Annotated in this window: 51 protein-coding genes, 1 tRNA gene and 1 pseudogene (2 of these 53 running past the window's edge); 16 read left to right on the forward strand and 37 right to left on the reverse strand. The window is 64.7% G+C overall.

The genetic code is table 11. The features are described from left to right. Positions 1 to 112: the 5' end (the start) of a hypothetical protein gene (locus ACSVDO_RS14440; RefSeq protein WP_489593000.1), read on the reverse strand. Its footprint begins 863 nt before the window's first position; only the first 112 of its 975 coding nucleotides appear in the window; its start codon is at positions 110 to 112; the stop codon falls past the left edge of the window. A gap of 279 nt (positions 113 to 391) precedes the next feature. On the opposite strand from ACSVDO_RS14440, the gene ACSVDO_RS14445 reads away from it, so the two are divergent. Continuing rightward, on the forward strand, positions 392 to 724 hold the full coding sequence (locus tag ACSVDO_RS14445) for a hypothetical protein (protein WP_489593001.1): 333 nt from the start codon (positions 392 to 394) through the stop codon (positions 722 to 724). Positions 725 to 1054: 330 nt separating this feature from the next. Here the strand turns inward: ACSVDO_RS14445 and ACSVDO_RS14450 are convergent, their stop codons facing one another. From ACSVDO_RS14450 to ACSVDO_RS14465, 4 genes are all read right to left on the reverse strand, one after another. Beyond that, the gene (locus ACSVDO_RS14450; protein ID WP_489593003.1) at positions 1055 to 1321 is read right to left on the reverse strand and encodes a hypothetical protein; all 267 of its coding nucleotides are present in this window, start codon (positions 1319 to 1321) and stop codon (positions 1055 to 1057) included. Positions 1322 to 1570: 249 nt separating this feature from the next. After that, positions 1571 to 1657 (reverse strand) — tRNA-Leu (locus ACSVDO_RS14455). An 85-nt stretch (positions 1658 to 1742) separates the two neighbouring features. Beyond that, positions 1743 to 4964, reverse strand: a complete 3222-nt coding sequence (locus tag ACSVDO_RS14460) for an efflux RND transporter permease subunit (RefSeq protein WP_489593005.1) — start codon at positions 4962 to 4964, stop codon at positions 1743 to 1745. Positions 4965 to 4971: 7 nt separating this feature from the next. After that, complete coding sequence (locus ACSVDO_RS14465) at positions 4972 to 6156, reverse strand: efflux RND transporter periplasmic adaptor subunit (protein ID WP_489593006.1); 1185 nt, start codon at positions 6154 to 6156, stop codon at positions 4972 to 4974. Between the two features lie 196 nt (positions 6157 to 6352). On the opposite strand from ACSVDO_RS14465, the gene hpnC reads away from it, so the two are divergent. From hpnC to hpnE, 4 genes are all read left to right on the forward strand, one after another. After that, positions 6353 to 7228: a squalene synthase HpnC gene (hpnC, locus tag ACSVDO_RS14470; RefSeq protein WP_489593007.1), complete on the forward strand. Its 876-nt coding sequence runs from the start codon at positions 6353 to 6355 to the stop codon at positions 7226 to 7228. Between the two features lie 127 nt (positions 7229 to 7355). Further along, positions 7356 to 8639 carry a DEAD/DEAH box helicase gene (locus ACSVDO_RS14475; protein ID WP_489593009.1) on the forward strand — a complete coding sequence of 428 codons (1284 nt, stop codon included), beginning with the start codon at positions 7356 to 7358 and terminating at the stop codon, positions 8637 to 8639. A gap of 188 nt (positions 8640 to 8827) precedes the next feature. Beyond that, on the forward strand, positions 8828 to 9667 hold the full coding sequence (gene hpnD, locus ACSVDO_RS14480) for a presqualene diphosphate synthase HpnD (protein ID WP_489593011.1): 840 nt from the start codon (positions 8828 to 8830) through the stop codon (positions 9665 to 9667). 38 nt (positions 9668 to 9705) lie between these two features. After that, complete coding sequence (gene hpnE / locus ACSVDO_RS14485) at positions 9706 to 10956, forward strand: hydroxysqualene dehydroxylase HpnE (RefSeq protein WP_489596409.1); 1251 nt, start codon at positions 9706 to 9708, stop codon at positions 10954 to 10956. On the opposite strand, the gene ACSVDO_RS14490 is transcribed toward hpnE, so the two are convergent. Beyond that, a complete protein-coding gene (locus ACSVDO_RS14490; protein WP_489593013.1) occupies positions 10945 to 11196 on the reverse strand; it encodes a hypothetical protein in 252 nt (83 codons plus the stop codon). The two genes, hpnE and ACSVDO_RS14490, sit on opposite strands and share 12 nt — an antisense overlap. Before the next feature lie 223 nt (positions 11197 to 11419). Between ACSVDO_RS14490 and ACSVDO_RS14495 the strand changes: the two genes are divergently transcribed. Continuing rightward, positions 11420 to 14008, forward strand: coding sequence for a beta-glucosidase family protein (locus tag ACSVDO_RS14495; protein WP_489593014.1), 2589 nt, complete (start codon positions 11420 to 11422; stop codon positions 14006 to 14008). Positions 14009 to 14065: 57 nt separating this feature from the next. On the opposite strand, the gene ACSVDO_RS14500 is transcribed toward ACSVDO_RS14495, so the two are convergent. After that, a complete protein-coding gene (locus ACSVDO_RS14500) occupies positions 14066 to 14884 on the reverse strand; it encodes an IclR family transcriptional regulator (protein ID WP_489593015.1) in 819 nt (272 codons plus the stop codon). Positions 14885 to 15037: 153 nt separating this feature from the next. Here ACSVDO_RS14500 and ACSVDO_RS14505 point away from each other — a divergent pair, with 153 nt between their 5' ends. Next, the gene (locus tag ACSVDO_RS14505) at positions 15038 to 16066 is read left to right on the forward strand and encodes a TRAP transporter substrate-binding protein (protein WP_489593016.1); all 1029 of its coding nucleotides are present in this window, start codon (positions 15038 to 15040) and stop codon (positions 16064 to 16066) included. A 24-nt stretch (positions 16067 to 16090) separates the two neighbouring features. After that, entirely contained in the window at positions 16091 to 16777 is a 687-nt protein-coding gene (locus ACSVDO_RS14510; protein WP_489593018.1) for a hypothetical protein, read from the forward strand. On the opposite strand, the gene ACSVDO_RS14515 is transcribed toward ACSVDO_RS14510, so the two are convergent. From ACSVDO_RS14515 to ACSVDO_RS14530, 4 genes are all read right to left on the reverse strand, one after another. After that, on the reverse strand, positions 16774 to 17793 hold the full coding sequence (locus ACSVDO_RS14515; RefSeq protein ID WP_489593020.1) for a porin: 1020 nt from the start codon (positions 17791 to 17793) through the stop codon (positions 16774 to 16776). The two genes, ACSVDO_RS14510 and ACSVDO_RS14515, sit on opposite strands and share 4 nt — an antisense overlap. Positions 17794 to 17943: 150 nt before the next feature. Further along, positions 17944 to 18597, reverse strand: coding sequence for a hypothetical protein (locus ACSVDO_RS14520; protein ID WP_489593022.1), 654 nt, complete (start codon positions 18595 to 18597; stop codon positions 17944 to 17946). After that, positions 18590 to 19627, reverse strand: coding sequence for a zinc-dependent alcohol dehydrogenase (locus ACSVDO_RS14525; protein ID WP_489593024.1), 1038 nt, complete (start codon positions 19625 to 19627; stop codon positions 18590 to 18592). Before ACSVDO_RS14525 ends, ACSVDO_RS14520 begins: the two co-directional genes overlap by 8 nt. Before the next feature lie 147 nt (positions 19628 to 19774). Further along, entirely contained in the window at positions 19775 to 20734 is a 960-nt protein-coding gene (locus ACSVDO_RS14530; protein ID WP_489593025.1) for a Bug family tripartite tricarboxylate transporter substrate binding protein, read from the reverse strand. Between the two features lie 112 nt (positions 20735 to 20846). On the opposite strand from ACSVDO_RS14530, the gene ACSVDO_RS14535 reads away from it, so the two are divergent. After that, positions 20847 to 21800 (forward strand): LysR family transcriptional regulator, encoded by a 954-nt coding sequence (locus ACSVDO_RS14535; RefSeq protein WP_489593027.1) that lies wholly within the window; start codon positions 20847 to 20849, stop codon positions 21798 to 21800. A gap of 63 nt (positions 21801 to 21863) precedes the next feature. Here ACSVDO_RS14535 and hxsA read toward each other — a convergent pair whose 3' ends face one another. From hxsA to ACSVDO_RS14575, 8 genes are all read right to left on the reverse strand, one after another. Further along, complete coding sequence (gene hxsA / locus ACSVDO_RS14540; RefSeq protein WP_489593028.1) at positions 21864 to 22508, reverse strand: His-Xaa-Ser repeat protein HxsA; 645 nt, start codon at positions 22506 to 22508, stop codon at positions 21864 to 21866. Further along, positions 22505 to 23638: a His-Xaa-Ser system radical SAM maturase HxsC gene (gene hxsC / locus ACSVDO_RS14545; protein ID WP_489593030.1), complete on the reverse strand. Its 1134-nt coding sequence runs from the start codon at positions 23636 to 23638 to the stop codon at positions 22505 to 22507. The genes hxsA and hxsC overlap by 4 nt, the downstream gene beginning before the upstream one ends. Positions 23639 to 23641: 3 nt before the next feature. Next, positions 23642 to 25072, reverse strand: coding sequence for a His-Xaa-Ser system radical SAM maturase HxsB (hxsB, locus tag ACSVDO_RS14550; protein WP_489593031.1), 1431 nt, complete (start codon positions 25070 to 25072; stop codon positions 23642 to 23644). Between the two features lie 552 nt (positions 25073 to 25624). Next, a complete protein-coding gene (gene yddG / locus ACSVDO_RS14555; protein ID WP_489593033.1) occupies positions 25625 to 26524 on the reverse strand; it encodes an aromatic amino acid DMT transporter YddG in 900 nt (299 codons plus the stop codon). Positions 26525 to 26565: 41 nt separating this feature from the next. Beyond that, entirely contained in the window at positions 26566 to 27243 is a 678-nt protein-coding gene (locus ACSVDO_RS14560; protein WP_489593035.1) for a hypothetical protein, read from the reverse strand. A 25-nt stretch (positions 27244 to 27268) separates the two neighbouring features. Next, positions 27269 to 27481 (reverse strand): DUF2788 domain-containing protein, encoded by a 213-nt coding sequence (locus tag ACSVDO_RS14565; RefSeq protein WP_213298615.1) that lies wholly within the window; start codon positions 27479 to 27481, stop codon positions 27269 to 27271. 11 nt (positions 27482 to 27492) lie between these two features. Continuing rightward, positions 27493 to 28350: a DUF2189 domain-containing protein gene (locus ACSVDO_RS14570; RefSeq protein WP_332539244.1), complete on the reverse strand. Its 858-nt coding sequence runs from the start codon at positions 28348 to 28350 to the stop codon at positions 27493 to 27495. Positions 28351 to 28382: 32 nt separating this feature from the next. Beyond that, entirely contained in the window at positions 28383 to 29117 is a 735-nt protein-coding gene (locus ACSVDO_RS14575) for an HAD family hydrolase (RefSeq protein ID WP_332539243.1), read from the reverse strand. A 74-nt stretch (positions 29118 to 29191) separates the two neighbouring features. On the opposite strand from ACSVDO_RS14575, the gene hemH reads away from it, so the two are divergent. Then, the gene (hemH, locus tag ACSVDO_RS14580; protein ID WP_489593038.1) at positions 29192 to 30289 is read left to right on the forward strand and encodes a ferrochelatase; all 1098 of its coding nucleotides are present in this window, start codon (positions 29192 to 29194) and stop codon (positions 30287 to 30289) included. Here hemH and ACSVDO_RS14585 read toward each other — a convergent pair whose 3' ends face one another. From ACSVDO_RS14585 to ACSVDO_RS14595, 3 genes are all read right to left on the reverse strand, one after another. Then, positions 30290 to 32011: a putative bifunctional diguanylate cyclase/phosphodiesterase gene (locus ACSVDO_RS14585; protein WP_489593040.1), complete on the reverse strand. Its 1722-nt coding sequence runs from the start codon at positions 32009 to 32011 to the stop codon at positions 30290 to 30292. Between the two features lies 1 nt (position 32012). After that, positions 32013 to 33563: a methyl-accepting chemotaxis protein gene (locus tag ACSVDO_RS14590; RefSeq protein WP_489593042.1), complete on the reverse strand. Its 1551-nt coding sequence runs from the start codon at positions 33561 to 33563 to the stop codon at positions 32013 to 32015. A gap of 299 nt (positions 33564 to 33862) precedes the next feature. Continuing rightward, complete coding sequence (locus ACSVDO_RS14595; RefSeq protein ID WP_489593044.1) at positions 33863 to 34597, reverse strand: Crp/Fnr family transcriptional regulator; 735 nt, start codon at positions 34595 to 34597, stop codon at positions 33863 to 33865. A gap of 323 nt (positions 34598 to 34920) precedes the next feature. Between ACSVDO_RS14595 and ACSVDO_RS14600 the strand changes: the two genes are divergently transcribed. Genes ACSVDO_RS14600 through ACSVDO_RS14610 form a run of 3 tightly spaced genes read left to right on the forward strand, consistent with a single transcriptional unit; the run spans position 34921 to position 37149 of the window. Then, entirely contained in the window at positions 34921 to 35865 is a 945-nt protein-coding gene (locus ACSVDO_RS14600) for a sulfurtransferase (RefSeq protein ID WP_489593046.1), read from the forward strand. Positions 35866 to 35869: 4 nt separating this feature from the next. After that, positions 35870 to 36967, forward strand: a complete 1098-nt coding sequence (locus ACSVDO_RS14605; RefSeq protein ID WP_489593048.1) for a YeeE/YedE thiosulfate transporter family protein — start codon at positions 35870 to 35872, stop codon at positions 36965 to 36967. 14 nt (positions 36968 to 36981) lie between these two features. Then, the gene (locus ACSVDO_RS14610) at positions 36982 to 37149 is read left to right on the forward strand and encodes a hypothetical protein (protein ID WP_489593050.1); all 168 of its coding nucleotides are present in this window, start codon (positions 36982 to 36984) and stop codon (positions 37147 to 37149) included. A 31-nt stretch (positions 37150 to 37180) separates the two neighbouring features. On the opposite strand, the gene ACSVDO_RS14615 is transcribed toward ACSVDO_RS14610, so the two are convergent. The 9 genes and pseudogenes from ACSVDO_RS14615 to ACSVDO_RS14655 form a co-directional block, all read right to left on the reverse strand. Continuing rightward, positions 37181 to 38068 (reverse strand): alpha/beta fold hydrolase, encoded by an 888-nt coding sequence (locus ACSVDO_RS14615; protein ID WP_489596411.1) that lies wholly within the window; start codon positions 38066 to 38068, stop codon positions 37181 to 37183. Between the two features lie 131 nt (positions 38069 to 38199). Then, entirely contained in the window at positions 38200 to 39276 is a 1077-nt protein-coding gene (locus ACSVDO_RS14620) for a branched-chain amino acid ABC transporter permease (protein ID WP_489593052.1), read from the reverse strand. Positions 39277 to 39292: 16 nt separating this feature from the next. Next, the gene (locus ACSVDO_RS14625; RefSeq protein ID WP_332539233.1) at positions 39293 to 40276 is read right to left on the reverse strand and encodes a branched-chain amino acid ABC transporter permease; all 984 of its coding nucleotides are present in this window, start codon (positions 40274 to 40276) and stop codon (positions 39293 to 39295) included. A gap of 22 nt (positions 40277 to 40298) precedes the next feature. After that, positions 40299 to 41030, reverse strand: coding sequence for an ABC transporter ATP-binding protein (locus ACSVDO_RS14630; RefSeq protein WP_332548429.1), 732 nt, complete (start codon positions 41028 to 41030; stop codon positions 40299 to 40301). Then, positions 41027 to 41797 (reverse strand): ABC transporter ATP-binding protein, encoded by a 771-nt coding sequence (locus ACSVDO_RS14635; protein WP_332539230.1) that lies wholly within the window; start codon positions 41795 to 41797, stop codon positions 41027 to 41029. Before ACSVDO_RS14635 ends, ACSVDO_RS14630 begins: the two co-directional genes overlap by 4 nt. A 252-nt stretch (positions 41798 to 42049) precedes the next feature. Continuing rightward, the gene (locus tag ACSVDO_RS14640) at positions 42050 to 43243 is read right to left on the reverse strand and encodes a substrate-binding domain-containing protein (RefSeq protein WP_489593055.1); all 1194 of its coding nucleotides are present in this window, start codon (positions 43241 to 43243) and stop codon (positions 42050 to 42052) included. A gap of 223 nt (positions 43244 to 43466) precedes the next feature. Then, positions 43467 to 45002 (reverse strand): sigma-54 interaction domain-containing protein, encoded by a 1536-nt coding sequence (locus ACSVDO_RS14645; RefSeq protein WP_489593057.1) that lies wholly within the window; start codon positions 45000 to 45002, stop codon positions 43467 to 43469. A 56-nt stretch (positions 45003 to 45058) separates the two neighbouring features. Further along, a complete protein-coding gene (locus ACSVDO_RS14650; protein ID WP_332539227.1) occupies positions 45059 to 45928 on the reverse strand; it encodes an amidohydrolase family protein in 870 nt (289 codons plus the stop codon). A 223-nt stretch (positions 45929 to 46151) separates the two neighbouring features. Then, positions 46152 to 46355: pseudogene (locus tag ACSVDO_RS14655) on the reverse strand (flavin reductase family protein); the annotation flags it as partial. A 188-nt stretch (positions 46356 to 46543) separates the two neighbouring features. Between ACSVDO_RS14655 and ACSVDO_RS14660 the strand changes: the two are divergent. After that, complete coding sequence (locus tag ACSVDO_RS14660) at positions 46544 to 47140, forward strand: hypothetical protein (RefSeq protein ID WP_489593059.1); 597 nt, start codon at positions 46544 to 46546, stop codon at positions 47138 to 47140. Positions 47141 to 47215: 75 nt separating this feature from the next. On the opposite strand, the gene ACSVDO_RS14665 is transcribed toward ACSVDO_RS14660, so the two are convergent. From ACSVDO_RS14665 to msuE, 4 genes are all read right to left on the reverse strand, one after another. Next, on the reverse strand, positions 47216 to 48379 hold the full coding sequence (locus ACSVDO_RS14665; protein WP_489593061.1) for a GGDEF domain-containing protein: 1164 nt from the start codon (positions 48377 to 48379) through the stop codon (positions 47216 to 47218). Positions 48380 to 48909: 530 nt separating this feature from the next. Next, on the reverse strand, positions 48910 to 49935 hold the full coding sequence (locus tag ACSVDO_RS14670; RefSeq protein WP_332539702.1) for a methionine synthase: 1026 nt from the start codon (positions 49933 to 49935) through the stop codon (positions 48910 to 48912). 94 nt (positions 49936 to 50029) lie between these two features. Next, the gene (locus ACSVDO_RS14675; RefSeq protein ID WP_489593063.1) at positions 50030 to 51013 is read right to left on the reverse strand and encodes a DUF1852 domain-containing protein; all 984 of its coding nucleotides are present in this window, start codon (positions 51011 to 51013) and stop codon (positions 50030 to 50032) included. A 43-nt stretch (positions 51014 to 51056) separates the two neighbouring features. Further along, positions 51057 to 51638 carry an FMN reductase gene (gene msuE, locus ACSVDO_RS14680; RefSeq protein ID WP_489593064.1) on the reverse strand — a complete coding sequence of 194 codons (582 nt, stop codon included), beginning with the start codon at positions 51636 to 51638 and terminating at the stop codon, positions 51057 to 51059. A gap of 167 nt (positions 51639 to 51805) precedes the next feature. On the opposite strand from msuE, the gene ACSVDO_RS14685 reads away from it, so the two are divergent. After that, entirely contained in the window at positions 51806 to 52711 is a 906-nt protein-coding gene (locus tag ACSVDO_RS14685) for a LysR family transcriptional regulator (RefSeq protein ID WP_489593066.1), read from the forward strand. A 135-nt stretch (positions 52712 to 52846) separates the two neighbouring features. On the opposite strand, the gene ACSVDO_RS14690 is transcribed toward ACSVDO_RS14685, so the two are convergent. After that, a complete protein-coding gene (locus ACSVDO_RS14690) occupies positions 52847 to 54226 on the reverse strand; it encodes an MFS transporter (protein ID WP_489593068.1) in 1380 nt (459 codons plus the stop codon). A 103-nt stretch (positions 54227 to 54329) separates the two neighbouring features. Here ACSVDO_RS14690 and ACSVDO_RS14695 point away from each other — a divergent pair, with 103 nt between their 5' ends. After that, the gene (locus ACSVDO_RS14695) at positions 54330 to 55229 is read left to right on the forward strand and encodes a LysR family transcriptional regulator (RefSeq protein WP_489593070.1); all 900 of its coding nucleotides are present in this window, start codon (positions 54330 to 54332) and stop codon (positions 55227 to 55229) included. A gap of 52 nt (positions 55230 to 55281) precedes the next feature. Here ACSVDO_RS14695 and ACSVDO_RS14700 read toward each other — a convergent pair whose 3' ends face one another. Further along, positions 55282 to 56489, reverse strand: the 3' portion of a protein-coding gene (locus tag ACSVDO_RS14700) for a tripartite tricarboxylate transporter permease (protein ID WP_489593072.1). 283 nt of this gene lie beyond the right edge of the window; the window shows 1208 of its 1491 coding nt (coding positions 284-1491); the start codon falls outside the window, past its right edge — the gene reads right to left on this strand; its stop codon occupies positions 55282 to 55284.

The following is a 56489-nucleotide window of genomic DNA, read 5'->3' on the forward strand; positions in this document are numbered from 1 at the left end:
GGAACGGTGCTCGGGGCGCCAGGAAGTCCAAAATTCCAGCCACGGTCACCGATGAAAAAATCACCGTATTGACCGGCGACACATGGTCGCGAACGAAGTCGTGAATTCTCATGATGAGTAGCTCACCGCGAGTTGGCGCCACTGCTGCCCTGGCCGCCCCCCGGACAGAGTCGCCAATCCGGACCTCGGGTTAAGTGATGGGGCGGCTACTGCGACCGTTTTGCTGAACATGTCCCTCTCCTAGAACGCTGATGAGCAATCTTCGCACGATGCAAATTCTGTAGCAGCATGTAAATTACAAAGAATTATCCGTTCATGAGCTTTTCGTCGTTTCTGTGCAGTGTGCTTCTGCATCAGCAGACGAATACTCTAAGGACATCTTGGGTACGAGATGAGTAAAGCAGTCGATGCGACCTCCCGCCAATTCCGGCATGCTGGATGCACGCCTCTCGCCCCCCCCCGGATTCGGCCTGACTTCCTACTTCTCCGCGATGCCACCGCGGCATTGCAATGCCTGGAAGCGTTCGCAACGGAACAGGGCGTGGACTTTTGCAGGCCCTATCCCAACATCCTGGCCAAGGCCGCTATGGAGTTCCGCCAGTTGCCAGAACTCATCGCCAGCCACATGTCGTCGGAACTGAATGCATTCAGTGTGTGTGCTGCGCTGGATAGGTTCGTGGTGGATAAAGACGAGTTGCCACTACCGGTCAACCTGGCCGATTAACGTCCTCAAATGCTGGATAGGAGGGTGTGCCGGATGGCTTCTGCGCGTTGCCGCAATCCGGGGGCAGATTGGTCTGCCATTTTCAGCCAGCCCACACGCGCGGACTCGTCTTGCCATATCGCAGACAGCCCCTCAGCCCAGGTCAGCCAAAGCACCTGCGCAGGTTCCTGCCTCTCTTCGGCTGCAAGCCATCAGCCCCCAAAGGCATTGACATGAGCCAGCCGGCCAAGTCTGCACAGAAGGGAACGCGCGGAGCTTCCAACTCCAACACTGCAATCTCAGTCGATTGATTGATGCCCAGAGCGCCCAAGAGCTCGCTCTGGAACTCCATCACAGCCGCGATTTCGCCTTGCCGGTCGAACCACAAGGACGTCCCGGCTTGCGCCTTGGTACGACAACGGGCTCGCTTTCTGCTACGGGCATAGCGTCGGACAGCGTGGTCTTGTCCCTGTACGCCGCCAACTCTACGATGAAAATCAGGAAGCGGTTGTCAACACTCCGAGACAGCTTGAAGGGCAAGCGATTGGCACTGCAAAGGTTGTACAGGTGCCCCTTGGCGCAATGAAGAATGGTCGCTGCCTGCTCGACGTTGAGCATGACCACGCCCGGAAACATAGCCATCAGAACCGGCAAGTGTTTCGACTACATACTCATGAAATGCGTATCAACCTAGTTGGGGCCGTTGCCCCGGCAAGATGTCACCAGTACGCCACATCGCTCGCTTACCGGATTTCCCAAACTCCATCGGTGAAAACGAGTGAAAAGCGATGAGAACGAATGAAAAGAAAGGAAAGCCAAAAAAAACCACAAGTGGTTGATTTTTAATGGTTTTCCCCGCTTTAACTGTGGTGCGCGGGGCGGGACTCGAACCCGCACAGTATTGCTACCGTCAGGACCTAAACCTGGTGCGTCTACCAATTTCGCCACCCGCGCGGTGGTCTGGCGCGATGCCAGACCTTAGGTCAACCGCTTATTTTACCTGTTTGACACAGCATTTTTTGCAATCGAGTGCAAGTTTTTAGGCTGCCGGCTCGGGCCGGCGCACGCGGAAGAACGCGGCATACATCGCCGGCAGCGCCAGCAGCGTCAGCACCGTCGCCACGACCAGGCCACCCATGATGGCCACGGCCATGGGGCCCCAGAACACGCTGCGCGACAGCGGGATCATGGCCAGCACCGCGGCCGCAGCGGTGAGCACGATGGGACGCAGCCGGCCCACGGTGGCTTCGATGATCGCGTCCCAGGCCGGCATGCCGCGCGCGCGGTCGACTTCGATCTGATCGATCAGGATCACCGAGTTGCGCTGGATCATGCCCATCAGCGCGATCACACCCAGCAGCGCGACAAAGCCGAACGGCCGGTTGAGCAGCAGCAGCGCGGCGGCAACGCCCGCAATGCCCATGGGGCCGGTCAGGAACACCAGCAGCGCGCGGCTGAAGCTGTGCAGCTGCAGCATCAGCAGCGTGAACGTGAGGAACAGCATCACCGGCAGGCCGGCGGCGATCGACGACGCGCCCTTGGAGCTTTCCTCGACCGCGCCCGCGACTTCGATGTGATAGGCGTTCGCGCCTTCGGCATGCCAGCGCTTCTCGACTTCGCGCAGCGCGGGCAGCAGCGCTTCGGTCACGGTCGCGCCCTGCAGGCCTTCGCGCACATCGCCCTGCACGGTGATCGCATAGCTGCGGCCTTCGCGCCATAGAACCCCAGGCTCCCAGGCCATCACGGGCTTGGCGATTTGGGTCAGCGGAATCGACTTGCCCGAACTCGTGGGCAGATAGGCATTGCCGATGTCGGTGATCGCATCGCGCTCGTCGAGCGGCGGGCGCAGCACGATGTCGATCAGCTTGTCGCCTTCGCGGTACTGGCCCACGGTGGCGCCGCTGAGCATCACGTTGGCGGCCTGGGCGATCGACTGGCTGCTCACGCCCAGCGCGCGCGCCTTGTCCTGGTCGACTTCGAGGCGGATGGCCTTGACCGACTCGTTCCAGTTGTCGTTGACGCCGCGCATGTCGGCGTTTTCGCGCAGCAGTTGCTTGACTTCGTCGGCACGCACGCGCAGCGTGGTCGGGTCCGGCCCCTTGACGCGGAACTGCACGGGGTACGGCACGGGCGGGCCCGACGACAGCAGCGTCACGCGGCCGCGCGCCTGCGGATAGTCCTGCGCCAGCATGCCCGGCAGCTGGCGGCGCAGCCGTTCACGCTCCTGCAGCGTCTTGGCGACGACGATGAACTGCGAGACGTTGGTCTGCGGAAAGACCTGGTCCAGCGGCAGATAGAAACGCGGCACGCCCGAGCCGAACCAGGTGCTCACGGTCTCGACGCCGTCCTGGGCAAGCAGGCGCTGCTCGACCGCCTTGGTGGTCTGCTCGTTGGCCACGAACGACGTGCCTTCGGGGAACCACAGATCGACCATGATTTCGAGCCGCGTCGAGTCGGGGAAGAACTGCTGCTGCACGCGCGACATGCCGAAAAGGCCGAGCGCGAACACCAGCACCGTCGCGCCTATGGTGATCCAGCGGTGCTCCACGCACCAGTCGACCGTGCGCCGGAAACGGTTGTAGAACGGGCTGTCGAACACTTCGTGCTGGCTCGCGGGCGGTGTCGCGCCCAGCGCCACGGCGGCCAGCGTTTCGGGCGGCGCTTCGGCCAGAACCTCTTCGGATGGCGCCTCGGGCGCATGCGGCGGGCGCTTGAGCAGCAGCATGCCCAGGTAGGGCACGAAAAACACCGAGGCCAGCCAGCTCAGCACCAGCGCCACCACGGTCACCGCGAAGATCGCGAAGGTGTATTCGCCGGTCATGGACTTGGCCAGACCGATGGGCAGAAAGCCCGCAGCCGTGATCAGCGTGCCCGTGAGCATGGGCATGGCCGTGATCTCGTAGGCAAACGTCGCCGCGCGCAGTTTGTCGTAGCCCTCTTCCATCTTGCGCACCATCATTTCGACGGCAATGATGGCGTCATCGACCAGCAGGCCCAGCGCGATGATCAGCGAGCCCAGCGAGATCTTGTGCAGGCCTATGCCCCAGTACCACATGGCCAGGAAGGTCGCGGCCAGCACCAGCGGAATGGTGATGCCCACCACCAGGCCGGGGCGCGGATCGATGTACCAGCGCCGCCACCAGCGCTGCTCGCCGGGGCGCTTGTGCAGGCCCAGGCTGATGAAGCTCACGGCCAGCACCACGGCCACGGCCTCGATCAGCACCGCGATGAACTCGTTGACCGAACTCGACACCGCGCGCGGCTGGTCCTGCACATTGACCAGTTGCATGCCCGCGGGCAGTTCGTGGGCCAGGCGCTCGCTGGCCGCGCGCAAGGCCTTGCCCAGGCGGATGATGTCTCCGCCCTTGGTCATGGCCACGCCCAGCGCGATCGAATCCTGGCCCTGGTGGCGCACTTTCACGGTCGGTGGATCGACATAGCCGCGGCGGATCTCGGCGATGTCGCCCAGGCGCAGCTGCGCGCCCGAAGCGCCGCGTATCGGCATGGCGCGCAGGTCGTCAACCGCATTGAACTGGCCGGCGACGCGCACCTGCACCTGCTCCGCGCCGGCCTGGACCACGCCTGCGCTCTGCAGCGCGTTCTGCTGGTCGAGCTGGGCCAGCACCTGGTTCATGTCGAGGCCCAGCTGCGACAGGCGCAGCTGCGACAGCTCGATGAAGAGCTTCTCGTCCTGGACGCCGAACATCTCGACCTTGGCGACATCGGCCACGCGCAGCAGCTGCTGGCGCACGTCGTCGGCCACGTTCTTCAACTCCGCGTAGGTGAAGCCTTCGCCCTGCAGCGCGTAGATCACGCCGTAGACGTCGCCGAAATCGTCGTTGAAGAACGGCCCCTGCACGCCCTGCGGCAGCGTGTAGCGCATGTCGCCTATCTTCTTGCGCACCGTGTACCAGAGATTGGAGACATCGGAAGGCTTGGAGTTGTCCTTGAGCTGGAAGATGATCTGCGACTCGCCGGGCTTGGAGTAGCTGCGGATCTTGTCGGCATAGGGCACCTCCTGCAAGCTGCGCTCGAGCTTGTCGGTGACCTGCTCGGCGACCTGCTGCGCCGTGGCGCCGGGCCAGTAGGTGCGCACCACCATCGCGCGGAACGTGAACGGCGGATCCTCATCCTGGCCGAGCTGGAAATAGGCCGCAAAGCCCAGCAGCACGATGGACACCAGCAGATAGCGCGTGAGCGCCACATGCTCGAGCGCCCAGCGCGAGAGATTGAAGCCTTGTTTGGGCTGCTGTGGATTCATGGCGGACTCAGCGGGTGGCGGGAACGGGCTGCGCTGCCGGGGTGGCGGCAGCGGGCGGCACCTTGGCGGCCGACGCCGCGCGCGCGGCTTCGACGGGGCTCTGGTACACCGTCACCTTCTGGCCGGGAGCGAGCACATGGCCACCGGTCGCGACCACGCGCATGCCCGGCGTCAGGCCTTGGGAGATCACGATCTCGTTGCCATCGGCCGTGGCCACCACCACGGGCTGCGAACGCACGGTGCTCGACGCGGCGTCGAACACCCACACGGCCGAGCCGCCGTTCTCCTGATGCAGCGCCGTCGTCGGCAGCTTGATCACGGACTCGCCGGTCGCGCCCATGCCTTCGGGGCGCGCATGCACCGTTGCCCCCAGTGCCGGCAAGGCCTGGCCCGGCGCACGCTCCAATGCGACCTTGACAAGATAAGTGCGCGTCACGGCATCGGCGCTGGCCGCGACTTCGCGCACCCGGCCGCTGTAGCGCTGGTCGCTGGCCCACAGGCGCACCGCCACCGCCTGACCGGCGCGCACGCGCGCAATCTTGTCTTCGGGCACGGAGAACACCACGTCGCGCTCGCCGTCCTGGGCGATGCGCACCACGGGGCTGCCCGCGGAAACCACCTGGCCGGGCTCGGCATCTATGCCCGTGACCACGCCCGCGACATCGGCCACGAGGCGCGTGTAATCGGTCTGCAGCGACTGGCTTGCGGCCTGCGCGCGCGCCTGGTCCAGGCTGGCCTGGGCCGACTTGAGCGTGGCTTCGCGGCGCTCGAGTTCGGCGCCGCTGATGAAGTTCTGCGCCTTGAGCGTGCGGTAGCGCTGCAGATCGGCAGCGGCGAGATCGCGCTGCGTCGTCGCCGCGTTCACCTGGGCGCGGCCGGCATCGGCCGCGAGCCGGTAATCCTGCGCATCGAGCTGCGCCAGCAACTGGCCGGGCTTGACCTGCTGACCCAGTTCCACCTGGCGTGCGACCAGCTTGCCCGGCACGCGAAAGCCCAGCCGTGATTCGATGCGTGCGCGCACTTCGCCTGCGTACTCGGTCTGCGCGTCGTATACGCCCACACCGACTTCGAGCAGCTTGACCGCGCGCACGGGTTCGGGCGCGGGCGCAGGCCGCGAACAGGCGGCAAGCGCACAGGCGAGCACCACGGTGGTAAGGACCCAACGGGGCCGGGAAAGGATCAAGGAGGGCATGCGGTGCTCAAAAAACGGGCGCCGCGCCATCGGCGCGACGCCACCGGGTAATCGTCGCAAAAGGGGCAACGGCCCACAACACAACTCAAACGACAAAGGTCTGCGCGCCTTCTCTTTTCTGTGGGAATGGTCACTAATGACTCAATGGTTAGTAATTATCGAAAGGCGCGCGCACTTGTCAAGCGACAATCAAGGCGTGAACCGCCCCGCCCAGCCACCCTCCCCCGCTCCAACCCTCGCCGCGCCTGTCACGCACTACGAGAATTTCCCCGTCGCTTCGCTGCTGTGCCCGCCGCAGCTGCGCCAGCCGATCGCGGCCATCTACGGTTTTGCGCGCACCGCCGACGACATCGCCGATGAAGGCGAGGCGACGCCCGCCGAACGCCTGGCCGAACTCGATGCCTACCGCGAAGAGCTGCTGGCCGTTGCCGCGGGCCGGGCGCCGGGCGCGCGCTGGGCCGCGGTGTTCGGGCCGCTGCAGCATGCCATCCGCGCGCATGGGCTGCCCGTGCCGCTGCTCGCCGACCTGCTCAGCGCCTTTTCCCAGGACATCCACAAGACCGCGGCCGGCGAGACCTATGCCGACCGCGCCGAGTTGCTCGATTACTGCCGGCGCTCGGCCAATCCCGTGGGCCGGCTGCTGCTGCACCTGTACGGCGTGCACGACGAGAAGGCGCTGGCGCAAAGCGATGCGATCTGCAGCGCGCTGCAACTGATCAACTTCTGGCAGGACCTGAGCGTGGACATTCCGCGCGGCCGCCATTACCTCACGGATGCCGATTGCGCGCGCCACGGGGTCAGCCGCGCCGAACTGGCCGCGCTGGCCAGCACGCCCGCCAACCGGCAATTGATTGCCGAGAACGCGCGCTGGGCGCGCGAGTGCATGCTGCAAGGCCTGCCGCTGGTGCACCGCCTGCCCGGGCGCGCGGGCTGGGAACTGCGTCTGGTGGTGCAAGGCGGACTGCGCATTCTGGACAAGGTGGATGCCTTGCAAGGCCAGAGCCTGCATACCCGGCCCAAGCTGGGCAAGTCCGACTGGCTGCGCATGCTGGGCCGCTGTCTGCGCATGTAGCGGCTGCCGAGCAAAGGCCCTGTCCCGGGGCTTTGCGGCCCCGCTGGCGCACAATCCCCCCATTACCGGCGTTGGCCCGCGTCTGTGCGCGCCCGGCTTTCACGCCCACCACTTTCTTTGCCCATACATGCCTTTTTCTTCCCTCGGCCTTTCCCCGGCCCTTGCCCGCGCCGCCAGTGAACTGGGGTTTGACCAACCCACGCCCATCCAGTCGCAGGCCATTCCCGCCATCGTGCAAGGCCGCGATGTCTGGGCTTCGGCGCGCACCGGCTCGGGCAAGACCGCGGCTTTCGCGCTGCCCGCGCTGCTGCAGCACCAGAACCTGACGCTGGCCCAGCCCAGCGGCGGCGCACGCAGCGTGCACACGCTGGTCGTCGTGCCCACGCGCGAACTCGCGGCCCAGGTCGGTGAAGTGCTGCGCAGCCTGGGGCAGAACCTGTCCCAGCCGCCCAAGATCGCCGTGGTGTTCGGCGGCGTGTCGATCAACCCGCAGATGATGGCGCTGCGCGGCGGCGCCGACATCGTCGTCGCCACGCCAGGCCGGCTGCTGGACCTGGTCGATCAGCGCGCGCTGCGCCTATCGCAGGTGCAGTTGCTGGTGCTCGATGAAGCCGACCGCCTGCTCGACCTGGGCTTTGCCGACGAGCTGCAGCGCACGCTGGCCCTGCTGCCCAAGCAGCGCCAGACGGCGTTCTTCTCGGCCACGTTCCCGCAGGCCGTCGAAGCGCTGGCGCAAAGCCTGCTGAACGACCCGCTGCGCGTGGACATCGCCACCGACGCCAGCGAAAGCCAGGCCATCATCGAGCAGCGCGCCGTTGCCGTCGACACCAGCCGGCGCACGCAACTGCTGCGCCAGATGCTCCAGGACCCGGCCTGGACGCGCGTGCTAGTGTTCGTGGCGACCAAGCACACGGCCAACATCGTGGCCGAAAAGCTCTACAAGAACGGCGTCTTCGCCACGCCTTTCCATGGCGAGCTGAGCCAGGGCGCGCGCCAGCAGGTGCTCGAAGAGTTCAAGGCCGAGCGCTGGCAGGTGGTCGTGACCACAGACCTCGCGGCGCGCGGCATCGACATCGCCCAGTTGCCGGTGGTGGTGAACTACGATCTGCCGCGCTCGGCCGTCGACTACGTTCACCGCATCGGCCGCACGGGCCGCGCGGGCGAAAGCGGCCTGGCCGTGAGCTTCGTCACGCCGGCCAGCGAGGCCCACTGGCAGCTGATAGAAAAACGCCAGCATCTGGCGCTGCCGCGCGAAATCGTCGAAGGTTTCGAGCCGCTGGAGGAAATCCCTGCTCCCGTGGCCGGCGCGGCCGACGGCAATGGCGGCGTCAAGGGCAAGCGGCCAAGCAAGAAGGACAAGCTGCGCGCGGCGGCGCAGGCAGCGGCTGACGGACAGCACGACGCGTCTTGAGCGCAGGCCGTTCATCCTTCGACGGGCTCAGGACGAACGGACAAGAACCGTCGCCCTGAGCCCTCACCCGTTCGACCTGAGCCCTCACCCGTTCGCCTGAGCCTGTCGAAGGGCCCGCACGCCAAAGACCCGTCGAAGGGCCTCCACGCCAAAGACCCAGTCGGGATCATGGGAGAATCAGCGCCAATATGAATCCGGCCCAGTACGTCCAAGAAAAAGCTGCCGCTTCGGGCAGCAGCTTTTATTACGCCTTTCTTTTCCTGCCCCAGCAGCGGCGCGCGGCCATCACCGCGTTCTATGCGTTCTGCCGGGAGATCGATGATGTCGTGGACGAAGTCAGCGACCCCGGCGTGGCTGCGACCAAGCTTGCCTGGTGGCGCGGCGAAGTCGCCAAGTCCTATGCGGGCGAGCCTTCGCATCCCGTGATGCAGGCGCTGATGCCCTGCAGCGCCGAATACGGCATCACGCAGGCACAACTGCTGGCCGTGATCGACGGCTGCCAGATGGACCTGGACCAGACACGCTATCTCGACTACGTGGGCCTGCAGCGCTACTGCCATCTGGTCGCGGGCGTGGTCGGCGAAGTCGCGGCGCGCATCTTCGGCCAGACCGACGAAGCCACCACCGCCTACGCGCACAAGCTGGGCCAGGCACTGCAGCTCACCAACATCATTCGCGATGTCGGCGAAGACGCGCTGCGCGGGCGCATCTACCTGCCGGTGAGCGAATTGCAGCAGTTCGATGTGAAGGCGCACGAGATTCTCAAGCGCCAGTACTCGGACCGCTTCACGGCGCTGATGCGCTTTCAGGCCGAGCGCGCCCATCGCCTCTACGACGAAGCGCTGACAATGCTGCCCGAAGCCGACCGGCGCACGCAAAAGCCCGGCCTGATGATGGCCAGCATCTACCGCACGCTGCTGCGCGAGATCGAGCACGAAGATTTCAAGGTGCTGCACCAGCGCATCAAGCTCACGCCGCTGCGCAAGCTCTGGCTGGCGTGGAAGATGCAGGCCCTGGGGCGCATGTGAGCGCGCGCGTCGCCGTCATCGGCGGCGGCTGGGCAGGCATGGCCGCGGCGGTGACGCTGGCCCAGGCAAACCGTCAGGTCACGGTCTTTGAATCCGCGCGCCAATGGGGCGGACGCGCGCGCGCACTCACGCTCGACACACCGGAAGGGCCGCTGACGCTGGACAATGGCCAGCATATCCTGATCGGCGCCTACGGCGACTGCCTGGCGTTGATGCGCACGGTAGGCGTGGAGATCGAGCGCGCGCTGCTGCGCCTGCCGATGACGCTGCGCTACGCCGACGGCACGGGCCTGGCGTTTCCCGACTGGGCGCCGCCATTTGATGCGCTGGCCGGCATTCTGGGCGCGCGCGGCTGGCGCTGTCGCGAGAAGCAGGCCTTGCTGGCGCGCGCCGCGCGCTGGCGGCTGCAGGGCTTTCATTGCGCCGACCAGGCCAGCGTCGCCGATCTTTGCGCCGGGCTGCCGGCGAAACTGATGGCTGAATTCATCGAGCCGCTGTGCGTTTCCGCGCTCAACACGCCGCCCGAGATCTCCAGCGGCGCAGTGTTTCTGCGCGTGCTGCGCGACGCGCTGTTCAGCGGCCGCGGCGGCTCGCATTTCCTGCTGCCCACCTGCGATCTGGGCCGGCTGTTTCCCTCGACCACGGCCGAATGGTTGCAGGCGCGCGGCCATGACCTGCGGCTGGGAGCGCGTGCCGAGACGCTGCAGGCCGACGGCGGCGCCTGGCGCGTCGATGGCGAGCATTTCGACGCCGTGCTGCTGGCCACGCCCAGCAGCGAAGCCGCGCGCCTCACGGGCCAGACCGACAGTCTGCGCGCATGGTCGGCGGCGAGCGCCGGGCTGGCGCATACCGCGATCGCCACGGTCTATGCGCGCACCGCGCAACCTGGGCAGCGCCTGCCCGCCGCACTGCCGTTGCTGGCGCTGCGCCCTGCGGCCGACGCACCCGCGCAGTTCGTGTTCGACCGCGGCCACCTCGGTGGCCCGGCCGGGCTCATGGCTTTCGTGGTCAGCGCCAGCGCTGCGTCGCGCGCCGACACCCAGGCCCAGGTGCTGGCCCAGGCCGCGCGCGAACTCGGCTGGCACGGCATGCAGCCGCTGACCACGGTGATCGACAAGCGCGCCACGTTTGCCTGCACGCCGGGCCTGCAGCGCCCGCAGCAGACGCTGGCGCCGGGCCTGATGGCCTGCGGCGACTATGTGGCCGGGCCCTACCCCGCGACGCTCGAAGGCGCGGTGCGCAGCGGGATCGCGGCGGCACGCGCGGTCATGGCTTCGCTACCGGCCTGAAGAATCTGCAGCCCATGATTTCCAGAAAGGGAAATCATCGGTTTTCAGATATTCAATCCGTGGTGCAAGAAAGTAAATCCGCCCCGCCGCATATTGCGCAAACACCGTATTTTCACGCCGCAGCAAACCTACGGTTGCAATGCCAAACAAAAAGGTATCAAGCACGACATTTTTAGCAATGGACGCTGGGCGCCAACGTGCCCAGAATTCATCTGCCTGAACAATATTTGTTCCGCTCAAATGGGGCACCCTGCATCCGGTATGCCCTCTGCGCAGAAAGTGTGCGTTTACCCTCGCGCAACCCACTGCGGCCTTTCAGACATATTTTCCGTATTCCAATTTTCGTTTGCATGAAATCGGCAAGGCAATGCCGTGCCTGCTCATCACCTGAAATCGTATTTCGGGCAAATGGAATCTGCGTGCGGAAATTAAAAGCATTCGATTGAAAACCAAGGAGACAACAATGAAATCAATTGCATTGAAAAAGACCGCTATTTCCATGGCCGCGGCCATCGTCGTGGGCGCCGCCATCGTGGCCTGCGGCGGTGACGGCAACCACACGGACGCAGGCGGCGTGGCGCCCGAAAAGAACCCCTGGATGGGCTCCGCCATCGTTCAGCGGCAGAACGCCGCGGCCGGCGATGCAGCGAAGGAAGCCGTGGCCAACGAACGCGCGCGCCTGCTGCTCGCGGCGATGACGCTGGAGCAGAAAATGCAGCAGCTGACCGGCGCCACGCCCGAGGTGCTGCCCGATCTGCCCGAGTGCTTTGGCGCGCGCCATGTGACCGGCATCCAGGAGCTGCAGATTCCTACGTTCCGCATCACCAACGGCCCCGTGGGCGTGGGCCAGAACGACTGCATCTCGCTGAGCGTGTACGAGCAGGTCAAGGCCGGCACGCTGAGCGCGACCGCGGCCTATACCCATCCCAGCTCGGCCAAGGCCACGGCCCTGCCTTCGGCGATAGGCGCGGCAGCGTCGTTCGACACCCAGGTCGCAGCGTCGTATGGCGACCTGATCGCCGACGAAATGAACACCATGGCCTTGCATGTGTTCGAAGCGCCCGGCCTCAACATGGCGCGCGTTCCCGTGCTGGGGCGCAACTTCGAATACTTCGGCGAAGACCCCTACCTGACCGGCGCCATGGGCGTGGCCGAAGTCAAGGCCATTCAGGCCAAGGGCCTGATCGCCATGCCCAAGCATTACCTGGCCAACGAGCAGGAAACCAACCGCCAGAAGATCCAGCAGACGATAGATCCGCAGGTGCTGCGCGAGATCTACATGCTGCCGTTCGAGATGGCGGTCAAGGACGGCAAGGCCGCGTCGGTCATGTGCGCCTACAACTATGTCAACGGCGTGCATTCCTGCGAGAACGACGAACTGCTCAACAAGGTGCTGCGCGACGACTGGGGCTTCACGGGCTACGTGCAGTCGGACTTCTTCGCGATCAAGAGCACGGTCAACACCCTCAGGAACGGCCTGGACCACGAGATGCCCATGCCCCAGTTCTGGAGCAAGACCAACCTGCAGAAGGCGCTGGCCGAAGGCAGTATCAGCGAGGCCATGCTCAACCGGGCACTGGAGCGCCGCTACACCCAGACTTTCAAGGCCGGCATTTTCGACCGCCCGCTCAAGCAGACCGCCATCGATTTCGCCGCCCATGGCCAGCGCGCGCGCGCCATAGGCACCGAGTCGGCCGTGCTGCTGCAGAACAATGGCGCGCTGCCCATAGCGGCCGGCGTGCAAAAGCTCGTTCTGGTCGGCAAGGCTACGCAGGTGTATGCGCAGCAGGCCGTGGCCGGCGGCTCGGTGCTGGGACAATCGATGGGCGGCGGCGGCGGCAGCTCGGACGTGGTTCCCACGTACACGGTCGCGCCGCTGGAAGGCATCAAGAAAGCCTTGGCCGCGCTGGGCAACAGCACGGCCTCGGCACAGCTGATTCTGGTCGACGACGCGAATGCCTCGGCCACCATCGATGGCGTGGCCGTGAACTACGCCGATGCGCTCAAGGCCATTGCCGCTGCGGACTCCGTGGTGATCATGGCCGGCACCATCTCCGAGGAAGGCGCCGACCGCCTGACCACGGCCGACGGCAGCACGCTGGCGTCCAGCGTCGTACCCATCGCTCCGGCCGCCAAGGCATCGGATGGCCACTCGCTAGACTGGTATGCCGGCGCGTCGCTGACCTCGCCCGTGACCGCCACCGGCACCAACGGCGTGCGCAACAGCAATACCGTGGCGATGATCAAGTCCATCATGGCCACGCCCTCGACCAGCGCCAGATCGATGCAGCAGAAGACCGCACTGGTGCTGAAAGACAACGCCAGCGTGGCGATGGACGCGGCATTGGTCGGCGCCGCCGGCCCGGCGATTCTCGAAGTCTGGTTCCCCGGCCAGGAAGACGGCAACATCGTTGCCGACCTGCTGTTCGGCCGCAAGAATCCCGGCGGAAAGCTGCCGGTCACGTTCCCCATTGCCGGCAAGGGCTTCCTGGATGCGGCCACGCCCCAGCAGTTCCCGGGCGTGGTCGGCGCCGACGGCCAGACCCAGACCGTGACCTATTCGGAGCATCTGAACATGGGCTACCGCTGGTACGACGCCAACGCCAGCGGCAACTGCGCCGTGATCGCGGGCGCCAACCCCTGCGTCGCCTTCCCGTTCGGCCACGGCCTGTCGTACAGCGCGTTCAGCGTGGGCAATGCGGCCGTGAGCGCCAGCGGCGGCGCCTATGAAGTGAAGGCACGGGTGAGGAACACCGGCGCCAGCGCCGGCACGGAAGTGGTCCAGGTCTATCTCACGCTGCCGGCGTCGGCCAGCGGCAGCCGCTTGCAGCAGCCGCCCAAGCGCCTCGTCGGCTTCCAGAAAGTGCAATTGGAGCCGGGCGCCAGCAAGGACGTGAGCATCACCATCGATCCGGCCGCAAGCCACCATCCCCTGGGTGTCTGGAACCAGGCCAGCCGCGCCTGGGTCACGGCCGCGGGCGAATACCAGGTGCATGTGGGCCGCTCTTCGGCGCCCAAGGACCTGGCCCAGGCCGGAACCTTCAGCCGCTAGCCGGCACATGCCGCTAGGCCCGCCTTGCGCGGGGCGGGCCCGCGGCAGACTTTGGACTCAGGCGCGGCTCGCCATCTGGTTGCCCCAGGTGCCGACATTGGCCGACTTGAGCAGCGGCGAGGCATCGCCGGCCACCGCCAGTTCGGCCGCGGCCTCCATCAGCGCCGGGCCGTACCCGGCCATGGCTTTTTGCGTCAGGCGCATCGACGGGCCCGCGACCACCACCACGCCGGTCGTGACCTCGCCCGCACGGCGCACCGGCGCGGCCATGGAGCTCATGCCGGCCGCATACATGTCCTGGATCACGCAGTAGCCGCGCTTGCGGTGGCCGTCGAGCAGCTTCATCAGCGCCTTGATCGACGTGGGCGCATTCGGCCCGAACTGCCCGGGGCTGCCCAGCCCCTGGCGGCTGACCAGTGCAATCGCCTGGTCTTCGGCCAGCGTCATGAGCCAGGCGTGGCCGGCCGCGCTGCACGACAGCCGCAGATCTATTCCCATGTCGGGGTCATAGAGCAGGCCCGACTTCGCGCCCTGGGCCTTGGCGACCAGCGTCAGGCGCTCGCCGTCGACGATGGCCAGCCGGGCCAGCTCGCCCGTGGCCTGCGCGAGACGCTGTATCACAGGCTGGGCGATGTCGATCACGCCGGATTTGCTCAGAAAGCTCAGCCCCATGGACGACAGCTTGGTGGTCAGCGCGTAGTCGCCTTTTTGCGGCATCTGGCGCACATAGCCGTAGCCGATCAACTCATGCAAGGTACGGTGACAGCCGCTGCGCAGCTGATTGAGGTCGGTCGCAATCTCGACCAGGGCCACGCCATCCGGATGCCCCACGAGGTACTCGAGGATGGCCAACGATTTCTCCAGAGCGCCGCTCATGTCATTTCTCCTTGGCAACAAAAGTTGCGCCCATCATAACCGTTCAAAATTTGAACGACATTGAAAAATTGAATGTCTTTCAACTTTCTGGATATGATGGCCAGAAAATCACTCCGGCATCGCTTTCCATCACTTCAACGCAAAGGTAGAGACATGAAGACCACCCCCTCCCTGATTCGCCGTGCCCTCGTCGGCGCTGCCGGTGCCTTGTTGCTGGCGCAGGCGCCCGCAGCGCTGGCCCAGGAAGTGAAGGAACGCAACCTCAAGTTCGCGTTCAGTCTCGCCAAGGACCACCCGCTGGGCCAGGGTGCGCAGAAGTTTTCCGATCTGGTCGCGCAGAAAAGCGGCGGCAAGATCAAGGTCTCGATCTACGCCAACGCGGTGCTGGGCGGCGATCCGCAGAACCTGTCGGCGGTGCGCGGCGGCACGCTGGACTTCACGTCCATGGCCACCGGTCTGCTCGCAGGCATGGACAAGCAGTTCATGGTGTTCGACTTCCCGTTTCTGTTCAACAACGCCCAGGAAGCCTATGCGCTGTCGGACGGTCCGGTGGGCACGCAGCTGCTCGACGGCCTCTCCAAGTTCGGCCTGGTGGGCCTGGGCATCTGGGACCTGGGCTTTCGCAACATGACCAACAGCAAGCGCCCCATTGCCAAAGTCGAAGACCTGCAGGGCCTCAAGGTGCGCGTGATTGCCGCGCCCATTTACCTCGACATGTTCAACACGCTGGGCGCCAACCCCGTGCCCATGACCTTCGGCGAAGTCTATGGCGCGCTCGAGTCCAAGGCCATCGACGGCCAGGACAACCCCGTGGGCGTGATCGAATCGGCGAAGTTCGCGGAAGTGCAGAAGTACCTGTCGCTGACGCGGCACATCTACACCGGCATGCCGCTGCTGATGAGCAAGAAGACCTGGGACGGCATGTCGGCCACCGAGCGCAGGATCATCACCGAGGCCGCGAACGAAGCCAAGGCCGAGGAGCGCAGGATCTCGCAGATCAAGGAGGCCGAGGCCATCGACGGACTGAAAAAATCCATGCAGGTCAACGAAGTCAGCGCCGCGGAAGTCGCGCGCCTGCGCCAGAAAGTGCAGCCCGTGGTCGACAAGTTCAGCAAGGAAGTCGGCGATGCGGTGATGCAGCAGGTGAACACCGAGCTGTCGCGCCTGCGCGCCGCGAAGTGACGCGCCGAGCACGCAAGGACCATCATGGCTCTACTTGGCAAGGCCGCAATCGCGATGTGGTGGGACATGGCCTCGGAATGGCGCGCAGAGTTCGAGGACTGGCATTCGCACGAGCATTTTCCCGAGCGCATGGGCATACCGGGATTTCAGCGCGGCTCGCGCTGGGCCGATGCCGGCGGCGGCGAAGGCTTCTTCATCCTGTATGAGCTCGACCGCTATGAAACCCTGGTGTCCGAAGGCTATCTGAGCCGCCTGAACCAACCCACGCCCTGGTCGTCGCGGCTCATGCCCGAGCACAGGAACATGGTGCGCAGCCAGTGCCATGTGCTTGAAAGCGCGGGCAGCGCGCTGGGCCGGCATCTGCTGACCGTGCGCTGTTCGCCGGCCGGTGGCGGCGCGCAAGCGCTGCGCGACTATCTGCGGCTGCAGGCCGAAGCCTTTGCGTTGCGCCCCGGCACCACGGGCGCGCATCTGCTGCAGACCCAGACGCCCGACATCGCCGCCACCACCGAGCAGAAAATCCGCGGCGGCGACCAGGCCGCCGACTGGATCTACCTGGTCAGCGGCTATGACCAGCAAGTGCTTGAAGCTGCGCTGGAGACCGTGCTGGCGCCCGCGGCGCTCCAGGCCCATGGCGCCGGGGCCGTCGAGTTCGCGCGCGTCTTCACGCTGCGCCATTCGGCGGAAAGTGCGGCACGGCAGCCTACTTAAAAGCTGTGCGACACGCCCGCGATTGCCTGCGCCACGCGATTGCCCGCGGCCACGGCCGGGCCCGCATTGCTCGCGCTGTTGACGGTGAAGCTCGCGCTGCTGTCGTTGCGGATGATGCTGTAGCCGGTGTAGAGCCGCGTGCGCTTGCTCAGCACGTAGTCGTAGCGCAGGCTCAGCGAGCTGGCCCCGGTGTCGGCGCGCGCCCTGCCCCTGGCCTCGCCATAGGCCAGCCACAGCACATTGGTGCCCAGCGGCACGGCCGCGGAAATTTCATAGGCGTTGCGCGCCAGCGAAGTCGCATTCGGCAGGTCGTCGCGCAGCGTGTAGTAGGCCAGCGAAGCGCTGACCGGCCCGAAATCGTAGCTGCCGCCCACGGTCGTGTAGCGCTCGGTGTTGGCCGCGGTCTTGTGGCGCTGCATGAAACTCGCGCCGACTTTCAGTTTGCCGTTGCGGTAGTCAAAAGAGGGATTGACGACATTGCCGCTGGACCCCGGCTGCTCGCCGAAAGCCTTCATCAGCTTGAAGCTCAGTCCCGCGAAGTCGGGCGACTCGTAGCGCAGCGAATTGTCCAGCCGCAGCACCGTGCCGTCGCGAAAGTAGTTGAGCGCATGGCCCCAGATCAGCCCGCCTTCGGTATAGGCCGACAGCGTGGTGTGCAGCACCGAATAGTGGCGGCCCATGGTCAGCCGGCCGAAGCGCGGATTGCTCAAGCCGACGAATGCCTGGCGCCCGAAGCCCAGGCCGCCCTGGCCCAGGGCGCCCGTGTCGTTGTTGAGCCCCATCTCCAGCGTGTACAGCGCCTGGGTGCCGCCGCCCAGGTCTTCATTGCCGCGCAAGCCCACGCGCGAGCCCAGGATGATGCCGCTGTCCATGGAGGTGGTGCGCGCAGCGCCTACGCGCGTGCTCACCACACCGGTGTCGACGACGCCGAAGACCGTGGGTCCGGACTGCGCCTGCGCGCCCAGGGCCGCGCCCAGCAGCAACGAGAAAGCACTGACTTGACGAATTTTTTGCATGGTTGTCTCTTTGGTAAGTTATCAAGAAAGGGCCCGCGCCAACCCGGCGGGAACGGGGGAAATCGATGCATGCGCGCGCAGCCGCGCACGGCAAAGCCGGGCGCCTGCAGCGGCGCCATGAAAATCAGTGGGAAATGGCCCGCCCGGCGCTCAGTGCGGGGCGTCGTGCAGCGTCAGCAGGCGGTGCAGTCGCAACACCGGTTGCAGCGCCGCGATCTGCGCCGGAAGCGCGCCGGCAAGCACTTGCAATATGTCCAACGATTGCGCCTCGACCAGCAGCAAATGCGTGGACGACTGCGCTGCAGACATCGGCGCCCCGCCATGCCAGGGCAAGGGCGCGACCGCCGTGTCTTCACGGCCTGAATGCACGCCGACGACGCCCGCGGCAGCGGACAGCTGGCGCATTCCGGCGCGCAGCGCCGCGGCGTCGCCGCCGCGTATCTGCAGGCTCATCAAGGCCGCTGCCCGCACGGGCGTGGCGCAGGCGATCACCTCGCAGGGAATGCGCAGCAGTTCGCCGAACGATGTGCGCATGCGCCGCGTCCAGTCTGTCGGGTGCTGCAGCAGCGCCTGGTATTGAGGCGATGCGAGCACGTCTATGGACGCCATCTCGTACAGCGTGAAGTAGGGATAGACCGCGTCGTCCACCGCGCGGTAGCGGCTCGCGCGCAGCATGCCTGGCACCGTGAGGCGTTCGGGCACATGTTCGCGCGCATGCCAGTCGTTGTACTGGGCGTCGAGCGCGGGATCGAAGCCGTTCCACAGCGCCAGCCAGGCGCTGGCCGCCCCCTGGGAATCACGCATGATCGCCGCCGTGATCGGGGCGCAGCAGCACCTTGCTGGCCTGCTTGCCATGCGCCAGCGCGAACGCCGCGGCGGCGTCTGCCAGCGGCAGCACATGGCTGACCATGGGTCGCATGACGTCCGCGAGTTCGTCGAGCAAGGCCAGCGCCCGCGGCCAGTCGGACTCGGGCGGGCGGAACGAGCCGCGCAGCTGATGCTGGCGGCGCACCAGCGTCGTGAGGTCCAGCGCCAGCGCGCGCGAATGGATTCCGGTCACGACCACGATGCCATTGCGCGCCAGCAGCGGCAAGGATTGGTTGATGGTCTCGGGCACGCCCGTGGCCTCGAACACCACGTCGAAAGGCGCGTCGCCGGTGTGCGGCGCGCAGGCCACGGCCAGCGGCTGGGCCGCGACATCGACCACGGCGTCAAAGCCCATCTCGCGCAGCACTGCCAGGCGCGGTCCGTCGTCGAAGCCACTGACCACGACCTGGGCCGCGCCGCCCTGGCGCGCGAGCACGGCAATGCCCTGCCCTATGGTGCCCGGCCCCATCACCAGCACGCGCTTGCCGCGCACATCACCGGCGACACGCAGGGCCTGCATGGAGATCGATACCGGCTCGGCCAGCGCGGCGAGTTCGTCGCTCAGGCCTTGCGGCACGGGAACGCAATTGCGCGCCGGAACGCGCACCCAGGGCGCGAACGCGCCGTCGCGCGTCATGCCCAGGCCCGTGCGCCGGTCGCAGGCATCGGCATTGCCGGCTACGCAGGCCGCACAACTGCCGCAAGTGACCGAAGGCCGAACAACCACGCGCCGGCCTTGGTCCGCGCCCGATGCGACCACTCCCACGAACTCATGGCCCAGCGTCACTGGCAGGCTGGCGGTGATGAACGCGTAGCTGGGCGTCCAGTCGTCGACATGCAGATCGCTGCCGCAAATACCCGTGGCGAGCACGCGCACCAGCACGTCATCGTCCGAAGCCACGGTGGGCATGGCCACATCGACCAGTTCAAGGCCGGCAGCGGCCTGGGTTTTTCTCAGAGCTTGCATGGTCATTTTCTCCATAGTTCTCGCACCGCACTTGGCCAAGAAGCTGCCTTACGGTGGGGCACCGAGCAAGGGTGCCGTGCCTAGCCGGCCGCCCCCCTCCACCGAAGGATGAGAGGGGGAAGCCGCGCAGCGGCTCAGGGGGGGGCTTTAGTCGATCGTGATACCGACCTTTTTGATGATCGCGCCCCACTTGCGCGTCTCGCGCTCGATCAGGGAGCGGAACTCGGCCGATGTGCCGCCGCCCGCATGCAGGCCCTGGCGCGCAAAGGTCTCGACGACGGCTGCGTCGGCCAGCACCGCGTTCACATCGGCATTGATGCGCACCGCGACTTCGGGCGCAGTGCCTGCGGGCGCGAAGATGCCGTTCCAGGTCAGCGACTCGAAGCCCGGATAGCCCGATTCGGCGACCGTGGGCAGGCTCTTCATGCCTTCGGCGCGCTGCGCGCTGGTCGCGCCTATCAGCTTGATGCGTCCGGCCTGCACCAGCGGCAGCAGCGCAGGCTGGACAGTGAAAAGGGCCTGCACCTCGCCCGAGACCAGCGCATTCACGGCCGGCGGCGAACCGGCGTAGGGCACATGCACGGCATCTATGCCCGCGGTGCTCTTGAGCAGCTCCATGGTCAGGTGCGAGGAACTTCCCGCACCCACCGAGGCATAGCTGAGCTTGTCGCCCTGCTTGCGCGCCCAGGCGACGAATTCGGTGATGTTGTTCGCGGGATTGTTCGCCGGCACGGCCAGCACGTTGGGCTGCGACGTGGTCAGCACCACGGGCAGCAGATCGCGCGCCGGGTCATAGGACATCTTCTTGTACATGAACGGGCCGAACGCGATCGGCCCGTTGAAGCCCACGCCCAGCGTATAGCCGTCGGGCTTTGCCTTGGCCACCGCATCCATGCCTATCATGCCGCCCGCGCCGGGCTTGTTCTCCACCACGACCGGCTGCTTCCAGCGCAGCGACAGGCGCTGGCCTAGGGTGCGCGCGATCACATCCAGGGAACTGCCAGCGGGCGCGGGCACCACCACGCGCACCGGTTTCTCGGGCCAGGCTTCGGCCATCGCGCCGGTCGCCAGGGTGCATGCCAACAGAATTGCGCCAACTCGTTTCATCTTTGTCTCCAATGTTTGTTTTTGCGGATTCTTGGGTAAACCAGTGGATACTTCAAGAATCGATTGTGTATGACATCCATACTTCAAAAGTAGAGCCCGGAGACAACGCCCCATGGAACTGCGCCATCTGCGCTACTTCGTCGCCGTCGCCGAAAGCGGCAGCCTCAGCCGCGCGGCCGAAAAGCTGTTCATCGCCCAGCCGCCGCTGTCGCTGCAGATACGCCAGTTCGAAGAGGAACTGGGCGTGGCGCTGTTCATTCGCCACCCCAAGGGCGTGCGCCTGACGCTTGCCGGCCAGGCACTGCTGCCCGAAGCGCGCTATCTGCTCGAGCGCGTGGGGCGCATAGGCAACGTCGCGCGGCAATCGCGCGAGAACCGGCCGGTCTCGCTGAGCATGGGCTTCGTGCCTTCATCGAGCCACACGGTGCTGCCCATACTCATTCGCAAGCTGCGCGCCAAATATCCGGGGCTGGAGCTCGAACTGCGCGAAATGATCAGCGAAGAACAGATCAGCGCCATCGCCGACGGACGCATCGATGTCGGCATTGCGCGCAGCGGCTCCAAGCATCCGCGCGTGCTCGCCAGCCTGCAGATGTCGGACCCGTTCTGCCTGGCCCTGCCAGCGACTCTTGCCATGGCTTGCGAGGGTGCAGTCGATCTGCGCAATTACAGCGACCAGGCCTTTGTCGGCTTCTCCAGAAGCCACGGCCCGGCCTACTTCGACCAGTCGATCCACCTGTGCAGCCAGGCCGGCTTCAGCCCGCGCATACGCTACGAGGCCAGCAACGTGCGCGGCGTGCTCGACCTGGTGAGCGCTGGCCTGGGCATTGCACTGGTGCCCGCGTCCACGGTACAGCTGGGCGTCAAGGGCCTGGCCTGGCGGCGGCTGACGCAAAAGCCGTACGGCGTGCTTTCGGTGCTGCGCCGCAAGGGCGATACCCAGCCCGCGGTGCAGACGCTAGAGACCGTGGTGGAGAAGATCTTCGAGGACTTGCGGCACAAGGTCGATGCCAAGTTGGCATCGGCATCACGCGCACGGCGCAGCCGCGCCCCTGACTCCAGTTGATGAAACGCTCTCCCAAACCTTCAGCGTTGCAAATCGGGGGTGATGCTCTGCAGCGGAGCACCATCAATTGACGGCAGGGATGCCCATGGCATTGAGCGTAGGCGTGGTCATTGTGCCGGTTTCCTGCAAACCTTTGAGGTTTTGAAAATAGCGCAGTCCTTGCCGGGTTTGCTCGTTCATCACGCCATCGACAGCGCCCTCATAAAGGCCCAGGCTTCGAAGCTTGATCTGCACTCGCATGATCTGCAGCTTGAGCTTCTCTCCCCTGGTCAGGTCATCTTTTGGGGGCGCGCCGGCACCAACAGCATTCAGACTCCCCTGCCCTTGTTTCGCACTACTGGACGGATTGGCTGAAAAATTTGACCCCGCACTCGATGGAACCGAGTAAAGCGGAGCAACAGGCGCGGGAGCGGGCGCGGGCGCTGGACTTGGAGCCACATAAGCAGGCGCTCTATAGCTGGAACTGCTGCCGCCCGAGCCTGAGTAATGCGAGCTATGGCTGGAGTGCGACCGATGACTGGAATGCGATCGATGTCCCGCAAACAGGTTGTCCATCTCCCGATTCAGGGGCCGCAGAGGCACGGCATCTGGCGAACTAAGCGGTTCGATCGCCAAAGAAGTTGCTACCGGAACAGCAGACATGGTCTTCAGCGTCAGCAGCGGAAGTCCTGCAACGAACAACGAAATATTGCGTATGAATTTACTCACTCGATCCTCTCCGTAACCTGCAACGCTTTCAAAGGCGCAGGAGTCCATCCTCTTTCATGCCAAGCAAAAAGTCCGGAACAGTCCGCTTTCACCGCACAGTCGTTGCACTCAAGGGCATAGACGTTTTTCCAGTCTGAAATACTGCGGTGCGCTTTCGGCCATAGATGTTGCGGCAGCGAGCACAGCGGTGCGTTCATGAAAAGATAAGGCACAGCATGCCTTTGCAAGATCCGCGCTGACTGACCCAATGTCTGCGCCCAATCGCTCAGATTCACTTCGCACAGGGCTCGATTTGCCAAAGCGAAACCTATAGGTTCACACCCCATCAACGCAACTTCGTTCACGAATGGCAGGTTGCGACCAATGAACTCCACCAACTCAGGAAGTATCTGCAGCACCGGCTCAACAAGAACCGTGCGCAGCTGGACTTGTTGATTGTTCTGCTGCAACGCCAAAAGCCCGGCCAGCGTCTCATCAAAGGCACCGGGTGTCTGCACCACGAAATCGTGGACAAAGTCCGCATGACCATATAACGGCACCAGCCATCGCACCCGGGCGCGCAATCCCTGCAGTACCTCGGAGACCACGTTGGCATCAGCAAGCAGTCTCCCGTTGCTCAATACCTCAACAGTGGTGGCCGGGTGGTGTTCTGCCAAGGCATCCAGCACTCGCCGCAAACCGGCCCCGAGCAGCAGAGGTTCGCCGCCGCTCAGGCCGATCACGGGCGGAGAGGACCTCATGTGCACGATCGCCTCAATGGCTTCGTCCACCAGCCAGCTGTCGTCATGCCTCGTGGGCGGCTGGGAGCACATCAGACAATAGCTGTTGCAGCGGTTTGTCATCAACAGCGCATGATGCGCATCGGACTCCCGCAGAAGGACTGAGAGTTCCTGACGCACGGGATCTGGCACGACGATATCACCGCTTTGCAGCGACTCGCTCTCGACCCAGAACACATTGCCCACACCGGCGCCGACCATCTCTTCGACGATCTGACGCTCCTCCATTGTTCCGACGAGAACCAAAAACCGAAGATCGGGCGTCCACTCCATAGGAAAGAGATCAAAAGACGTAACCCTGTAGACCAACGCCTTGCAATTTGGCTGGATTGTTACTTTGAGTTTTCGCATGACCTAGGCCTTGACTGGTTGCGCCCAGCGATAGAGCAGGTCTTTCAAATCTTCATCGGCTGCGCGCAAGATCATGAAAATGGCATCAAAAAGCCCCGTATGCCGCTGACAATGCTCCGTGTCGTCGACTGCGGCAAAAGGCGTGTTGAACTGGGCCTGCGCATCCACAGGGTTGGGTGCACAAAACAACTTGTATGGGCAACCAAGACATGCCGCCATCTGCTCGACGTCACTCGATTCGACCAGCATTTTTCTTACTGGCGATTCGAGCAGCACGCTCAGCGCTGTGCCTATTCGTCCCATCCGGAAGAACGTATCGCCGGTCTCCGCCAGCATGCGAGCTTCGTCGCTTGGATAGACAAAACCATCGTAGTTATAGACAACCACCGCGGATCCCGCCCCCGTGGGACTTTGAAGGTCCACATAGCCGGCATCAAAAGTGGACAGAATCTTGTTGAGCAGTATCGAGGCATAGACCTCGCGGATCTCCACCCCTTTCTCGTTCCAATAAAGCACTCGCTCCAGCGCCCGGCGATAGAAAGACAAGAACTCTGCAAGCGAATATCCCAGCAGTGACTGGTTGCGCTTCGCAAAACCGTAGCTGCTCAACGGTCGAATGAATATTTCCCGAAATCCCAGCCGCACATATTCGTCGACGATGGATTCCGCGTGCGGCAATGAAGCCTTGGTGGTTGTCATCAACGCAGCAACGGACTCTTGTCCAATCAGGGCGCGCGCCATTTCGATGCCGGCCAACGTGCGGTCATAGGCATTGCGTCCCGGTATTGGCCGGTTCCTGTCATGCAATTGAGCTGGGCCGTCAATACTGGTGGAAAGGTACACGCCATGGGTTTTGAAGAACGCGCACATGGATGCATCCAGCTGATGGAGTGTCGTAGCGACCACAAACCGGATACGGCGACCTTCTCGAGCATTGCGCAGTTGAATACGAAGAATGGCGCGCTCAACGAGGTCAAAGCGCAGCAGCGGATCGCCGCCCTGGAACTCCACGGTCAGCGCCTGCGCGGAGCTTTCAAAGATCGTGTCACACGCGGCGTCAAGATCCGCAACGGACATCGTATGCCCCTCATCGTCGAGGGAACGACTGACCTGGCAATAGCGGCACGAGTGGGCGCACTGCAGCGTGGGCACAAGAATATGCAACGCAGGGCCTTCCGAAACGGTTTCCCTTTTTGCGGCGATACGCGATGCAAGCAGCCGCCTGCCGCCCGGAGAAAGCTGCTTCTCACCCAGCAGGAAACGTGCACGCAATTCCGCCTGTCTGCGTAAGGGAAGGGTTTCAGGGGCCAGCTCATATTGGCTGAACTCGGAAGCGGAGAAAAAGGCATGGTCACCGCTGTCCGACGCCGCGACAAAAAAACCATCTGACAATTTCCTGCGGCGGAACGGCAGAACATGCGACGTATATGCCATGGGTCTCCTGGTTGTTTTGATTTTAATTAGATATATTTTGCAACCAATTAATCAAAAAATCACAATTACTCCAGTCGGGAGGTCGTCTATCGCAATTTGACTACCCCGGACATAGCGCCATCTTCACAAGGTCAACTTAGCCTCGGCCGCCCTGGCCTTTTTTCGCTACCACCGATACGCCGCGCCGGCGGCGCATGGAGCAGGCTCAGATCGACAGGCAGCGAGGCGCTGCACACCGCATAGCTGGCGTCTTGTCGCTATTTGCACTGCAGGCATAGGCGGTGCCTGTCTAGCGCAAGCCGGGCTGCAGCAGATGTTCGCCGCATAGCGATCCAGTGGAAGGCGGAATCGCTGGCGACCGCGACCAGACCTCGACCACGCATATCGCTAATCTGGTCCTCGCCATAGAATCTGCCGCCGCTTAGCCGTGAACTACGGCTGGCTGAACTTCAGGCCGCGGCTGCGGGCTAAAGCACCTGTAAGCAGACCGCCGTACATTGCTGCTGGCCGACACATGATCCCCAAAGCCTCTGCGCATTGAAGAGGGCTGCGCTACGCCTTGTCAGTCACCCGCGTTGCCCTCCAGCAAAGAATCGCGCCGCCGCACACCATGCAGGCCCCGAGCCAGAACGATGCCGTCAACGGCACGCCCAGCACCAGGGCCGCGAGCGCGGCGGAGAGCACCGGCGTGAAATACGATGCGCCGGCCAGAATGGTGACATTGCCATGCAGGATGCCTATGTTCCAGGCCGCATAGCCCAGGCCCATGGCCGCCGCAGCCAAGGCCAGGTAGACGGCGGTCGGCACGGTCCAGTTCATCGCGCCATTGCCGAACGCCAGATACTTCACCCACAGCACCAGCGCCGTCAGAATGAAGAACAGCGTGATGCCGTTCTGCCCCTGGGCGATGCGCGCCGTGACCGTGCAGTACGCGGCCCAGATGAAGGCCCCCGCGAGCGCCAGGCCGTAGCTCAAGGGGTTGCGCTGGACATTCGCCAGCATTCCCGACAGATCCATGCCCTGCTCGCCACCGAGCACCCAGGCGATTCCGGCCAGCGATGTCAGCAGACCGGGCAGCACCAGCCAGTTGGCGCGCTGGGCGTTGAACGCGATCGCCGCGAGCATGGTGAAGGTGGGCCACAAATAATTGACCATGCCCACCTCGATCGCCTGCTGGCCCGAGTGCGCATGGCCTATGGACAGCGCCAGGCACAGCTCGTAGGAAACGAACAGCGCGCTGCCCCAGTACAGGTACTTTCGCGGCATGGCGCGCAGCGGCGGCAAGCCCACGGTCACCAGCAGCAGCAGCGATGCGGCTGTATAGATCATGGCCGCGCCGCCGGTGGCACCCAGGCCTTCGCTGACACTGCGGATCAGGCCCACGAGCGACGACCATAGGACGATGGCAACGAGACCGATCAATGTCGCGTTCTTCCTGCTGGGAATGCGCATTCTTCAGCAGCCCTGGCGCAAGCGCGCGCCGTGCGCCAGACTCAGCACTGCCACAGGAACTTGGCCGAAATGCCGGAACAGCGGCATTCAAACAGATAGCCGCAGCCGCCGGCGAAGTTCATCTCGGTCTGATAGTCGGGGCCCGACTCCAGCTGAGCGACGAACTGCATGGGCGCCTTGCAGGCACTGCAAGCCGGTGTGTCATCGTGCTGTATCCAGTCGGCCGCGCCGCCGATCTGCCCCAGCACCTCGCGCCGGCGTCCCGCATAGGCGGAAAACGCATCCGAGTAATCCTGCGCAACCACGGTCAGCAGGCGCGCGCCATAGCGCGTGTCGCGCAGGGTTTCGCCTTCGGCGGGCGGCGTCGCGAGTTGCAAGCCGTCAGCAGGCAGGGTGACCACCGCATTGCCGCCGCCGTCGGCTTCGAACTGGTCGCACTCGCCGGGATGGTTGGTGCACATGAAGATCAGGTGCAGATGCAGCGCACCGGGAGGGCGAATCTGCCCCTGGAACTGCATGGCTTCGCCGCACGAGCGGCAGCGCGGCCAGGCGAAACCTGCGCCCACCGATGGCAGGCCACCGAAACGCGTTTCGGCCGAGGCAAAGGCCGTCACCTCCCGATCGACGATCAGCAGCTCGATAGTGCTCAATGCGCTTTCGGGCACAGGGCTGGGCTTTGTCTTCTGGAAGGCGCCGAGGATCTTCTGGAGGAAATTCATGCGTAGCTGGGTGCGGCGACAGCGCTTATTTTTCCATCCACCACTGGATCACTACCTTCGCGAGAAAGCCGATGAAGCCCACGCCCAGACCGAGAAAGATCACGAACGTGCCGAACTTGCCCGCCTTCGACTGGCGCGCGAGCTGCAGGATGATGAACACCATGAAAAGAATGAACGCTCCCACCCCGTAGGTGAGAAAGAAGTGCGCAAGCTGCTCTTCTGTGTACCCGAAAATCACAACGACAAGTCCTACAACGCCCTGCCCGGCTCCGGCTGCTCGCGCGCCGGGAACGCCGAGGCGTCGACCAGATCACGGTAGGCATGCCAGCTCGCATGACCGAGCATGGGCACCACGGCAACCAGGCCCATGAGCAGCGAGCCCAGGCCCAACAGGGTAAACAACACAATCAACGCCGCCCAGAACGCCATGGGCGCCGGGTTGGCGATCACCACCGTCCAGCTCGTCAGCACGGCCTGCCACACGGTCACACGCCGGTCCAGCAGCAGCGGCATGGCCACGACGCTGGACGCAAAAATAGGCGCGGCCAGAAAACTGCCCAGCGCCATCCATAAAACAAACAGCTGCCCATCGCGTGCGAGCACGACATGGTGCAGAAAATCCAGCGGCGTCTGCACGCGCACCGGCGAGAGCACGGTGATCAGCGAGGCAGAAATCACCACCCAGCCCGTGGCCGCGAGCGACAGCAGCAGGCCGAAGCGCACCAGACACCAATAGCCCGCATGCCGCTCGGCTCCCGCGTGGCCGCTTTGCCAGCGCGTCCAAGTGGCACGCACCAGGCCCGGGCCTACCGGCTCGCCGCGCTCGAGCGCACGGCTGATCGCGTAGAGACTGGTCGCCACCACCGGGCCTATCACCAGAAATCCCGACAGCGCACCGGCCATCAGCCAGAAGCGATTGTGCCCCACGGTCAGGATGGCTGCGCTGATCAGCATCAATACCAGACCATGCGCGAAAGCCAGCAGCGGCGCGCGGCAGATGTCGCGCCAGGCCAGTGCCAGCCAGGACAGCGGCTGCATCAGGCCGATGGAACGAACCAGGGGAAGTGGAGCGGGAGAGCGCGGGCGGGAACGCAAGGTACTGGGCATGGGTCTCGGCTCGCTAACAGCGTCAGGAAGAATCAGCCTTCGGCCAGACCCTGACATAACTGCGCGAGACTGGCCACCGTCACGGAAGGGCTGGCCCCTCCGTGAGTCCAGTCTACGCCCGCGCGGTTGAGCCAGACTGCGTGCATACCCGCATCCATCGCGCCGCGGGCGTCGAGCAGCGCGTCGTCGCCCACGTGCAGCACGTTGGCCGCAGGAACGCCCGCGGCCTCGGCCGCGAGCGCGAAGATGCGCGGATCGGGCTTGGCCACGCCCACGCGGTGGGCGCTGATGCTCGCCTGGAAAAAGCGCCCGAGCCCGACGACGTTCACATCGGCCGTGCCATTGCTGAGCGCCACCAGCGGCCAGCGCGCGGCAAGAAACTCGAGCGCGGGAATCGCATCGTCGTAGAAGTCGACGCGCTGGCGCTCGGCGAAGAACACATCGAACGCGGTCTCGGCGAGGGCGGGGTCGTCGCCCGCGCGCGTCAGCGCCAGACGAATGGATTCGCGCCGCAGGCCGTTGAGGTCATGCACGAGGTCGGGCCGCAGGCCGACGATTTCGTTGCGCACGGCGCGCACCGCGGCCTGGGTCTGCAGCGACTGCGCGGTCGCCGGCGCCTGGGTCTGCAGCCACTGCAGCAGCACGCGCTCGGCGCGTTCTATCGTCGGCCAGATGGGCCACAGGGTGTCGTCGAGATCGAGGGTGATGGCACGGATGCCGCGCGCGCGGATGCCCGAGAACGCGTTGGAGTCGGTAGAAGCTTGCATAGGTAACCCGAGAATACCGCAGCCATCGCGGGCCTGAGGCAGCGCACCTGCCCGCGCCTTGGCACAATCGAGCCATGCCTTCACGCTTCGCGCCAGAACCCCCTACCCCCCACGGCAGCGCCGCACGCACCGCCGTGCTGCTGTGCAACCTCGGCACGCCCGATGCGCCCACGCCTTCGGCCGTGCGCCGCTACCTCGCGCAGTTTCTCAGCGACGACCGCGTCGTGGAGATTCCCAAGCTGGCCTGGTGGCCCATCCTGCACGGCATCATCCTGCGCACGCGCCCGGCGAAATCGGCTGCGAAGTACGCGACCGTGTGGCATCCCCAGGACGGCTCACCGCTCGCGCACTGGAGCGCACGCCAGGCACTGCTGCTGCGCGGCTGGCTCGGCGAAGCCGGCCACAACGTGCTGGTGCGCCACGCGATGCGCTACGGCAATCCGTCGATCGCCAGCGAACTCGATGCGCTCAAGGCCGAGGGCGCGACGCGCATTCTGATCCTGCCGCTGTACCCGCAATATTCGGGCACGACCACGGCCAGCGTGTTCGACGCGGTCTACGACTGGGCGCGCACCCAGCGCCATATTCCCGAACTGCGTTTCGTCAACCGCTACCACGACGACGCCGGCTATATCGACGCACTGGCGCAGCGCATAGAGGCGCACTGGCGCGAGGCCGGCCGCAGCGCGCATCTGCTGATGAGCTTTCACGGCGTACCCGAGCGTACGCTGCATCTGGGCGACCCCTACCACTGCGAAAGCCAGAAAACCGGCCGGCTGCTGGCCGAGCGCCTGGGCCTTTCGCCGTCGCAGTACACCGTCACATTCCAGTCGCGCTTCGGCAAGGCCAAGTGGCTCGAGCCCTACACCGAGCCCACGCTGATCGCCATGGCGCAGCGCGGGCTGCAAAGCGTGGACGTGGTCTGCCCGGGCTTCACCAGCGACTGCTTGGAGACGCTGGAGGAAATCAGCCAGGAAGCGCGCGAAGCCTTCCTGCACGCGGGCGGCAAGGCATTTGCATACATTCCCTGCGTCAACGACAGCGCGCCCTGGATCACGGCGCTGAGCCGGATCGCGCAGCAGCACCTTGCAGGCTGGCCCGTGGGCCTGCCCGATGAAAAGGCATTGCTGCAGACCGCCGAGCGCGCCAAGGCCCTGGGCGCGCGCCAATAGTCAGGCGGGAGCGTCGCACGACTCCCACGCCGCCGAGCAGTCGAACCGGCCCAACAGACGGGTGATTTCCGCGGCGGGAAGCGCCTTGGAAAACAACCAGCCCTGGTAGCTTTCGCAACCATTGCTGCGCAGAAAGCCCAGTTGTGCGGCGTCTTCCACCCCTTCGGCCACCACCGGCAGGCCTAGCATGTGGGACATGGCGATGACGGCACGCACGAGCACCGCATCGTTGTTGTTTTCCATGACCTGGCGGATGAACTCGCGGTCGATCTTCAGTCGCGACACCGGCAGCAGGCGCAGATAGGCCAACGAGGAATAGCCAGTGCCGAAATCGTCCAGCGCGATGCTGATGCCCAAGGCGCGCAATCTGTCGAATACCTGCCGCGTCGTATCCGGCTCGGCCATGGCCTCGGTCTCGGTGATTTCCAGCTCGATCAAGTCCGCACGCGTGCCGTGCTGATCCAGCAATTGCTGCAGCCGAGCCGGCAATTGGGTCTGGCGAAACTGTTGCGCCGACAGGTTGATCGAAACGCGCACCGGCGTGCCGTTGCCATCCCACAGGGAAGCCTGGCGGCACGCGGTCTCCAGCACCCAGTCGCCCAATGGGTGGATCAGGCCGCTGGTCACGGCGACGGGAATGAAGTGATCGGGCGGCACGCACCCCAGCTCGGCATCGTGCCAGCGCAGCAGCGCCTCCACGCCGACGACAGCGCCGGTTTTCACATCCACCTGCGGCTGATAGTGCAGCTCCAGCGCCTGTGTTTCGACGGCCCGCTTGAGCCGTTCGTGCATCTGGTTGCGCAGCCTCAGGGCTTCGCTCATTTCGGGTCTGTACACGGCATGGGTGCCACGCCCTTGCGTCTTGGCGGCATACATGGCCATGTCGGCAAAACGCATCAGCATGCCCGAATCCTGCGCATCGGTGGGGAACGCCGCAACGCCGATGCTGGCTCCCAGACTCAATTCACCCATCTTGAAACGACAACTCGCCGACAGGCTGCGCTGCAGCTTCTGCACGACCGTGAGCACATGGTCCATCGATGGCACATCGGGCAGCAGCACTGTGAACTCATCGCCGCCCAGCCGGGCAATCACATCGCCCGCGCGCAAGCTGCTGCGCAGTCTTCGCGCCACCTCGATCAGCACCTGATCGCCTGCCGCATGACCATGGGCATCGTTGATGTCCTTGAATTCATCGAGATCCAGCAGCAGCAACGCCAATGTTCGGCCGCTGCGCCGTGCCCGATGGATGGCCTGCTCGAAATGCTGCATGAACTGCCAGCGGTTCGCCAACCCCGTGAGCCCGTCGTGCGTGGCCTGGTAGCGCATGTCTTCCTGCAGACGCTTCACCTCGGTCATGTCGCGCATGAACACCACCCCGGCCAGCAGGCCATCCATGGTGCAGTGGCCCAGGGCGATGTCGACCGACACCATCAAGCCATCCTTGCGCAGCAGTTGCAGCTGATTGACCATGCCCATGGGTCGGGCGACCGGGTTCAGAAAGAATTTCCTCACCAGATCGCTGTGCTTGCTGCGCATGTGCGAGGGCAGGAAAATGCTGACCGACTGGCCCGACAGCTCTTCGGCGCTATAGCCGGTCAACAGTTCGACAGCTGGGTTGGCCCTTAAGATGGCACCGGTGTCATCCACGATGAGGATACTGTCCGGTGCGGCATCCAGTGCGGCCAGGGCGAGTGCTTCTTCATTGGAAATCAACTTCACGTCACACCTCTTGCCGGAAGACCGAAGCGGCCTCGTCAAGACGCTGGGCCTGCGCCCCCAGCACCTGGCTCAGTTGGGCACTGTCCGTCACCTGCGCCGCATTGTGCTTGGCAATTTGCTCCAGCTGTGCCAGCGCCTGGTTGATCTGAGCCACGCCATGGGACTGCTCCTGGCTCGCCAGGCGGATGTCCTCCATCATCGCGGCCACGCGTTCAACGGCCTGCACAGCCTCGGTCAAGGTGCTGCCGGCAGCGACCACGGTACGGTTGCCGGCATCGACCTGAGCGGTCGATGCGTCGATGAGCTGCTTGATCTGCCTGGCAGCGTTGGCGCTCTTGGTCGATAGCGCACGCACCTCCGAGGCCACGACCGCAAAGCCCCTGCCATGCTCGCCCGCGCGCGCCGCCTCGACCGCTGCGTTGAGCGCCAGGATGTTGGTTTGGAACGCAATGGCGTCGATCATGCTGGTGATATCGGCCACCTTCTGGCTGGATGCCGCGACGCCGCGCATGCTTTCCTGGGCCTGCGCCACCATGGCGGCGCTTTGCGCTGCCATGCGCACCGCCTGCGTCGCCATCTGCGCAGCTTGGGCGGCGGTCTCGCTGTTGCTGCCAATGGCCGCGGCCAGCTGTTCGTTGGCGGCGGCAGTTTCTTCGAGACGCGCGACTGTCTCCTGGGTCCGCTGGGCCAGTTTCTCATTGCCTTGTTGCAGATCGTGCGCACCCCTGCGCACATGTACCACCTTGTCCTGGATGTCTCCCACCAGCGAGAGCAGATTCAGCGACGCCTGTTCGATGCCACGCATCACCAGGCCGATCTCGTCGCAACGATTCAGGAACAAGGGTTCGGCCCGCTGGCCGCTGGCCACCGCCTGAGCTTGCACCATGAGCTGGCGCAGCGGCCCATGCACCGCCACGCGCGACCACCAGCCGCTGACGAGTACCGCCAGCGTCCAGTTCGCCAGCGCGGGCCATTGTGCCGCCGCCCCGCCCCCGGCGAATGCCATCCCTGCGGCGCCCGCCAGCCACAAAGCCCCCAGCCCCAGGCGCATGCGCGTAGCCAGCGACACAAAGCGCCAACGCGTGTAACAGCCGGCCAGGCTCCTGCGCACCACTTGGCCGCGCAACAGGTCAAGCTTTCGGTCCCCTTGCTGCATCCCGCGATAAATCTCTTCATGCGCGCTCACGCCGTTGCGGGGAGCCTGCACGCGCACCGACAGGTAGCCGGTGATTTCACCACGCTGGCGAATGGGCGCGGCATTGGCGCGCACCCAGTAGTGGTCGCCATCCTTGCGGCGGTTCTTGACCAATGCCGTCCAGAGGCGACCGCCTTGGATGGTGCTCCACATGTCTTCGAACGCCGCAGGCGGCATGTCGGGGTGACGCACCAGGTTGTGGGCCTTGCCATACAACTCTTCGCGCTCGAAGCCGCTGCAGGCAATGAAGGCATCGTTGGCGTAAATGATGCGGCCCTTCAGATCGGTCGCGGACAGCAGTGTTTCATGTTCACCTATCTGGAACTCGCGCTGCGTGACAGGTCCATTATTTTTCATTGTGGAGAAACAGGCTGAAAGATATGAGCACCCCGATCAACGATCGGGCATAGGCACGCCGCCACAGCCGTGGCTGAAACGATGTTGAGACTAGGATTATGGGAAATGCCTATTTCAATCGATAGAGCGCAAGCTCGCGGTTTTCCCTGTATCCGCACCTGATGTGATCAATATCACCAGCAGCCAATGCATTTTTTTCCGCAGGAAAAAACGCCTTGACCCATGGCAAACATCCAGCCTGACGAGGCCGTCAAGGATACGGCCCGCTGCGTGGCCATGGCGGCCCTTGGCGCCTGCGTTCAGTGCGGCAGCGATGGGTCCGGTGCCTGTATGCGCTCAAGCAATCGAGGCAGATGGAGATCGCAGTAATGGCGGCCACAGCGGCTTACGTCGCCATTTTTTTCAAGCCGGGCGAAGGCCCGGGTGATCGATTCGCGCGTGGTACCCAGCAGATCAGCCAAGACGGTCTGCGTCGGCAGTCGCACTCGCAGGCTGCATTGCAGTTCGCTCAGGTGCAGCAGTGCCCCAGCCAGTTGTCTTGTCACGCTGTCACCACTGCGCAACATGCTCCAGCTGAAATATTGCTCCATCGCTTGCGCCATGAAATCCTGCAGGGCCCACAGAAAGGCCGGGTCCTCGAGCAGCCCGCTGCTGCGCAGCGCCGCGTTGGAAAGCTCGCAATAGCGACCTTCCAGAATGCCGATGTGCGTCACCGGACTTGCCCGCCCCAGCAGCCCGAACTGGCCCGTGACCGTGCCACGCCCCAGCACGCCTATCGACCGATGCCCGCCGTAGGGCGGCAATGCGCAGCACATCATGACGGTACCTGACTTGATGATGCGCAAGGCCGTGGAGATCGATCCCTGCGCCTGGAGCACATCGCCGGCGCGAAAGCGGTGTTCCCTGAGTTGAACTTTGGCCATGAGATCGCCACGCAGGCGGGTGACCGGACATGCGGTCTGTGCAGCGCAATGCCAACAATTGCGCTGCGCCGCCAGCGCCCCTTCCGCCTCACCCTCGGTACGGGCGCTCATGGCCGGCACAAATCAATGCGGCGGTCGATCGACGCTATCTGCAAGGGGACGGTGAGCATGTATAGGGTTCTCGTGAAGCGCAAGCGCTTGTATATGGGACGGCCGGGCGAGCCACCCATCTACAAATATTTACAAAATCGCTGATTGTCGTCATTTAACCGGCCTGCGGTGAGTGCTTTGCGGCCAAGGTGATATTTATCAACAGGAATAAAGCGCCACCGCAAGTAAATGCGCAAAAAGCCGCCCGGCCTTATCACTACATCTCATAAGGCAATGCTTTTTTCATCGTTGGTTGCTGCGTCATGCCCACGGACAATTGAGGCATGAAAAAAATCCTTGCTTTTGCGCTGGCCCTGAGTGCAGGTCACTGGGCCTTCGCGGCCCAGCCCCTGCTGACTGCGGCGCAACTCAGCGCCATTCCAGCGTCCACGGCCGCATTGCGCGTGATCGATATACGCGACCCGCAAGCCTATGCCAAGCAGCATATTCCCGGCGCGGTGAGCGCACCGTATGGCAAGTGGCGCGGCCCGGCAACGAACCCCGGCGAACTGCCCGACATTTCCAAACTCACGCAGTTGGTGCAGTCGCTGGGCCTCACGCCGGCGACGCATGCAGTGGTCGTGTCCAGTGGCGCGGATGCCACCGATTTCGGCGCTTCGGCGCGCGTCTACTGGACGCTCAAGACACTGGGGCTCAAGGAGCTGTCCATCGTCAACGGCGGCATGAAAGCCTGGGCCGACGCCAAGCTACCACAGGACAACGCGGCCGTGCAGATCGCGGCCAGCAGTTGGCAGCCCCAGCTCGACACCAGCCTGATCGCCACGCGCGAGGACATCCGCAAGAACCTCGACCTGAGCAACGCGGCGCTGGTCGATTCGCGCCCCGACGCCTTCTACCAGGGCAAGACGCGCGCGCCCGCGGCCAAGCTGTCGGGCACGCTGCCCGGCGCGCAGCAGCTCGATTTCAACCAGTGGTTCGTGCCCGGCACCTCGACCTTTGTCGACACCGCCGCGGCCAAACAGATTGCCGCCAAGGTGCAGCGCAAGCAGGGCGAAGACATGGTGGCGTTCTGCAACACCGGCCACTGGGCCGCGACCGACTGGTTCGGCCTGAGCGAGATGGCCGGCCTGCCCAACGTCAAGCTGTATGCGGGCTCCATGGTCGACTGGACCCAGCAGCCGGACGCGCCGGCGCTCGAGAACCAACCCAGCCGCGCCGAGTCGCTGGCCTATGACGCGCGCCAATGGTGGCAGCGCAAATTCAAGTAAATCCATGAAACGTCTACCCCTTGCGGCCTTGATGGCCGTTTTCTTTGCCTGGCTGCTGTGGACCGTGTCCGTGCGCCAGGCCGCGCTGTTTGCCGTGGGCATAGGCCTGGGCGCGGTGCTTGCGGGCCAGCGTTTTGGCTTCACCACGGGCTGGCGCCTGCTGATCGAGGAAAAGGACGCGAGCGGCGTGTTCGGCCAGCTGCTTTTGCTGGCGCTGGCCGCCGCGCTGGCAATGCCGCTGCTGGGCAGCTTCCCCGAACTCACGGCGGCGCTGGGCCCGCCCAGCATCAGCCTGCTGATCGGCGCCTTTGTCTTCGGCCTGTGCATGCAGATTGCGGACGGCTGCGGCAGCGGCACGCTCTACAAGGCCGGCATGGGCATTCCCATGAACGCCGCCATCCTGCCGATGTTTGCCATCGGCAGCTTTGTCGGCTCCATGCACCTGGGCTGGTGGCTGGAACTGGGCCGCGTGCAGCCCGTGGGCCTGGTGAGCCGCTGGGGCTGGCCCGCGGCGCTGGGCGCAACGCTGCTGGCGCTGGCGCTGGTGGCCGTGGGCGTGCGCTGGTATGTGGGCCAGGCCAATGCCAGGCTGCAGCGCGCGACCCAGCCGCTGTGGCAGCGCAAATGGGTGGTGGGCGCGGTGCTGCTGGCGATTCTGGCCACGGCCAATCTGGTGATTGCGGGCCAGCCCTGGGGCGTGGTCTATGGCTTTGGCCTGTGGGCGGCAAAAGTGGCCAGCGCCACGGGCGCGGTCGACCTGGCACAGAACTGGTTCTGGAGCCAGCCCGGCAATGCCGCGCGATTGCAGGAAACCGTTCTGCTCGACGTCACCAGCATCACCAACATCGGCATTCTGGCCGGCGCGCTGTGGGTCGCGGCAAACAAGCCGCCTTCGGCCAAGGCGCTGACGGGAACGCAATGGGTGGTGGCGCTGGTCGCCGGCCTGGTGCTGGGCTACAGCTCGCGCCTGGCGTTTGGCTGCAATGTGGGCGCCATGCTGTCGGGCATCAGCACGGGCAGCATCCATGGCTGGATCTGGGTGCCGCTGGCCTTCGCCGGCACCATCTTCGGCCTGCGCATTCGCCGGCGCTTCGGCTTCTGAAAGGACAGCACACCATGACGCAACAGACCACTTTGCGCATCGCCTTCTGGGCCGTGCTGCTCGCTTTCCTGGCCTGGGACTACACCCACTCGGCCCCCGTCGATCTGCGCTACGAAGCGCCGCTGATCGCCGCGGGCTCGGGGCAGGCGTCACAGGGCGGGCATTGCTCGATTCCGGATTAGGTATGCCAACCGCCCCGCTTGCGGGGCTTTTTTACGTGCCCAGAGGACGTTCACCCTGAGTCCTGAGCCCGTCGAAGGATCGAAGGTTGCTCTCCCCTGCGCGCAGCGCCCCCTTCACCGCCTGCCACTGTTTCAATACATTGAGCGCCGGCGCGTGCCCGCAGCCCGAGACCTCCAGCCATTGCAACTGCCCGCGCGCGCCCGGCCCGCGCTGCATCATCTGCTGGGCCGTCGACGCCAGAACCAGATCCGAGGCCTCGCCGCGCAGCAGCAGCACGGGCACCTGAATGGCGTCGTAATGCTGCCAGATCAGATAATCGTTTTCATGCTCCGTGAACTGCTCGATCATGCGCGGGTCGTAGTGCGGCGTCACGCGGCCATCGGGCAGGCGGCGCATGCTGCTCTCCGTGAGCGCGCGCCATTGCGCCTCGGGCAGCCAGCCATAGGGTGCGTAGGCGCTGCGGAAAAACGCCTCGAGTTCGGCCATGGTCGCGAACACCGGCGGCTGGCCCGCATAGCCCTTGATGCGTTCGAGCGCCGGCGCGGCGAGTTCGGGCGCGTTGTCGTTGAGCACCAGGCTGCATATGCGCGCTGCCAGCGTCGGCTCGAACAAGCCTGACGCGCAGACCGTGCCTATGGCCCCGCCCATTGACGTTCCCACCCAATGGATCTGCTCCAGCCCCAGCGCATCGGAGAGTTCTCGCGCCAGCCGCGCATAGAAGCGCAGCTGGTACTCGTCGCCGGGCGCGCGGCTCCATTCGCTCAGGCCGCGGCCCAGCGTGTCGGGGCAGATCACGCGGTAACCTTGCGCCGCGAGATAGCGCGCCAGCGGGTCCATGTCGCGCCCGGTGCGCGCCAGACCATGCCAGGCAATCACCGTGGGCAAGGCCGCATCGGCCGCCGCCGCCGACCAATCCATGTAGTGGATCTCGTACCCCGCGCATCGCACATAGCGCGAAGCCGGTGCGGGCACCCGGGCAAGTTGCACCGCCCAGCCGGCCTGCTCGTCGGTTGAGGGAATCGCACATTCCAGACGTGTTGCCGCATTGCTCATGGCGTGCTCCTGCGCAGGGCCGCGGCGCGCAGGCGGCCGACGATGCCCGTGGGAAAGTAATAGACCGACAGCACGAACAGCACGCCCAGCCACAGCAGCCAGCGGTCGGGGCTCAGCAGCGCGGCCAGCCAGGGCAGACCCGCCGCGGCTTCGCTGCCCAGGCGCAGCAGGTCCTGCAGATAGCTCTGCGCGATCAGGAACAGCACCGCGCCGATGGCGCTGCCGTAGATCGTTCCCATGCCACCTATGACCACGATCAGCAGGCAGTCCATCATGATCTCGAACGACAGCGAGGTCTCGGGCCCGTTGTAGCGCAGCCAGAGCGCGAGCATCGCGCCCGCGAGGCAGGCAAAAAGCGCCGACAGCACGCTCGACAAGGTGCGGTAGACCACGACGCGGTAGCCCAGCGCCTCGGCGCGGAACTCGTTTTCGCGTATCGCCTGCAGCACCCGTCCGAACGGCGAGTTCACGATGCGCAGCAGCGCCAGCAGCAGCACCAGCGCGACGACAAACAGCAGGTAGTAGGTGATGAGCTTGCCGTCAATCATGCGTCCCAGGAACTCGCTGTCGAACGGCTCGAAGCTCGGCGACAGCCACTCGGGCAGCTTGAACGTGAGGCCGTCCTCGCCGCCGGTCCACTCCGACAGCTGCGAGGCCAGCGTCTGGAAGGCCGCGGCCACGGCCAGAGTGATCATCGCAAAGAAGATCGCGCGCACGCGCAGCGAGAACAGCCCCACGGCCAGCGACAGCAGCAGGCTGAGCAGCAATGCGCAGCCTATGCCCAGCGCCAGCGCGCTCCAGGTGGGGCCCATGCGCCCCGCCGCAATCGCCACGCCGTAGGCGCCTATGCCGAAGAACATGGTGTGGGCAAAGCTCACGATGCCGGTATAGCCCAGCAGCAGATCGAAGCTGGCGACCAGCACCACGAAGATCAGCACCTTGGCGGCGACGTTCAGCGCCTTGACGCCGGGAAACAGAAACGGCGCAATCGCCAGGCCCACCAGAATGGCGAGCAGGATCACCGCCAGCGGTCGGCTGCGCGGCATATCGCCGGAAAGCAATCGGTTCAACATGCTTGTGACTCCTGGTTCAACGGTTGGCCACCGGGTATACGCCCTGGGGCCGCCACAGCAGGATGGCGACCATCAGCGCGATGTTGGAAAACAGCGCGACCTTGGGCACCAGAAATCCGGTGTAGTTGGCCATCAAGCCGACCAGCAGCGCGCCTATCAGCGCCCCGCCCGTGGAGCCCAGGCCGCCGATGATGATCACGATGAAGATCAGCACATTGACCTGCGCGCCCATCTGCGGAATCACGTTCTGCTGGTACAGCCCCCACATCACGCCGCCCAGGCCGGCAAGCGCCGAGCCGACGACAAACACGCCGACAAACAGCCGCCGAATGCGGTAGCCCAGCGCCTCGACCATTTCGCGGTCCTGCACGCCCGCGCGAATCAGCAGGCCGACCTTGGTGCGCGCCAGCGTGTAGGCCAGCGCAGCAAACACCGCCAGGCCCACGAGCACCGCCACCACGCGGTACTTCTCCACCGCCGCGTCGCCCAGCAGCCAGGCCCCGCGCATGCCTTCGGGCAGCGGCAGCGGAATCTGCTGCGGCCCCCAGATCACCTTGATCAGCTCCTCGCCGATGATCATGCCGCCCATGGTGATCAGGATCTGCTTGAGATGCTGGCCATAGACGGGCCGCACGATGAAGCGCTCGAACGCCAGGCCCACGGCCGCGGCCACCAGCATGGCAATCAGCATGGCGGGCAGCACGGCCAGCAGGTTGCGCCACAGATCCGCCGAGCCCGTGTAGTCGCCCATGGCGCCAAGCACGCTGGCGGCGACAAACGCGCCCAGTGCGATGAACACGCCATGGCCGAAGTTCAGCACGTCCATCAGGCCGAACACCAGCGTCAGCCCCGAGGCGATGATGAAGATGATCATGCCCATGGCCAGGCCCGCCACGGTGAGCGTGAGCCAGGTGCTGGGCGAGCCGACCAGCGGCAGCGTCACCAGCGCCAGCGCCGGCACCAGCGCCAGCGGTTTCCAGTCCAGTTCCTTGAAATTCATGTGTGCTCCTTGTCGCGCCGCGTCACAGCGCCAGCCCCAGCAGCGACTGCTGCAAGGCCTTGTCGGCCGCGAGTTCGGCCATGCGGCCGGCGTGCACCACGCGGCCGTTGTCCATCACCGCCACGCTGTCGCCCAGCCGCGTGGCAAACGCCAGGTTCTGCTCGACGAGAAGAATCGTCACGCCCGCGGCCTTGAGCTGCTCGAAGGCCGCGATCATGTTCTGGATGATGGCCGGCGCCAGCCCCTTGCTGGGCTCGTCGATGATCAGCAGATCGCGCGGCTCGACAATGGCGCGCGCCACGGCCACCATCTGCTTTTGTCCGCCCGACAGCTTGCCCGCGGGATGATTCCAGAACTTCTCCACGGCCGGAAACAGGCCGAAGATCCACTGCAGCCGCGCCTCGTCCATCTGCGCCGCGTGGCTTGCCTGGCGCGCGGCCAGCAGCAGGTTTTCCTTGACGCTCAGGTCGGCAAAAATGCCCATGTTCTCGGGCACATAGGCGACGCTGCGCTGGGCAATCGCGGGCGTGGGCAGGCGCGTGATGTCCTGGCCACCCAGCAGCACCTGGCCCTGGGACGCCTGCCACAGTCCCATGATGGTGCGCAGCGTCGTGGTCTTCCCCGCGCCGTTGCGCCCCAGCAGCATGGTGAGTTCGCCGCGCGGCACTTCGAGATCGACGCCGTGCAGGATGTGGTACGCGCCGATATGCGTATGCACGCCGCGCAGGGAAAGCATGGAAGCGGTGGAATTCATGCGGCCTCCTCTTGCGGCGCTATGCCCAGGTAAGCCTGCTGCACCACGGGCGAAGCCATGACTTCGGCCGGCAGGCCGTCGGCCACCAGCGTGCCGTTGGTCAGCACGATGATGCGGTCGGCCAGCTCGCGCACCACGTCCATCTTGTGCTCGACCAGCAGGATGATCTTGCTGCGGTCGGCCTTGAGATCGCGTATCAGATCGAGAATCACCGGCGCCTCGTCATGGCCCATTCCGGCCGTGGGTTCGTCAAACATGTAGACCTCGGGCTCCAGCGCCATCAGCAGCGCGACTTCGAGCTTGCGCTGGTCGCCATGCGGCAGGCTCGCCACGGGCTCGGCGCGCCGCGGCCACAGCGCCACCTGTTCGAGCACCTGCTGGGCGCGCGCCGTGAGCCGGCCGTGGTCACTCCAGATGCTCCACAGATTGAGCCCGCCTCTGTGCTTGCCCGGCAGCCGCGCCTGCACCGCCAGGCGCACGTTTTCCAGCACGCTCAGATTCGGAAACAGGTTGGTGAGCTGGAATGCCCGGCCCAGCCCCGCATGGGTGCGCGCCGAAGGCGCGAGGCCTGTGAGCTCGCGGTCACCGAGCAGCACGCGCCCGGCCGTGGCCTTGAGCTGACCAGATATCAGATTGAAGAAGGTCGTCTTGCCCGCGCCATTGGGGCCGACGATGGCCGTGAGCGTGCCCGGCGCAAAGCGGCAGCTCACACCGTTGACGGCCACATGGCCGCCAAAACGAATCGTCAGGTTCTGGGTTTCAAGCATAAAAAGGATGTGACGGGCCGCAACGCCTGCGGCGGCAGGCGTTGGCGGCGGGGATTCGAAATATGCGGCGCGAAAAGTTCTTAGGGTGGGCCGTTCATCCTTCGACGCGGCCGGCAAGGCAGGCTCAGGACGAACGGATGTCGCGCCGCGCCCCATCTGTCGAAGGGTGTCTCCGTCTAACTCGCCAATACCGTTCGCCCTGAGCCTGTCGAAGGGCGTTTCAGGGCGAAGGGACGACCTCGCCAAACCCATTCAACGCCCATTCCGAATCGGAATGTTCATTTCCTCAGGCTTGATCTCCCGCACCAGTTCCGGCACGCCCCAGGCAAACGCCGGGTCGTTCTTCACGCGGAAGTGGTACATGCTCTGCATTGCCTGATGGTCTTCCTTGCGGAAGGTCATCGTGCCCTTGGGCGTGTCGAACGACATGCCTTCCATGGCCTTGATCAGCGTGTTGGTCTTGGTGTCGCCGTTGGTCTTCTTGAGCGCGGTCACCAGCGCCATCGCGGCCGAGAAGCCGCCCGCGGTGAAGAAGTCCGGCGGCGTCTTGAACTGCTTGTAGTGCATGGCCACCAGCGCGTCATTGACCGGGTTCTTGGGAATGCCGAAGTAGTAGTAGCTCGCGCCTTCCATGCCAGGCAGGTTCTTGTACGCGGCCATGGCGGGCAGGATGTTGCCGCCCGAGGCGATCTCTATGCCGTAGCGCTTGAGGTCCAGATCGGCAATCTTGAACGGGTTGCCCGCGCCGGCCCAGACGATCCAGATGATCTTCTTGCCCGGCTGGTCCTTGAGCTTGTCGATCAGCCGCTGGGCGCCGGCCGTGAAGTCGGTCGTGGCCGCGGGCAGGTACTCCTCGTGCACCAGCTTGCCCTTCTTCACCGCGTCCTTGAACGCCTTGACGCCGTCGCGGCCGAACGCGTTATCCTGGGCCAGCGTCGCAATCGTCACGCCCGCGCGATCGATCGCCACGGCATTGCTGATCGCGTCCTGGCTCGAATTGCGGCCGGTACGGAAGATGTACTTGTTCCATTTGTCGCCGGTGATCGAGTCGGCCACCGCGGGCTCGACCAGCAGGATCTTCTTGTACTCCTCGGCCACGGGCAGCATTGCCAGCGCCACGCCCGATGCGCTGGGGCCTACGGCAATGTCGGCCTTGTCGTCGGAGTACGCCGTCGCGAGCTGGCTCTTGCCCAGATCGGGCTTGCCCTGGTCGTCCTTCTCTATCACCACCAGCTTCTTGCCGGCCACGGTCATGCTGCCGCCGGTCGCGTACTCGAGGCCCATCATCAGTCCGGCCTGCGTCTGCTTGCCATAGGCCTCGAGCGGGCCGGTCTTGCTGTAAACGTGGGCAATGCGGATCTCGCCCGACTGTGCCAGGGCTGCTTGGGCGCCTGTCAAAGCCAGCGCACAGAGAACGGCGGAATGAACCAGGGTGCGGCGTTGCATGGTGCTTGTCTCCTTTTGAATAGTGGACAAGATACAGCAGGCTTTGTGCCAGGCGGCGATCTCTGGCGGCTACGCGCGCAAGCCCTTGATTTTGCTCAGCGCGCGTCAGTCATTGGCCATGACAGATTACAAAATGCCTGATTTTCAGACAACATCAACCGTCTGAATTTCAGACAGATGTCTGTTTCAAGCACAGGGTTTGCACCAAAGTGCAGCAAGCCATTCAAGCCGTTTGATCGATGCGCGCGTACAAGGTGGCACGCGAAATCTGCAGCTGGCGCGCGGTCGCGAGCTTGTTGCCGCCGTTGGCCGCGAGCGATGCGGCAATCGCCTGCTGTTCGAGTTCGGCCACCTGCACATGCAGCGGCCGCAGCAGGCGCTGGCTTTCATCTTGCGCCTGGTCGGTGCGTGGCAGTCCCGGGACCAAATCGGTCAGCGCCGGTTTCGGCTCGACGCCCGCGGCGCGCAGCACTTCGGCCAGCAGGCGCGCATCGACCACGCCGCTGTCGCCGCGCATTGCCGCCTGCTCCAGCACATTGCGCAGCTCGCGGATATTGCCGCGCCACTCCTGGGCCGCGAGCAGCGCCAGCGCATCGGCATGCCATTCGGGCGGCGGCATGTCGTTGCGCAGCCCCATGTCGTCGCTGAGCACTTCGACCAGCGCGGGAATATCGGCGCGGCGCTCGCGCAGCGGCGGCACGCGTATCGGCAGCACATGCAGGCGATAGAACAGATCTTCGCGGAACTGGCCCGCGCGCACCATGGCCTGCAGATCGCGCGACGTGGCAGCGACCACGCGTACGTTCAGCGGCAGCAGCTGGTTGGAGCCCAGCGGCTCGATCTCGCCTTCCTGCAGGGCGCGCAGCAGCTTGGCCTGCAGGCTTGCGGGCATGTCGCCGATCTCGTCGAGAAACAGCGTGCCGCCATCGGCCAACTTGAACTTGCCGTCGCGCCCGCGCCGGTCGGCGCCGGTGTAGGCGCCAGGCGCCACGCCAAAGAATTCGGCTTCCAGCAGCGTGTCGGGAATGGCGGCGATATTGAGCCCGACAAACGGGCCTGCGGCACGCGGCGAGGCCGCATGGATCGCATGCGCCAGCAGTTCCTTGCCCGTGCCGGTCTCGCCCAGCAGCAGCACCGGGCTCGAGGACTGGGCAGCGCGCCGCGCCTGGCGCTTGACTTCGGTGGCCGCGGGGCTCGCACCGACGAAGCTTGCGAACGTATGCTTGGCCTGGCGCAGACCGGTGCCGGCCTGGGCCCGGCCGCGCTGCGCCGCAAGTTCGCGGCGCGCATCGTCGAGGTCGCGCTGCAGGCGCGCGAACTTGCTGATCAACGGCTGCAGCGTGGTCTCGGGGTGATCGAACAACACGATGCCGATCGCGCCTATCACCAGGCCCGCGTCGTCATGCAGCGGCAGCCGGCTGACGACAAACGTGCCCGCTTGGTTGGTCAGCAGATCGATCAGCACCGGCTGGCCGGTCTCGAGCACGCGGCGCATCTGGGTGTTGGGAATCACCTCCTCGACCATATGGCCCAGAAAGTCGTCGACCGAGGCCACGCCCAGCGCCGGCAGGAAGCGCCGGTAGCCTTCATTGACCCAGACCACGCGGCCCGAGCGATCGGCCAGGAACATGCCCTGGCTCATGCTCGAGAACAGATGGAACATCGAGCGCGCCGCGAGCGCCAGGATGCTGTCGGCGTCTAGCGGCAGCCCATGGGCCGCAGGCGGAGGGGATTCGCGAAGCGCAGGCGTCTCAGACATGTGCGCGATGGTAACGCCTGCGCGGCGCAGGCTCCGGGACAGCGCCCCGCTGCGCGTCAGGCCTTGTCGAAACCCAGCAGGCGCACGGCGTTGCCCTTGAGAATGCCGGGCATCACTTCGGGCTTGAAGCCCGCGACTTCGAAGTCTTTCATCCAGCGCTCGGGCGTGATCAGCGGGAAGTCGCTGCCGAACAGCACGCGGTCCTTGAGCAGCGTGTTGGCGTACTGCACCAGTTGCTTGGGAAAGTACTTGGGGCTCCAGCCCGACAGATCGATCCAGACATTGGGCTTGTGCATTGCCACCGACAGCGCTTCGTCCTGCCACGGAAAGCTCGGGTGGGCCATGACGATCTGCATGTCGCCGAAGTCCACAGCCACGTTGTCAAGCAGCATGGGATTGCTGTACGACAGCCGCAGCCCGCCGCCGCAGCGCATGCCGCTGCCAATGCCGCTGTGCCCGGTGTGGAAGATCGCGGGCAGCTTGTGCGCGTTGATCACTTCGTAGATCGGCCAGGCCATGCGGTCGTACGGGTCGTAGCCCTGCACCGTCGGATGGAACTTGAAGCCCTTGACGCCCTCCTCCTTGATCAGCCGCTCGGCTTCGCGCGCGCCCATCTTGCCCTTGTGCGGATCGACGCTGGCGAACGCCACCATCATGTCGCTGTTGGCGCGCGCGGCCTCGGCGATCTCCTCGTTGGGAATGCGCCGCCGGCCCATCTGCGACTCGGCGTCGACAGTGAACATCACCAGACCGAGCTTGCGCTCGCGGTAATACGCCACGGTCTCGGCAATCGTCGGCCGCGCCGAACTGCCGAAATACTTGTCGGCCGCGCGATCGAACTCCTCGCCGTAGTTGTCGAAAGGGTTGCGGCAGCTGACTTCGGCATGGGTATGGAAGTCGATGGCCACCAGGTCCTGGTGCTTCATGGCATGGCTTTCGTGGTCGCGGGAATGGCCGTCAGCAGGATGTATCGACCATTCACCAGGTTGAATAATAGATATATTTCATAACTATATTCGATGACCATCGCACGCCAGCAAGGGGAAACCCTGAACAGGTTGCGGAACGTCACTGCACTTTCGTTGGTGCGTCACCGAACTTTCGTTTTTTCCGGACTGGCCTATCGGCCGGGGACGCCCATGGCGGCCTCCACGCGAACTCGCCAGTCTCCTGGATATTGCGCACCGTGTCTTTCCGACCGATGCTGGCGAAGCCGATGATGGGCGGGACGTAGTTGAAGGCGTTGAAGAAGCTGTAGGGAGCCAGATTGACCCGACCGCTCGCGCTCCTGCTCGGAATCCACCCTATCGGCCGCGGGCCGACGATGGCGTTGAAGGGATCATGCGGCGGCAGAACGAGGCGACCATCTGCCCGCTTCCCTGCTCAATGACCGGTTTGGCTTGCGATGGCGCGGCGCCCCTCGCAAGCCAGGCGCGCCTTCATGTTGCCGTCAGCGGCACAGCTGCAAATTCCACGGTCGATACAATCAGCGCAACGAATTTCTGATTTCCGTGTTGGCGAAAATGCCGATGCAACCAACGATGACCACACCAAAGCTGCTGCGCGCACTGACTCTTGGGGCGCTCGTCATAGTTCTTTCGGCATGTGCGCGCACGCGACCTTACACCGAAACGTTCTCGGCGCTGGGCATGTCATCGGATTCGACCATGTTCGTGGTGCTGGGCGATCAATATCACTACATTTTTGAAACCGATTCGATCATGGCGTCTTCGTTCAGAGCCGGCTTTCGCCGCCACCTGAGCGCCGAGATGATCAGGCCTTTCAATGTCGGGGCGGGCGGCAAGACCGCCGGTTACGTCAGGCTCCAATTGGCACCGGACGCGACTGCGCAGGACAAGGCCCAGGCCAGGAAGCTGGGCTATGGCGAAACGCAAGACGGCCTCATCTACTACACCGCCTTCATGGTGGGCAAGCGCTATGTCCCACGCAAGGATATGACGCCCGCAAGCGCGATGGCACTGAGCAAGCGCTATCAGGTGGAAGTGATGGATTCACAAAGCAGCGCAGACGCCATGCGCCTGCTTTCACCGATTTACATGGCTGCAGGCGTGGGCATGGTCGTAGCGAACCCGGCAGTTCTTCTGGTGACTGTCCCCGTCGCAGGACTGAAACCTTGAACGGTTTCGGTAAGCCAACATCTGCAGACGCCTAAGGTGCACGGCACCTAAGCCGCTACCCGAGCGCCCGGATAGTCAGTGCGCCCGCCCGGGCGCAAACGGCACCAGCTCCATCCTGTCCCGCCCCTTGCGCTTCGATGCGTAGAGGGCTTCGTCGGCCTGCTTGAGCCAGTGCGACAGCTCCGCGTCGGGCCGGTCGATCAAGGTGGCACCTATGCTCAGCGAGACCGGCTGCGGCGTCGCGAACAGCGTGCGAGCCTGCTGCGCGAACGCCGCGCGCAGGTCCTGGCCCAGTGCCTGGGCCGCGACGCTGGAGACGCCGCGCAGCAGAATCACGAACTCGTCCCCGCCCAGTCGCGCGGCCAGCGCGCCGTGGGGCAGCGCGCCGCGTATGAGGTCGCTCAGCGTGACCAGCAGGCGATCGCCGGCATCGTGACCGTGCAGGTCGTTGACCTGCTTGAAGTGGTCTATGTCGATCAGCAGCAGGGCGCCAGGGCTGGCCGGCGAGGCCTGGGCCAGCAGCGCCGGTGCGCGCAGATAGAGCGCGCGGCGGTTGTCCAGGGAGGTCAGCGGGTCGCGCGCGGCGATCTGCGCGATGCGTTCCTCGCGGCGATGGCGCTCGGTGCCGGTCATGGACATCGCCAGCAGCATGATCGCCATCACGCCTTCCACCAGCGAGACTTGGATCACCGCGCCGCGGAAACTGGCGAGGTTGACGAAGGCGTCCAGCGCCACGGTCGATGCGGCCTTGGCGAGGTAGAAAAAGCCATGCGCCAGCAGCACGAAGCGCAGCTGCGCCGCCCCCACGCTCAGCGCACCGTCATGCGGGCGCAGCAGCAGGCCGGCGCGCAAGGTGGTGGCGGCGATCAGCAGCGACTGGACGCCCAGCATCGCCTTCGACCACCAGGGCCCATCGGGCAGAAACAGCATCGCCAGCCAGACGACGGCCAGCAGCCACCAGGCGTGCGGCAAACGCACGCGCATGAACCCGGCGACGCCCGCCAGGAACAACCAGTGGGCGGCAATCAGCAAGCCGTTGGGAAACCAGATTCCGACCAGCACATAACCGCTCGAACGCAGCAGGGCCAGCGAACTGCCCACAGCAACGATGGCAAACCCCGCGCTCCAGAGCAAAAGCGAGCGTTCGCGCACGCTGCTCCATTCTGCGGCCAGGTAAAGCGCCGAGGCGGCAGCCATGGCCGCGGTGATGACGAGCTGGGTGAAGGGGTCGAGAGCCATGGATGATGAATGTATCGGCGCCGGCGGGCTCCGCGCCGCAGCCGCCCGACCAGAAGCAATGCGCGCCAGCGGATCAGCTGCTCGGCGGTGACGGTCGGGACCGTCGCATTGGAATGGGGACATAGCCGCGCGCGACGCGGATTGTCGCAGGATGCGGATTCTCAGGCATCTGCTGTAGGCCGGGCTGCCGGACGGAAATACGGATCGCGCCGGGCATGAGAAAAGGATGTGCCATGCCGCGCCGTGGCGCTAGGCAGGCCGTCCTCGTTGGCCCATGGCATGCGGACAGTGGTTGCCGCGAGAGCCCCGCTCGCGGCGCGCGTTGGCTGATGTCGGGCGGGGAACTGGATGAGCGCAGAGCCCGCTTTCGCCGCAAAGCAGGCCAACCCAGCCTTCCGCTGTGGGCGAAAACCGGCCAGCGTACCGATCAAGGAGCCCACGAACGAAAGATCTGCGACGCATGCAATACGACATGCGCAGAATGCGTGGCGCCACCCAAGACGGGGATGGCGCGCAACGACCCCGAGCCGTCAGGCCGTGGCCAACCGCTCCTTTGCCAGCTTGGTGCCTTCCGCCAGCGCCTGCAACTTGCGCCAGGCCACATCGCGCCCCATCGGCGCCAGGCCGCAGTTCGTGCACGGGAACAGCCGCTCCTTGGGCACGAATTCCAACGCCCGGGCGATGGTGTCGGCCACCTCCTCGGCGGTCTCGACCACGTCGCTGGCCACATCGATCACGCCGACCAGCACGTCCTTGCCGATCAGCAGCTTCATCAGGTCGGGCGGCACATGGGAGTGGATGCATTCCAGGCTCACCTGATCGATGCAGCTGCGCGCCAGCGCGGGAAACACCGTCTCATACTGGCGCCATTCGTCGCCCAGGGAGCTTTTCCAGTCGGTATTGGCCTTGATGCCGTAGCCGTAGCAGATGTGCACGGCCGTCGTGCAGGTCAAGCCCTGGGCCGCGCGCTCTAGCGCCTGTACGCCCCAATCGGCAGCATCCTTCATATAGACATTGAAAGCGGGCTCGTCGAACTGGATGATGTCCACGCCGTCAGCCTGCAGCGCCAGGGCCTCCTGGTTGAGCAGCTCGGCAAAGGCGAAGGCCATCTTCACCTTGTCGCCGTAGAAGCGGTCGGCCACGGTGTCGACGATGGTCATCGGGCCGGGCAGAGTGAACTTCAGCTTCCTCTTCGTGTGGGCGCGCGCCAGCTGCGCCTCGAAGGCATGCACCCTGCCCTTCAGGCGCAGGGCCGAGACCACCTGCGGCACCATTGCATCGTAGCGGTTGTCGCGTATGCCCATCTTTACCTTGTGCTCGAAGTCTATGCCCTCGACCTGCTCAAGAAAGCCATGCACGAAGTGCTGTCGCGATTGCTCGCCGTCGCACACGATGTCGAGGCCTGCATCCTCCTGGGCCTTGATCCAGAGCAGCGTCGCGTCGGCCTTGGCCTGGCGCAGTGCATCGCCTTCAGCCCTCCACTGAGGCCAGAGCTTGTTGGTTTCAGCCAGCCAGGCGGGTTTCGGCAGACTGCCGGCAATGGATGTTTCGAACATTTGGGAATTCCTTTAACGCTAAGACAGAGTGTGGAAACCGTTGGCCGAACTCGGCAACAACTTCTTCATGACGAATGGATGCTTGCCTTTTGGGTCAGCATACAAAATTTGCAGCCCAACGCTCCAGAACGTTCCTGTATGGCTGGATGAAGTGCTCCTGCGCAAACTTCCCCTGCTTGAAAGCCAGCTGGCTGCGCTCTTCCCTGTCGTAGACAATCTGCGTCAGCGAATAATCCTGGTTCTTCAGGCTGGGCTGATAGATTTTTCCTGCAGCATGGTTGGCGTTGTAGATTTCAGGACGATAAATCTTTTGAAATGTTTCCATGGTGCTGATGGTGCCGATCAGCTCCAGGTTCGTGTAGTCCGCCAGCAGGTCTCCATGAAAGTAGAACGCCAATGGCGCAACGCCATTCGCAGGCATGAAAAACCGAACCTGCATTCCCATTTTTGCAAAGTACTGATCGGTCGATGACAGCTCATTCTGCTGATACTCGACACCAAGTATCGGATGCTGGTTCAAGGTCCGCTCATAAGTCTTGCTTGTCGAGGCACTTATGCAGATGACAGGCGGCTTTTTGAAGCGTTCCTGGTAAGTCCTCGAATCAATGAATGACTTGAACAGCTTTCCATGCAGCTCTCCAAAATCTTCAGGAGCGCTGAATTTCGCCCGATCAAGGTTGTATTCCGGGAGCAAGACGCTGAAGTCGTAATCGCGCACATAGGATGAGAAATTATTCCCCACGATGCCGTCGATGCGCTTGTTCGCCTTCTTGTCGAGAATCCCGATTTCCAGTATCTCGATCAGCGGAAATGCGCCACTGCGGCCATGGGCTTGCATGCTCATCTCGACGGAAACTATCTCGAGCTCGACGCAGTAGCGATCTCCCGCAGGATTGTCCCAAGGCGCCAGGTCATTGAAGCGGTTGTCTATCATCTTCAACGTGTTGCGCAGGTTCTGCTGCCGACTCTTTCCGCGGGCCAGGTTGGCAAAGTTGGTGGTTATGCGCGTGCCGTCCGATGGGTGATAGTTTTCATCGAAATCAATGCTCTTGAGGTTAAAGCTGAGTTCTTCGTTCATGGCGATCTGCTGACTTGGATTGAGAGAAAAGACGATTCGTATTTCAGGCCGCGGACAGCGCCGCGGCGGCAGCGGGCCTGGCATGGCGCGCCAACTCGACCCACGGCAATGCGCGTTCGACAGCCAATCTGGCGCGCTCGATCAGGGCCGCGTCGCTCGGGCAGCCGGCCGAAAAATCCTTGTCGGTCGCGTAGACGCCCAGCGGCAACGTGCATGCCTGGAAGAAGCTGAACAGCGGCCGCAGCTGGTGATCGATCACCAGGGCATGGCGCTCGCTGCCGCCGGTGGCCGCCAGCAAGACGGGCTTGTCGATCAAGGCGTCCTGATCAACGAAGTCAAAGAAGTGCTTGAACAAGCCGGTGTAGGAACCGCGGAAGACCGGCGTGGCCACGACCAGCACATCCGCTTGCTCGACCAAGGCAAGTTGCCGCTCCACCGTCTCGGGCAGCTGCGAACGCCAGACCGCGCCGGCAAGCTGCGGTGCGAGCTGACCGAGCTCGATCAGGTGCGGCTCGCACGGAACCTGATGGGCAATCAGGTCCAGCAGATGCTCTGCCAAGGCTGCAGACTTGGAGGGCCGTTGCAGCCCGCCGGAAACGGCGACTAGACGCAGTGGATGTGTCATTTTTTCTTTCATCTGGATGGCTCTGCGCGTTGACGCAGAAGTCGACCGCGCATCACGGATGCAGGGCGTCGACGACACGTCAACGAACAACAGCAGCTATCGTATTGGCGTGAATCAATGAAGTAAAATGGTCTTATTTCATAAATCCATGAATATGAGTCATCTGAATGCTTGAGCGCATCCATCTCAGCATCGTTCAGCAGGTCGAAAAGCAGGGGTCGTTGACGGCCGCCGCTGGCGTGCTGAACCTCACCCAGTCGGCGCTGAGCCACAGCATGAAGAAACTGGAACAGCAACTGGGCACCGATGTCTGGCTGCGCGAGGGCCGCAGCCTGCGCCTGACGCAAGCCGGCCAGTACTTGCTGGCGGTGGCGAACCGGGTGCTGCCGCAACTGGACCTGGCCGAAGAACGCCTGGGCCAATTCGCGCAGGGCGAGCGCGGTGCGCTGCGCATAGGCATGGAATGCCACCCTTGCTACCAGTGGCTGCTCAAAGTGGTTTCACCCTATCTGGCCGCCTGGCCCGACGTGGATGTCGACGTCAAGCAGAAATTCCAGTTCGGCGGAATAGGTGCGCTCTTCGGCTACGAGATCGACCTGCTGGTGACGCCCGACCCGCTGTTCAAACCGGGGCTGAAGTTCGAACCCGTGTTCGACTACGAGCAGGTACTCGTCGTGGCCAAGAGCCATGCCCTGGCTGCGGCGGCCTATGTGAAGCCCGAGCAGCTGAACCAGGAAGTGCTCATCAGCTACCCGGTGGAGATCGAACGCCTGGACATCTACAACCAGTTCCTGCTGCCTGCCGGTGTCACGCCCCGTCGCCACAAGGCGATTGAAACCACCGACATCATGCTGCAGATGGTGGCCAGTGGCCGCGGCGTGGCTGCCCTGCCGCGCTGGCTGGTCGAGGAATACGCTGCCAAGATGGACGTCGTGCCGGTGCGGCTGGGCAAGCAAGGCATCGCCAAGCAGATCTTCCTGGGCGCACGCGAGGCCGACACCGCCATCGATTACGTGCGGTCCTTCATTGAACTGGCCCGCAAGCCTGCCGAAGCCATTGCGCAAGGCGCCTAGGGATGAACCGCAGCGCCGTACGCGCCCGAGACTACCGTGGCGGCGACCGTGAACTGGCGACAAGTTTCGAATGCAGGTGAGCGGTGAGTTCGAGTGCCGGGAAGCACGCCACCACTGGGCCCGGTCCGAAAGCGCCTAGGCGCTGCGCTCCCGCAGCGCCTTGCGCCCCAACCAGACCACGGCCAACGTACCGATACACACCGCCGCCAGCAGCCACATGACCCATTGGTAGCCCGCAACGAATCCCCGGCCCTGCGCTGCAAAACGGTGCAGCACCGTGCCTATCGCCAGCCCCAGCGCACCTCCCAGATTGTGCAGTGTGGTCGCCATGCCCAATGCGGTGCCCGCCATCGCTGGCGGCAAGGCCGTGAGCGCCGACGTCATCGAAGGCCCGAGCACGCAGGCCCAGCCCAGGCCCATGAATGCAAATGCGGCCAGCACCCAGGACCAGGGCGTGCTGGCGTCAAACGCGGCCTGCATCAGGGCCGAGACCAGCAATGCCGCAAAGCCCGCGCCCATCACAGGCCCGGTGCCGAAACGGTCGCAGCCGCGGCCGGCCAGCGGCGAGACCAGCGCCATCACTGCCGTCGTGGGCAGCAGCAGCCAGCCCGTGGTTGCACTGTCCTGGCCGCGCAGTTCGCCCAGATACAGCGGCATCAGAAAGAAGGCCACGCAATAGAAGAACGCCAGCGCCGCGGTGGCACACGCCGCGACGGCAAAGCGCGGCTGAATGATCAGCGGCCAGCGCAGCAGCGGCGTAGGCGCGCGCCGTTCGACCACCACCAAGGCCGTGCCCGCCAGCGCGGCGACGGCCAGCAGGCCCAGCGTCGAGCGCGCAGCCCAGCCCCAGTCGCTGCCGTGTATCAAGGCCGCGAGCGCGCAGGGCAGCACCATGAGCAGCAGCACCGCCCCCGGCCAGTCAAAGCGCTCGCGCACTGTGGATGCGGCAGCCACAGAAAGCCGGCCCATGCACAGCGCAAAGCTGGCCGCAATCAGCGGAACATTGACCAGAAAGACCGCGCGCCAGCCCCAGGCCTCCACCAGCAGGCCGCCGGCCACGGGCCCCAGCGCCAGCCCCAGGCCGTTGATGCTGAACAACAGGCCCAGCGCCTTGCCGCGCTGCTGTTCGGGAAACATCGCCGCCACCAACGCCGCCGACGCGGTGTAAAGCCCTGCGCATGCCATGCCCTGGATGGCGCGCCACGCGATCAGCCAGCCCAGGCTGGACGCCAGGCCCGCGCCCAGCGAGGCCAGCGCAAACAGCGCCATGCTGGCAAACATCACTTCGCGCCGTCCGTAGCGGTCGGCCAGTTGCCCCACGGCAATGGTGCAGCTCGACAGCGCGACGACAAAAGCCGTGACTATCCACTGCACCTGGGCAATGTCGGCCTGCAAGGCCGACTGGATCGCGGGCACCGCGGTGTTGACGATGGTGAAGTCTATGCAGCCCAGAAAGCTGGCGATGGCGATGCCGGCCATGGCCAGCCAACGCTGGCGGTGTGACGAGATGTGCATGAATCAGAAGCTCCGGCGAAAGCAGACCATGCTAATAAGTAACCCCTGGATCGAATCCATAGAATCGACCACAACACAAGAGCATCCAACTATCGAATCTCGCATGCAATCCTTTGATCGGTTCCAAGGCATCCAGGCGTTCGTGCGCGCCGTCGAGTGCGGCAGCTTCAGCCTCGCTTCGCGCCAGCTGGGCCTATCGGCCTCGAGCGTGGGCAAGGCGGTCGCGCGGCTGGAGCAGCGCCTGGGCGTGCGTCTGTTCGAGCGCACGACACGGCGCATGGCGCTGACCGACGAAGGCCAGGCATTCCACGAAAGCTGCCTGCGCGCGCTCGTGGAGCTGGACCAGGCTGAATCGGCCCTCGCCGAACGGCGCGTTCAGCCCACAGGTCGGGTGCGCATCGCGCTGCCCACGCTCTACGGGCGTATCTGCGTGCTGCCGGTGCTCAGCGGATTGCTGGCGCGCCATCCCGCGCTCGATCTCGATCTGCTGCTGTCGAGCCACGCCGTCGATCTGGTCGAGGAGCATGTCGACATCGCGCTGCGCATTGGCCGGCTCGAAGACAGCGCCTCGCATGTAGCGCGCCGGCTCGGCGAGCAGGCGCTGTGGCTGTGCGCCGCGCCCGCCTACCTGGCCAGGCGCGGCGAGCCCTGCACGCTCGATGCGCTGGCCGATCACGACGGCATTGCGCGGCTGCGCGGCGATGCCGCCGAAGCCTGGCAGTTCAGTGATGCGGCCGGAACGCAGCGGCCCCGGCACCGCGTACGGCTGCGCGTGAGCGACCTGGCTGCGGTCAAGGACGCTGCGCTCGCCGCCCAGGGGCTGGCGCAATTGCCGGGCTGGTTTGTGGCAGACGAAGTGCGTGCGGGGAAGCTGCAGGTGGTGCTGCGCGATGCCCAGCCCGAACCCCTGCCCATCCATGTGCTGTGGACCAAAACCACGCGCATGACCGCGCGACAGCGCGTCACCATCGACGCGCTGATCGAGGGCCTGCAGCGCGCATAAAAAAAGCCCGCGAGAGACTCGCGGGCTGAAAGGCAAACACAGGAAGAAACAATCAGGACCTGGCGCGGCGCTGCAGCAGGCGCGGCACGATCAGCACGGCCAGCACGATGATGATCAGCGTCAGCGACATCGGACGTTGCAGGAAGATCAGCCAGCTGCCTTCGCCTATCGACACCGCATTGCGCATCTGCGCCTCGGCCAGGGGGCCCAGAATCATGCCGACCACCACGGGCGCCGTGGGGAAGTCGAAGCGCCGCATCAACACACCCAGCAGGCCGATGCCATAGAGCAGGAACAGATCGAACGCGCTTTGCCGCATGCCGTAGGCACCGACGGTGGCGAAGATCAGTATGCCCGCATACAGCTGCGGCTTGGGAATCTTCAGCAGCTTGACCCACAGCCCCACCATGGGCAGGTTGAGCACCAGCAGCATCAGATTGCCGATATACAGCGAAGCGATCAGCGCCCAGACCAGCGTGGCGGATGTCGTGAACAGCTGCGGGCCGGGGTTGATGCCGTAGTTCTGGAACGCGCCCAGCAGCACGGCCGTGGTGTTCGAGGTGGGAATGCCCAGCGTCAGCAGAGGAATCAGCGCGGCCGTCACGGTCGCGTTGTTTGCCGCCTCGGGGCCGGCCACGCCTTCGATCGCGCCCTGGCGGCCGAACTCGCCCTTGTGCTCGCCCTTGGCCAGCTTCTTTTCAGCCGCATAGCTCAGGAACGTCGGAATCTCGGTGCCGCCCGCGGGAATGCAACCGAAAGGCGTGCCGATCACGGTGCCGCGCAGCCAGGCCGGCACGGAACGCTTCCAGTCCAGGCGCGTCATGTGCACCCGGCCCATGTGGTTCTGCGTGTCCTTGGTGCGACCTTCGTACAGCGCCGCATAGAGGACTTCGGCCACGGCGAACAGGCCCACGGCCACCAGCACGATGTCGATGCCGTCCAGCAGTTCCATCTTGCCGCCGGTGTAGCGTGCCGCACCCGAAATCTGGTCCATGCCTATGCAGCCGGCAGCCAGACCGATGAACAGCGCAGTCATGCCGCGCACCCGGCTTTGACCCAGCACCGCGCTCACCGTGGTGAACGCCAGCACCATCAGCATGAAATACTCCGGTGGGCCCAGGCGCACCGCGAATTCCGCAACCGTAGGCGCGAACAAGGTGACCACCACCGTGGCAATCGTTCCCGCGACAAACGAGCCAATCGCCGCCGTGGCCAGCGCCGCACCCGCGCGCCCGCTCTTGGCCATCTTGTTGCCTTCCA

Source organism: Comamonas sp. DB36 (genome assembly GCF_057914905.1).

Coding starts and splice junctions, on each gene's coding strand:
- ACSVDO_RS14675 (WP_489593063.1), bottom strand. CDS start 51,013: ATGAACGAAGAACTCAGCTTTAACCTCAAGAGCATTGATTTCGATGAA.
- ACSVDO_RS14525 (WP_489593024.1), bottom strand. CDS start 19,627: ATGCAAGCTCTGAGAAAAACCCAGGCCGCTGCCGGCCTTGAACTGGTC.
- ACSVDO_RS14445 (WP_489593001.1), top strand. CDS start 392: ATGAGTAAAGCAGTCGATGCGACCTCCCGCCAATTCCGGCATGCTGGA.
- hxsB (WP_489593031.1), bottom strand. CDS start 25,072: ATGGCATATACGTCGCATGTTCTGCCGTTCCGCCGCAGGAAATTGTCA.
- ACSVDO_RS14500 (WP_489593015.1), bottom strand. CDS start 14,884: ATGAGCGGCGCTCTGGAGAAATCGTTGGCCATCCTCGAGTACCTCGTG.
- ACSVDO_RS14620 (WP_489593052.1), bottom strand. CDS start 39,276: ATGTTGAACCGATTGCTTTCCGGCGATATGCCGCGCAGCCGACCGCTG.
- ACSVDO_RS14685 (WP_489593066.1), top strand. CDS start 51,806: ATGCTTGAGCGCATCCATCTCAGCATCGTTCAGCAGGTCGAAAAGCAG.
- ACSVDO_RS14650 (WP_332539227.1), bottom strand. CDS start 45,928: ATGAAGCACCAGGACCTGGTGGCCATCGACTTCCATACCCATGCCGAA.
- ACSVDO_RS14505 (WP_489593016.1), top strand. CDS start 15,038: ATGAAGACCACCCCCTCCCTGATTCGCCGTGCCCTCGTCGGCGCTGCC.
- ACSVDO_RS14600 (WP_489593046.1), top strand. CDS start 34,921: ATGAAAAAAATCCTTGCTTTTGCGCTGGCCCTGAGTGCAGGTCACTGG.
- ACSVDO_RS14690 (WP_489593068.1), bottom strand. CDS start 54,226: ATGCACATCTCGTCACACCGCCAGCGTTGGCTGGCCATGGCCGGCATC.
- ACSVDO_RS14450 (WP_489593003.1), bottom strand. CDS start 1,321: ATGCTCAACGTCGAGCAGGCAGCGACCATTCTTCATTGCGCCAAGGGG.
- hpnE (WP_489596409.1), top strand. CDS start 9,706: ATGGCCGCGGCGGTGACGCTGGCCCAGGCAAACCGTCAGGTCACGGTC.
- ACSVDO_RS14535 (WP_489593027.1), top strand. CDS start 20,847: ATGGAACTGCGCCATCTGCGCTACTTCGTCGCCGTCGCCGAAAGCGGC.
- ACSVDO_RS14530 (WP_489593025.1), bottom strand. CDS start 20,734: ATGAAACGAGTTGGCGCAATTCTGTTGGCATGCACCCTGGCGACCGGC.
- ACSVDO_RS14460 (WP_489593005.1), bottom strand. CDS start 4,964: ATGAATCCACAGCAGCCCAAACAAGGCTTCAATCTCTCGCGCTGGGCG.
- ACSVDO_RS14595 (WP_489593044.1), bottom strand. CDS start 34,597: ATGAGCGCCCGTACCGAGGGTGAGGCGGAAGGGGCGCTGGCGGCGCAG.
- ACSVDO_RS14570 (WP_332539244.1), bottom strand. CDS start 28,350: ATGCCCAGTACCTTGCGTTCCCGCCCGCGCTCTCCCGCTCCACTTCCC.
- ACSVDO_RS14660 (WP_489593059.1), top strand. CDS start 46,544: ATGACCACACCAAAGCTGCTGCGCGCACTGACTCTTGGGGCGCTCGTC.
- ACSVDO_RS14605 (WP_489593048.1), top strand. CDS start 35,870: ATGAAACGTCTACCCCTTGCGGCCTTGATGGCCGTTTTCTTTGCCTGG.
- hxsC (WP_489593030.1), bottom strand. CDS start 23,638: ATGCGAAAACTCAAAGTAACAATCCAGCCAAATTGCAAGGCGTTGGTC.
- ACSVDO_RS14695 (WP_489593070.1), top strand. CDS start 54,330: ATGCAATCCTTTGATCGGTTCCAAGGCATCCAGGCGTTCGTGCGCGCC.
- ACSVDO_RS14630 (WP_332548429.1), bottom strand. CDS start 41,030: ATGAATTCCACCGCTTCCATGCTTTCCCTGCGCGGCGTGCATACGCAT.
- yddG (WP_489593033.1), bottom strand. CDS start 26,524: ATGCGCATTCCCAGCAGGAAGAACGCGACATTGATCGGTCTCGTTGCC.
- ACSVDO_RS14665 (WP_489593061.1), bottom strand. CDS start 48,379: ATGGCTCTCGACCCCTTCACCCAGCTCGTCATCACCGCGGCCATGGCT.
- ACSVDO_RS14640 (WP_489593055.1), bottom strand. CDS start 43,243: ATGCAACGCCGCACCCTGGTTCATTCCGCCGTTCTCTGTGCGCTGGCT.
- ACSVDO_RS14495 (WP_489593014.1), top strand. CDS start 11,420: ATGAAATCAATTGCATTGAAAAAGACCGCTATTTCCATGGCCGCGGCC.
- ACSVDO_RS14635 (WP_332539230.1), bottom strand. CDS start 41,797: ATGCTTGAAACCCAGAACCTGACGATTCGTTTTGGCGGCCATGTGGCC.
- ACSVDO_RS14610 (WP_489593050.1), top strand. CDS start 36,982: ATGACGCAACAGACCACTTTGCGCATCGCCTTCTGGGCCGTGCTGCTC.
- ACSVDO_RS14625 (WP_332539233.1), bottom strand. CDS start 40,276: ATGAATTTCAAGGAACTGGACTGGAAACCGCTGGCGCTGGTGCCGGCG.
- ACSVDO_RS14590 (WP_489593042.1), bottom strand. CDS start 33,563: ATGAAAAATAATGGACCTGTCACGCAGCGCGAGTTCCAGATAGGTGAA.
- ACSVDO_RS14645 (WP_489593057.1), bottom strand. CDS start 45,002: ATGTCTGAGACGCCTGCGCTTCGCGAATCCCCTCCGCCTGCGGCCCAT.
- ACSVDO_RS14510 (WP_489593018.1), top strand. CDS start 16,091: ATGGCTCTACTTGGCAAGGCCGCAATCGCGATGTGGTGGGACATGGCC.
- ACSVDO_RS14560 (WP_489593035.1), bottom strand. CDS start 27,243: ATGAATTTCCTCCAGAAGATCCTCGGCGCCTTCCAGAAGACAAAGCCC.
- hpnD (WP_489593011.1), top strand. CDS start 8,828: ATGAATCCGGCCCAGTACGTCCAAGAAAAAGCTGCCGCTTCGGGCAGC.
- hemH (WP_489593038.1), top strand. CDS start 29,192: ATGCCTTCACGCTTCGCGCCAGAACCCCCTACCCCCCACGGCAGCGCC.
- ACSVDO_RS14475 (WP_489593009.1), top strand. CDS start 7,356: ATGCCTTTTTCTTCCCTCGGCCTTTCCCCGGCCCTTGCCCGCGCCGCC.
- ACSVDO_RS14575 (WP_332539243.1), bottom strand. CDS start 29,117: ATGCAAGCTTCTACCGACTCCAACGCGTTCTCGGGCATCCGCGCGCGC.
- ACSVDO_RS14465 (WP_489593006.1), bottom strand. CDS start 6,156: ATGCCCTCCTTGATCCTTTCCCGGCCCCGTTGGGTCCTTACCACCGTG.
- ACSVDO_RS14615 (WP_489596411.1), bottom strand. CDS start 38,068: ATGGATTGGTCGGCGGCGGCGGCCGATGCGGCCTTGCCCACGGTGATT.
- ACSVDO_RS14670 (WP_332539702.1), bottom strand. CDS start 49,935: ATGTTCGAAACATCCATTGCCGGCAGTCTGCCGAAACCCGCCTGGCTG.
- ACSVDO_RS14520 (WP_489593022.1), bottom strand. CDS start 18,597: ATGCGTGATTCCCAGGGGGCGGCCAGCGCCTGGCTGGCGCTGTGGAAC.
- msuE (WP_489593064.1), bottom strand. CDS start 51,638: ATGACACATCCACTGCGTCTAGTCGCCGTTTCCGGCGGGCTGCAACGG.
- ACSVDO_RS14515 (WP_489593020.1), bottom strand. CDS start 17,793: ATGCAAAAAATTCGTCAAGTCAGTGCTTTCTCGTTGCTGCTGGGCGCG.